Below are 44,119 nucleotides of genomic sequence, written 5' to 3'. Positions count from 1 at the left end.
TGCGCCGTGTGCGCCGTGTGCGCCGTGTGCGCCGTGTGCGCCGTGTGCGCCGTGTGCGCCGTGTGCGCCGTGTGCGCCGTGTGCGCCGTGTGCGCCGTGCGTGCCGCGTGCGCCGCGGCCGCCCGCGAATCGCGCGCCGACGCGCCGCCGATCGGCCCCCGCGCATCCGCCCGTTTTCCCGCGATTTCGTCGCCCGCGAACGCGTATGGAGGGCTGCCCCACCCCGTTCCGGCCGCACCTGCCCGCCGATCCGGTAAAATTACGCGTTTCAGCACAGACCCAAGCCGCGCGCCGCGCGAGCTGCCGGCGCCAGCCCCGCTCGCGCCGTCCGCCCGAAGCGCGGCGCCCAGCGCCACGAAGGCCTCTCATGCTTACGTTTCAGCAAATCATCCTGACGCTCCAGTCCTATTGGGACAGGCAGGGTTGCGCCCTGCTCCAGCCGATCGACATGGAAGTCGGCGCCGGTACGTCGCACGTGCACACGTTCCTGCGCGCGATCGGCCCCGAGCCGTGGCGCGCCGCGTACGTGCAGCCGTCGCGGCGCCCGAAGGACGGCCGCTACGGCGAGAACCCGAACCGCCTGCAGCACTACTACCAGTATCAGGTGGTGCTCAAGCCCGCGCCGGAGAACATCCTCGACCTGTACCTCGGCTCGCTGGAAGCGCTCGGCTTCGATCTGAAGCAGAACGACGTGCGCTTCGTCGAGGACGACTGGGAAAACCCGACGCTCGGCGCGTGGGGCCTCGGCTGGGAAGTCTGGCTGAACGGCATGGAAGTCACGCAGTTCACGTACTTCCAGCAAGTGGGCGGCCTCGACTGCAAGCCGGTGCTCGGCGAGATCACCTACGGCCTCGAGCGCCTCGCGATGTATCTGCAGAAAGTCGAGAACGTCTACGACCTGATCTGGACCGAGTGGGAAGAGCAAGGCCCGAACGGCCCCGAGCTGCGCCGCCTGACCTACGGCGACGTCTATCACCAGAACGAAGTCGAGCAGTCGACCTACAACTTCGAGCAGGCGAACGTCGAGCTGCTCTTCACGTTCTTCAGCAGCTACGAAGCGGAAGCGAAGCGGATGATCGACGCGCAGCTCGCGCTGCCCGCGTACGAGCTCGTGCTGAAGGCGGGCCACACGTTCAACCTGCTCGACGCGCGCGGCGCGATTTCCGTGACCGAGCGCGCCGCGTACATCGGCCGCATCCGCGCGTTGTCGCGGCTCGTCGCGCAGGCGTACTACGATTCGCGCGAAAAGCTCGGCTTCCCGATGATCGGCAACCCGGTGCCGGGCGTGCCGGGCTTGACCACCGACGCGCAAGAGGCCGCGCAGCCCGCGTGGGCGCCGCCGCTGAAGGCCGAACGCAAGATCGATCAGGACTGACGAGATTCTTCACACCATGACGCAAAACCATTCCGCTTCCCTGCTCGTCGAACTGCTGACCGAAGAGCTGCCGCCGAAAGCGCTCGCGCGCCTGGGCGACGCGTTCGCCGAAGGCATCGCGCAACGCCTCGCCGCGCGCGACCTGATCGAAGGCGAGCTCGCGTTCGAGCGCTACGCGACGCCGCGCCGCCTCGCCGTCGTCGTCCGGAACGTGCGCGCCGTCGCGCCCGAAAAGCAGGTCCGCGAAAAAGTGCTGCCGGTGTCGGTCGCGCTCGACGCGCAAGGCTTGCCCACCGCCCCGCTCGCGAAGAAGCTCGCCGCGCTCGGCCGCCCGAACCTGTCGATCGCCGATCTCGAGCGCGCGCACGACGGCAAGGCCGAAGCGTTCTTCGTCAACTACGCGGCGCCCGGCGCGTCGCTCGCCGACGGCCTGCAGGCCGCGCTCGACGAAACCCTCGCGAAGCTGCCGATCCCGAAGGTGATGACCTATCAGCGCCCGGACGGCACCGACGTCCAGTTCGTGCGCCCCGTGCATCGCCTCACCGTGCTGCACGACGATCGCATCGTGCCCGTGTCCGCGTTCGGCATCGACGCGGGCGACACGACGCTCGGCCACCGCTTCCTGTCCGACGGCCTCGTCGCGATCCAGCACGCGAGCGCGTACGCGGACGCGCTGCGCGAGAAAGGCCGCGTGATCGCGCACTTCGCGCACCGCAAGGAAGCGATCCGCACGCAGCTCGCCGCGCACGCCGACGGCGACCAGGTCGTGATGCCGGAAGCGCTGCTCGACGAGGTGACGTCGCTCGTCGAATGGCCCGTCGTCTATCCGTGCCGCTTCGAGGACGAATTCCTGCAAGTCCCGCAGGAGTGCCTGATCCTCACGATGCAGACGAACCAGAAGTACTTCGCGCTCACCGACGCGGCGGGCAAGCTGCGCTCGCGCTTCCTGATCGTGTCGAACATCGAGACGAAGACGCCGGACGAGATCGTCGAGGGCAACGAGCGCGTCGTGCGCCCGCGCCTCGCCGACGCGAAGTTCTTCTTCGAACAGGACAAGAAGAAGCCGCTCGCCGAGCGCGTGCCGCTGCTCGCGAACGTCGTCTATCACAACAAGCTCGGCTCGCAGCTCGCGCGCGTCGAGCGCCTCGAAACGCTCGCGGGCGAGATCGCGCCCGCGATCGGCGCCGACGCGACGATCGCGATCCGCGCGGCGCGCCTCGCGAAGGCCGACCTGCTGACCGACATGGTCGGCGAGTTCCCCGAGCTGCAGGGCACGATGGGCACGTACTACGCGCGCCACGACGGCGAGCCGGAAGACGTCGCTGTCGCGTGCACCGAGCACTACCAGCCGCGCTTCTCCGGCGACGCGCTGCCGACGGCGCCCGTGTCGACCGCGGTCGCGCTCGCCGACAAGCTCGAGACGATCGTCGGCATCTGGGGCATCGGCCTCGCGCCGACGGGCGAGAAGGACCCGTTCGCGCTGCGCCGTCACGCGCTCGGCGTGCTGCGTCTGCTGCTCGAAAAGCAGTTGCCGCTCGATCTCGTCTGGCTGCTGCGCACCGCGTACGAGCGCTTCGCGGCGGTGCCGGGCGTCGCCGAATCGACCGACGCGATCTACGCGTTCTTCATCGATCGCCTGCGCGGCCTGTTGCGCGAGCGCGGCTACACGGCAGGCGAAGTCGACGCGGTGCTGAGCCTGAACCCGACGCGCCTCGACGACATCATCGCGCGCCTCGACGCGGTGCGCGAATTCACGCGCCTCGCGGAAGCCGAAGCGCTCGCGGCCGCGAACAAGCGGATCTCGAACATCCTGAAGAAGTCGGAAAGCGGCGCGAACGGCGCGGTGCAGCCGACGCTGTTCGTCGAAGCCGCCGAGAAGGCGCTCGCCGAGCAGCTCGCCGCGGTCACGCCGCGCGTGCAGTCGCAGCTCGAGGCGCGCGCGTACACGGGCGCCCTCTCCGCGCTCGCGGCGCTGCGCGCGCCCGTCGACGCGTTCTTCGACGACGTGATGGTCAACGCCGAGGACCCCGCGCTGCGCGCGAACCGGCTCGCGCTCCTGTCCGCGCTGCATCAGCAGATGAACTGCGTCGCGGACATCTCGAAGCTCGCCGCCTGAAGCCGGGGGCCACGCAATGCCGACCAGTCCCAGCAAGAAGCTCGTCGTCCTCGACCGCGACGGCGTCATCAACGTCGATTCGGACGCGTTCGTCAAGTCGCCCGACGAATGGATCGCGCTGCCCGGCAGCCTCGAGGCGATCGCGCGGCTCAACCACGCGGGCTATCGCGTCGTCGTCGCGACCAACCAGTCGGGCATCGGCCGGGGCCTGTTCGACATGGCGACGCTGAACGCGATGCATCTGAAAATGCATCGCGCGGCGGCCGCGGTCGGCGCACGGATCGACGCGGTGTTCTTCTGCCCGCACACCGCCGACGACCACTGCGACTGCCGCAAGCCGCAGCCGGGAATGATGAAGCTGATCGCCGAGCGCTTCGAGATCGATCCGCAGAACACGCCCGTCGTCGGCGATTCGCTGCGCGACCTGCAGGCGGGCGCGGCGCTCGGCTTCCAGCCGCACCTCGTGCTGACGGGCAAGGGCAAGAAGACGCTCGCCGCGGGCGGGCTGCCGCAAGGCACGCGCGTGCACGACGACCTGCGCGCGTTCGCGCTCGATTTCCTTTCCGAAGAACACGAGTGATGCCGACCCGCGCGCGTCCTCCCTCACCGTAACGTCACGCCGATGCGCTTCGCCCGCTCCCTGCTGCTATTCGTTTATTTCATCGTCTACACGGCGCTGTACGCGACCGCGTGCTTCATCGCGTTCCCGTTCCTGCGTCCGAACGCGCGCTACTGGATGGCGGCCGGCTGGTGCAAGTCGACGCTCTTCGTCGCGCGCTGGCTGAACGGCATCCGCTATCGCATCGAAGGCTACGAGAACCTGCCCGACGGCCCGGCCGTGCTGCTGCCGAAGCATCAGTCCGCGTGGGAGACGATCGCGCTGCCCGCGCTGATGCCGAAGCCGCTCTGCTACGTGTTCAAGCGCGAGTTGCTGTACGTGCCGTTCTTCGGCTGGGCGCTCGGGATGCTGCACATGGTCCACATCAACCGCAAGGACGGCAAGAACGCGTTCGATTCGGTGATTCGCCAGGGCCGCACGCGAATGGCGGACGGCGCGTGGGTCATCATGTTCCCCGAAGGCACGCGCACGCCGGTCGGCAGTCAGGGCAAGTACAAGACGGGCGGCGCGCGCTTCGCGATCGGCGCGGGCGCGCCCGTCGTGCCGATCGCCCACAACGCGGGACGCGTGTGGCCGCGCAACTCGTTTATGAAGTATCCCGGCACCGTCACGGTGTCGATCGGCAAGCCGATCGACACGCAAGGCCTCACCCCCGATCAATTGAACGAACGTGTCGAGAACTGGATCGAAGCGGAAATGCGCCGCATCGATCCGGACGCGTACCGGCACGAGCGCGACGGCGCACGCGGCGCCGCACGCTCGTCCGACGCCGCGCGTACCTGAAGTCAAGCGAGTTTCACCCATTGCGCACTGCCAAACGAAGCGAACTGATGCCGAAGCGTCCCAGGCCACGGCCGGCCGTCGTGGCTCTCGATCACCGCCAGCTCGACCTGCCGCTCTTCGACGGGCCGGCCGCCTCGGCGTCTCCCGCTTCCCCTTCCGCCGTTCCGCCCGCTTCGTCCGTTGCGCCCGCCGCACCCGCTGCGCCGCCCGACGCCGACCGCTCCCGTCGCCGCACGCTCGCGCTCGACGGCGGCGTCCTCGAATACAAGCTCAAGCGCTCGGCGCGCCGCACGATCGGCTTCGCGATCGACGGCAGCGGCCTCACGATCACCGCGCCGCGCTGGGTGACGCTCGCCGACATCGAAGCGGCGATCGCCGAGAAGCGTCGCTGGATCTTCAACAAGCTCGCCGAATGGCAGACGCGCGCCGAGCAGCGCGCGCTGCCGCAGATCGACTGGAAGGAAGGCGCGCAGATTCCGTACCTCGGCAAGCCCGTCACCATCGCGCTCGCGTCGGCGAAGGGCGCGCTCAGCTTCGACGCGGCCGCCGCGACGCTCGAGCTCGGGCTGCCCGCGCACGCGAGCGAGCAGCAGATCAAGGACCGCGTGCAGGGGTGGCTGCAGAGCGAAGCGAAGCGGATCTTCGGCGAGCGGCTGGCGGTGTATGCGCAGAAGCTCGGCGTCACGTATTCGATGTATGCGCTGTCGTCGGCCGCGACGCGCTGGGGCAGTTGCTCGAGCGACGGCAAGATCCGCCTGAACTGGCGGCTCGTCCACTTTCCGATGTCGATCGTCGATTACGTCGTCGCGCACGAGCTGTCGCATCTGCGCGAGATGAACCATAGCCCGGCGTTCTGGCAGACGGTCGAATCGATCTTTCCGGAATTCCGCGAAGCGCGGCATACGCTCAAGCATCATCCGCCGGAGCTGCTGCCCGCGCTCTGAGCGCGCGGCGCTCGCAAAAGCGCGCCGCCCGTCGCCCGATCGAAAGGGCGGCGGCCGAACGCGGCGAGCGGTAGCCCGGGGGACGCGGCCGCGCGCAACCGCAATCGGACATCGATTTTCGCGGCGCGCTTTCGATGCGGCAGGCGCCGCACCGATTCGATTCGGCGCTTCCGCGCCCGCCCCTCCTCTCGCCGCCGTCGTCCCGCGCCGCACGACCGATGCATGCGCCGACTCGCCCGCCTACGCCCGCGCGCGGCGCGGCGCACGACGCGGCGCATCGCCCGAACCGCGCCGCCGCCCGCGAAAGCGCGCGCAAGCGCGAACGCGAACGCGAACGCGCCGCCGAGCTTCGCAGCCCGAGCAAAACGGGTTCATGAAAAGGAATCGTGGGAGAGGAAAAACGACTCGGCGCGCAGGCACGAACGCATCGCGCGCCGGATGCGAGCCGGCGCGGAGCGCCGCAGCGCCCCGTGCGGCCGGACAGCGCTCAGTGGGACTTGCGCTGGATGAACTCGATCTTGTAGCCGTCCGGATCTTCGACGAACGCGATCACCGTCGTGCCGTGCTTCATCGGGCCGGCTTCGCGCGTGACCTTGCCGCCTTGCGCCTTGATCCGCTCGCACGCCTCGTACGCGTCGTCGACTTCGAGCGCGAGGTGGCCGAAGCCCGTGCCGAGGTCGTACGACTTCGTGTCCCAGTTGTGGGTGAGCTCGATGACCGTGTGGTCCCGCTCGTCGCCGTAGCCGACGAATGCGAGCGTGAATTTCCCGTCCGGATAGTCGTCGCGGCGCAGCAATTTCATGCCGAGCAGCTCGGTGTAGAACTTGATCGAGCGGTCGAGATCGCCGACTCGCAGCATCGTGTGAAGCAAACGCATGATGTACTCCGTGGGGACTTGCTTGAACGTGCGAATGTACCAGACCCGCGCGATTCTCGCCGGCCGCCGCACCGCCCATCCGGGCAGCGGAAGCCATGCACGACGGCAGGCGGCGCGCGGCGCGATCGGTTAAGATCGTCGCGGCAGGCAGCGGTGCGGCATGCGCGCCGCATCGCCGCCCGCCGCACCCCGCGACGAGGCCGCCCGCGCCGCGTCCCGCGACGAATCGAACCACCTTTCCGACAGCCGCTCCCCCGGCCCGCAAACCGTGCAAACCTTCTTCCTCGAACCGAGCTTGTCCGCCGAGCGCCCGGCCGCCGGCATATCCACGGCGCGCGCCACCGCGTTCGGGGGCGTCCGATGAGCGCCGTCGCCTACGCGCCGGCACGCCCGGCGCTCGATCTGCGCGCGATCGGCGTGATGATCCTGCTATGCGCGATCTGGGGCTTCCAGCAAGTCGCGATCAAGAGCGCGACGCACGCAATCCCGCCGATGCTCCAAGCCGGGCTGCGCTCGGCGATCGCGGCCGTCGGCGTGTGGGCGTGGGCGAGCGCGCGCGGCACGTCGCTTTTTCGCGCGGACGGCACGTTCGGCGCCGGCGTCGCCGCGGGCACGCTGTTCGCGGGCGAATTCGTCTGCCTCTTTTTCGGCCTCACGCTGACGAGCGCCGCGCGCATGGCGATCTTCCTCTACACCGCGCCGTGCTTCACCGCGCTCGGCCTGCACCTGTTCGCGCCGGGCGAGAAGATGCGCCGCATGCAATGGATGGGCGTCGCGATCGCGTTCTCGGGCATCGCGGTCGCATTCGCCGACGGCTTCGCGCGGCCGGCCGCGGGCGGCGCATCGACGCTCGCCGGGCTCGCGGGCGACGCGCTCGGCGTGCTCGGCGGCGTGATGTGGGCGGCGACGACGGTCGTCGTGCGCTCGACGTCGCTCGCGCGCGCGAGCGCGAGCAAGACGCTGTTCTACCAGCTGACGGTGTCGGCGGCGGCGCTGCTCGGGCTGGCCGTCGTCACCGGACAGACGACGCTCGCGAACGTGACGCCGCTCGCCGTCGCGAGCCTCGCGTATCAAGGCGTGATTGTCGCGTTCGCGAGCTATCTCGCATGGTATTGGCTGCTGACGCGCTATAGCGCGGCACGGCTTTCCGTGTTTACGTTTCTCGCGCCGCTCTTCGGCGTGAGCTTCGGCGTGCTGCTGCTCGGCGATTCGGTCGACGCACGCTTCGGCGCGGCGGCCGCGCTCGTGCTGGCGGGCATCGGGCTCGTCAACGCGCCGCCGAAAGGGGATCGCGGCAAGTAGGCGGGAAACGGAGGATTATCCGGCCGGCGGCCGTGGCGGGGCACGTTGCAGATTTGCCGTTTAGCCGTTTAGTCGTTTTGCCGATCCGGCGGCTTCGTGGACGCGCCGACATGCCGACACCGGCCGCGCGATCCCGCGACGCGCCGCCCTTTGCGCCGCCCGTCGCCGGCCGCCCGCCCCTCAGTCGCCCCTCAGTCGCCTCTCAAGTCGCCTCTCAACCGCCCGTCCGCCGCACGGCGCCGGCCGCCTGCGCGACGCGCACGTACTCGTCGACGCCGACGTCTTCCGCGCGGCGCGCGAGATCGAAGCCGAGCGCGTCGAAATCCACCAGGTCGCGATAGCCCCCAAGCGTGTTGCGCAGCATCTTGCGGCGCTGCGAGAACGCGGCCGTCACCACTTCGCCGAGCACCGCGACGTCGACGTGAGGCAACTCGTGCGGCGCGTGCGGAATCATCCGCACGATCGCCGAATCGACCTTCGGCGGCGGCTGGAACGATTCGGGCGGCACATCGATCAGCTTGTCCATCGTGTAGCGGTACTGGAGCATCACCGACAGCCGGCTGAACGCCTTCGTGCCCGGCTCGGCGACCATCCGCTCGACGACTTCGTTCTGCAGCATGAAGTGCTGGTCGATCACGACGGGCGCGAACGACATCAAATGGAACAGCAGCGGGCTCGAGATGTTGTACGGCAGATTGCCGATGATCCGCAGCGACGGCGCGCCGCCCGGCCGCGCGAGCGAGCCGAAGTCGAACGCGAGCGCGTCGCCCGCGTGCAGCTCGAGCAGATCGCCGAAGCGCTCCTCGAGGCGTCCGATCAGGTCGCGATCGAGCTCGACCGCGTGCAGCGGCGAATCGGGCGTCGCGAGCCGCGCGATCACGGGCCCGGTGAGCGCGCCGAGGCCCGGACCGATCTCGACCATCCGCTCGCCGCGCTTCGGATCGATCGCCGCGACGATCGCGTCGATCACGCCGTGATCGACGAGAAAGTTTTGCCCGAAGCGCTTGCGCGCGAAATGCCCTTGGTGCTGTCTGCTGTTCGACATCGAGAGATAGAAAAACGAATGACGCGAAAACTCAGCCCGCGCGCCGATGGCGCGCCATCGTCACGGCGGTGTCGATCGCGGCGACGAGGCTGCCCGGATCGGCGCGGCCCGTGCCGGCGAGATCGAGCGCGGTGCCGTGATCGACCGACGTGCGGATGATCGGCAGGCCGAGCGTGACGTTGATGCCTTCGCCGAACGTCGCGTACTTGAGGACCGGCAGTCCCTGGTCGTGAAACATCGCGAGCACGCAATCCGCATGCTCGAGGTAGCGAGGCTGGAACAGCGTGTCGGCCGGGTACGGGCCGCGCGCGTCGATGCCCGCCGCCCGCGCGCGTTCGAGCGCCGGCTCGATCACGTCGATTTCCTCGCGGCCGAGATAACCGTTCTCGCCCGCGTGCGGATTCAGGCCCGTCACGAGGATGCGCGGCGCGGCAAGACCGAAGCTGCCGCGCAGGTCGCGATCGACGATCGCGAGCGTATCGGCAAGACCGTCGATCGTCAGCGCGGCCGACACGTCCTTGAGCGGCAGGTGCGTCGTCGCGAGCGCGACGCGCAGCGGGCGCTCGCCCGTGCCCGCGAGCATCATCACGACGCGCGGCGTGTGCGTGCGCTCGGCGAGATATTCGGTGTGACCGGTGAACGGCACGCCCGCATCGTTGATCGTGCTCTTTTGCAGCGGCGCGGTGACGATCGCGTCGTATTCGCCGGCGAGCGCGCCGTCGATCGCCGCATCGAGCAGATCGAGCACGTAGCGCCCGTTCGCCGGATTCAGCTTGCCGGCTTCGGCCGGCGCGGCAAGCGCGCGATGCACGACGGCGACATGCGCGTCGGCGACATGCGCGTCGGCGACATGCGCATTCCCGACGTGCGCGCCTGCGACATCCGCATTCGCGCCGCCCGCCGTCACGCGCACCCAGTCGACGCCGACCGCGGCCGCGCGCTGCGCGATCAGATTCGCGTCGCCGAGCACCGTGAAACGCGCGTCCGGCCAGCGCGTCGCCGCGTCGGCGAGCGCGCGGGCCGTCAGCTCGGGGCCGACGCCGGCCGGCTCGCCGGTCGTGATCGCGATGCGCAGCGGCTGCGGGCTGGCGGACATGATGCGCCTATGCGCTTACTGGGCGACGGGCAGCTTGATCTGCACGTACGACGAATCGCGCAGCTCGCGCAGCCAGTCCGCGTACGCCTGCTCGGCCTTGCGCTGACCGATCGCCTGGCGAGCGATGTCCATCTGCTGCTGCACCGAGCCTTCCGCGTCGCGTCGGCCGAGCACCTGGATCAGGTGGTAGCCGTACTCGGTGCGCACCGGGTTGCTGACCTGGCCGTCCTGCAGCGCGTTCATCGCCCGCTCGAATTCGGGCACCGTCTCGCCCGGGCTGATCCAGCCGAGATCGCCGCCCTGCGAAGCCGAGCCGTCCTGCGAATAGGTACGCGCGAATTTCTCGAAATCGCTGCCCGCCTCGATCTGCCGGCGGATGTCGATCAGCTGCTGGCGCGCCTGCGATTCGGACTTGCCTTCGCCGACGCGCAGCAGGATGTGGCGCACGTGCGTCTGCACGATCTTCGGCGACGCGGCCGGGTTCTGGCTCGCGCGGCGCTCGACGAGGCGCACGATCTCGAAGCCGTCCGGCACGCGGATGAGCGTCGGGTTGACCTCGCCGGGGCGCAGCTTCGACACGGCGTCGACGACGTCCGACGGCAGCGACGACGGCGACTTGAAGCCGAGATCGCCGCCCTTCTTCGCGTCGTCGGCCTCCGAATTGTTCTTCGCGAGCCGCTCGAAATTGGCGCCCGACGCGAGCGCCTGCTGCAGCAGGCCTTCCGCCTTCTTCTGTGCGACGTCGATGTCCGCTTGCGGCGCGCTCGTCGGGGCCTTCACGAAGACGTGCTCGAGCCGCAGATCCTGCTGCGAGCCGGCGTTCGGGCCGCGCTGGCTCGCGATGTAGCTCGCCACCTCGGCGTCCGACACGGTGATCTTGCTGTCGACTTCCTTCTCGCGCAGCTTCGAGAGCATCAGCTCGGTGCGGGCATCGCCCACGAACACGTCCCACGGCACGCCTTGCGCCACGATGCGCGCCTTGTACTGCTCGAGCGGCATCCCGTTCGCCTGCGCGAGGCGGCCGAGCGTCGCCTGCACGGTGGCGTTGTCGACGACGATGCCGTCGTCCTTCGCCCGTTGCACCTGGATGCGCTCGAGCACTATCTGGTTGAGCACCTGTGCGCGCAACTGGTCCATCGGCGGCACGGGCGCGTTCTGCTGCTGCAGGCGGCGCGCGATCAGGCCGGCGCGCTGATCGAGCTCGCGCCCGGTGATCACGTCGTTGTTGACGACGGCGACCACCTCGTCGGCGAGCGACGCGCCCTGCGCGCGCAGCGCCTGCGCGGACGCGGCCGGCGCGACCGTGATGAGCGACGCGAGCAGACCGGATGCGATAGCCGCGAAGCGAAGGGTTTTCTTCATTGCCACAGGTACTCCATTGAAAGCGGGCTGCGCGAACGCCGCTCGCCGCGAACGCCTCCTCGGCGGTTAATCGTAATTGCTGAAGCGCGACAGCGGCGCCGGCGCGGGCGGCAGCGGCGTGTAGCCCTGCACGCCTGCCCTGAACGCGGTCACGAGGCCGTTGTCGATGCTCGTCAAGCCTTTGAGCACGAGCTGCGCGAGCACGCGGGTCGACGAATTCTGCTGCCCCGACGTGTTCAGGCCGTTCGCGTAGCGCTGGACGCCGACGCCGAACGCCCAGCAGTCGGCATCGTACTGGAAGCCGACGAGACCGTCGACAACCCGGCTGCTCGCGAGGTCGTAGTTGAGGCGGCCGATCGCGTAAAGCCGCCGCGTGAGCGGCCATTGCGCGGACATGAGGATCTGGTTGATCGGCTCGTTGCTGAGCGTCGGGTTCTGCCGCGTGTAGCGATAGCCGACGTTGATCACGCGCCGCTCGCCCGGGCTGTAGCCGAAGCCGACGCTCGACTTCACGAGCTGGTTGTTGTCGACGTTGTACTGGAACGCGGTTTCCGACGCGAAGCCCGCGCCGAGCTTGACCGACGCGCCGAGGATCAGGTCCGAGTGCCGCGCCGTCGCGAGCGCCTCGCTCGGCTGCAGCGTCACGCGCTGGTCGGTGAAGTAGTACTGCTGCGCGATCACGAAGCGCGCGCGCTCGTCGCCCGTCTCCGGATTGATGAAGCGGGTCGTGAGCGCGGCCGTCAGGCGGTTCGCGTCGGCGATCCGGTCGTTGCCGACGAACGTGTTCGGCGTGAAGATCTCCGCGAGCCCGAAGTCCGACACGGCCGTGTCGAAGAGCGGCGCGTCCGACTGGTTCCGGTACGGCGTGTACACGTAGTACAGGCGCGGCTCCAGCGTCTGGATGAAGTCCTGGCCGAACAGGCGCACCGAGCGGTCGAAGATGAGCCCGGTATCGAAGCTGAGCGTCGGGATCGAATACGTGAAACGCTTCGGCTGGCCGGGCACGCCGCCCGTCGTCGTCGTCAGGTCGTACGACGCGATGTGCAACTGCGCCTTCGGGACGACGAAGTAGCCGGGACCGTACAGCCCGTACGACACGTACGGGTTGAACATCACGCGGTCGCCTTCCGGCTGGTCGGCGGTCGTGATCCGGAAGCGCGAATAGTCGGCTTCCGCGCCGAAGTCGAAGCCGCCGACGTTGTACTTCGTGTACTTCACGTTCAACTGCGGCTCGCGGCTGTACGGCTCGCGGCTGTACGGCGCGACCGAAGGCGGCAGCGTCTGCCAGTGCTGGTAGCGCCCGAGCACGGACCACGGCCCGTTGTTGTACGTGAGGCCGGCTTCCTGCTGGTAGACCGTCTGTATCCCGTTCACGAACTGGTTCGTGGAGCCGAGATCCTCCGGATACAGGTTGTCCGATACCTTGTTGTAGTAAACGTAGCCGCCGAAGCCGTTGCCGAAGTTCTGCTGGTGCTGCCAGAAGATCGCGTAGCGGTTACGGTGCGCGACGCGGTCGTCCGGCAGGAATTCGCCCGTCAGCGTGCCCGAGTAGTTCGTCGACAGATAGCGGAACGTCGCCTGCGTGAAGACGCCGCGCTTCGAGATGATGTGCGGCGTGATCGTCAGGTCGCGATTCGGCGCGATGTTGAAGTAATACGGCAGCGAAAACTCGAAGCCGTTCGTCGAGCTGAACGGCGAGAACGTCGGCGGCAGGAAGCCGCTGCGCCGCTCGCCCGACAGCGGAAACGTGAGCCACGGGCTGCCGAAGAGCGGCACGCCCTGGAAGAACAGCACGCCGTTGCGCGCGACGCCTTCGTCCGCGCCGGTATCGAAATCGAACTCGCTGCCCTTGATGTACCACGCCGGGTTCGACGAGCACTGGCAGCCGGTGTACGTGCCGTTCGTGAACACCGAGCGCTCGCTGTCGAGCAGTTGCACCCGCTCGGCGCTGCCCGAGCCGCCCGTCGCCGTGAAATGGTACTTCGGCGTCGTCATGAAGCCCTGGTTCGCCTCGACCTTCAGATGCGCCTCGGGGCCCGAGAACGTCGTGCCGCCGTTCGACACCGTGACCTTGCCGTACGCGTCGGCCATGTCGGTGTCCTGCTCGTAGTGGATCGCCTGCGCCTTGACGACCGCGTTGCCGCGGCGGATCTCGGCCGAGCCCTTCGCGGCGAGATCCTGGTCGGCCGTGCCGCTCGTGTGGTCGCCGAGCACAAACGTCGCCGGCTTGCCGCTCTGTTTTTGCGGATGCTCGTCGAGCTGCGGCGCGAGGCGCAGGTCCCACGGCGAACCAAACGTCTGCGGCTCGGCCGCGACGCCCGTCAGTTGGGCCTGCGACACCGCCGGCACGAGGCCCGGTACGGCCAAAAGCGCGACCGCGAGCCGTTTTTTGCGCGGCGCGGCATCGCAAGCTGGGACGAGCGGGAATAACGTTTTAGGCGGCATCTATCGTTCGGCGAATCGACCCTGTCAAACCCGGCCTTCGCACGCCGCAGCCCGCGCAATCGAACCGTGACTGCGGCTTCGCGCATACCGGGGGAAAACGGGCAAACGGACGGCGTAGCGGGCTGCGGGCCCGCGCCGGCGGGAATTGACACGGGACGCGTCAAAAAAGTCGTGGGGTATTATATGGCAAGACGTTCCCCCTCCCCGACTTTCAATGACGCAGCCTCCAGCCGATCCCCGTCTCACCCGTCTGCGCACCTGGCTCGCCGCTTTCGCCGGCCGCTACGCGCTCGACCCGACGTCGCTCGCCCCGGCGTCCGCCGACGCGAGCTTCCGCCGCTATTTCCGCGTCGCGAGCGCGGCCGCGCCGGGCGGCACGGCGATCGCCGTCGACGCGCCGCCGCCCGAGAAGTGCCGCGAGTTCGTGCAGATCGCGCAATTGCTCGACGCGGCGGGCGTGCACGCGCCGAAAGTGCTAGAGCACGATTTCGACGCGGGCTTCATGCTCGTCACGGATCTCGGCACGCGCTCGTACATCTCGGCACTCGACCCCACCGCGCCCGCCGCCGCGCGGCCGCTGATGCGCGACGCGCTCGACGCGCTGATCCGCTGGCAGCTCGCGTCGCGCGAAGGCGTGCTGCCGCCGTTCGACGAAGCGTTCCTGCGCCGCGAGATGGAGCTGATGCCCGAGTGGTACGTCGGCCGGCATCTCGGCAAGACGCTCCCGGACGACGCGCGCGGCGTGCTCGACCGCACCTTCGCGCTGCTGATCGCGAGCGCGCAGGCGCAGCCGCAGGGCTACATGCTGCGCGACTTCATGCCCCGCAACCTGATGATCGCGCAGCCGAACCCCGGCGTGCTCGACTTTCAGGACGCGGTCTACGGGCCGCTCACGTACGACGTCGTATCGCTCCTGCGCGACGCGTTCATCAACTGGGACGAGGAGTTCGAGCTCGACTGCTTCGCGTACTACTGGGAAAAGGCGAGGAAGGCGGGGCTTCCCGTCGAGCCGGACTTCGGCGAGTTCTACCGGCAGCTCGAATGGATGGGCCTGCAGCGCCACATCAAGGTGCTCGGCCTGTTCGCGCGGATCAACTACCGCGATCACAAGCCGCACTATCTCGCCGACCTGCCGCGCTTTCTCGGCTACGCGCGGCGCGTCGCGCTGCGCTACCGGCCGCTCGCGCCGTTCGCGAAACTCCTCGACGAACTCGAAGGCAAGACGGCCGACATCGGCTACACGTTCTGAACGATGACGCACACACTCGATACGGCGATGATCTTCGCCGCCGGGCGCGGCGAACGAATGCGCCCGCTCACCGACACGACGCCGAAGCCGCTTCTTGCCGCGGGCGGCAAGCCGCTGATCGTCTGGCAGATCGAGCGGCTCGCCGCGGCGGGCATCCGCACGATCGTCGTCAATCACGCGTGGCTCGGCGCGCAGATCGAGGCCGCGCTCGGCGACGGCTCGCGCTGGGGTGTGCGGTTGCGCTACTCGGCCGAGCGCGAGGCGCTCGAGACGGCGGGCGGGATCGCCCAGGCGCTGCCGCTCATCGAGGACGGCGCGGGGCCCAAGGTGTTCGTCGGCGTCGCGGGCGACGTCTACGCGAACTTCGATCACGCGACGCTGCGCACGCGCGCGGCCGCGCTCGCGGCGGCCACCGAGCCCGGCATGCACCTCGTGATGGTGCCGAACCCGCCGTTCCATCAGGCGGGCGATTTCGCGCTCGACGGCGACGGCCTGCTGTCGCTCGACGGCGCGCCGCGCGTCACGTTCGGCAGCATCGCGCTGTACGACACGCGGATGTTCCGCGCTCTGCCCGCCGGCACGCGCCGCGCGCTCACGCCCTATTATCGCGAGACGATCGCCGCGCGCCGCGCGACGGGCGAGCTATACACGGGGCTGTGGGAGAACGTCGGCACGCCCGCGCAGCTCGGCGAACTCGATGCGGCGTTGAGGGCCCCCTCCGGCCGGTCAGTCGGCTGATCGATTGGATGTCCGGTTAGCCGTTCGGCTGATCGGCTGATCGATTGGCTCGGCCGCTCGGCCGGTCGATCGTTTGGCTGCACGCCTGCTCGAGCGCTCGACCGGTCAGCCGCTTGGCTTCCCGTTGCGCTCATGCTCGACTGCGCGGCTTTCGGTGAGTTTCACGGTTTCGCGATTGCTCGGCTTTTCGGCTTTTCGGCTTTTCGGCTTTTCGGCTTTTCGGCTTTTCGGCTTTTCGGCTTTTCGGCTTTTCGGCGCCGCATCGTCGCGGCGGCCGCCGCCGCCGTCAAACCTCTTCCGCCGCCGCGCCGTCGGCCGCCGCGCGCTGCTGCTGCAGCGCCCACATCTGCGCGTAAAGGCCGTCCGCGCGCAGCAGTTGCGCGTGCGTGCCGCGCTCGACGATGCGCCCGTGGTCCATCACGATGATCTGGTCCGCATGCACGACGGTCGATAGCCGGTGCGCGATCACGAGCGTCGTCCGGTGCCGCGCGATCTGCTCGAGCTCGTGCTGGATCGCGCGCTCGGAGCGCGAATCGAGCGCGGACGTCGCCTCGTCGAACAACAGAATCGGCGGGTTCTTCAGGATCGTCCGCGCGATCGCGACGCGCTGCTTCTCACCGCCCGACAGCTTGAGCCCGCGCTCGCCGACCGGCGTGTCATAACCCTTCGGCAAGCTCTCGATGAACGCGTGGATGTGCGCGGCGCGCGCGGCCGCGATCACCTCGTCGCGCGTCGCCGAAGGCCGGCCGTACGCGATGTTGTAGTAGATCGTGTCGTTGAAGAGCACCGTGTCCTGCGGCACGATGCCGATCGACGCGCGCAGCGTTTCCTGCTTCACGTCGCGGATGTCCTGGCCGTCGATCGTGATCGCGCCGCCCGCCGTGCGATCGAGGTCGTAGAAACGGAACAGCAGCCGCGACAGCGTCGACTTGCCCGAACCGCTGTGGCCGACCACCGCCGTCGTCGTGCCGGCGTCGATCGTGAAATCAACGCCGTGCAGGATCTGCCGCGACGGCTCGTAGCTGAAATTGACCCGCTCGAAGCGCACCTGCGCGCCGCTCACCTTCAGCGCGCTCGCGCCGGACGCGTCGTCCACTTCGCGCGCCGCCGACAGCAGCCCGAACATCCGGTCCATGTCGGTCAGGCTCTGCTTGAGCTCTCGGTAGACAACGCCGAGGAAGTTGAGCGGAATGTACAACTGCAGCATGAACGTGTTGATGAGCACGAGATCGCCGAGCGTGAGCTTGCCCGCGAGCACGCCCTGCGTCGCGCGCCACAGGATGAACACGAGCCCCGTGCCGATGATCACCTGCTGGCCGAAATTCAGGAACGACAGCGAATTCTGCGAGCGGATCGCAGCCTTCCGATAGCGCTTCAGATTTTCGTCGTAACGCTGCGCCTCCCATTCCTCGTTGCCGAAGTACTTGACCGTCTCGTAGTTGATCAGCGAATCGATCGCGCGCGAGTTCGCCCGCGAATCGAGCTCGTTCATCGTGCGGCGGAAATGCGTGCGCCACTCGGTCACCTTCACGGTGAACCCGATGTACGCGACGAGCGCGGCGAAGGTCACGTACGCGTAGTACGCCTCGTACTTGACGACGAAGAAGCCGAGCACGAGCCCCACTTCGACGAGCGTCGGCAGGATGCTGTAGAGCGAATAAGAGATCAGCTGCTGGATGCCGCGCGTGCCTCGCTCGATGTCGCGCGACATGCCGCCCGTCTGCCGCTCGAGATGAAAGCGCAGCGACAGGCCGTGCAGATGCCGGAACACCTGCAGCGCGAGCCGCCGCACCGCGCTCTCCGTCACCTTCGAGAACAGGATTTCGCGCAGCTCGGTGAAAAGCGACGTCGACAGCCGCACGAGCGCATAGGCGACCACGAGGAGCGCGACCCCGCCCGCGAGCACGATGCTCGCCGACTGCTCGGCGCGGCCGAGCGCGGTCAGTTGCTGGACGGCGGCGAGGCCGTCGACGATCCGCTTCATCACGACGGGCACGCCGAGGTTCGCGACCTTCGCGCCGATCAGGCACGCGAGCGCGAACGCGACGCGCCACTTGTAGGCAGTCAGATACGGCAGCAGCGAGCGGATCGTCTGCCAGTCGTTGCGCGGCCCGGTCACGACGGGCGCGGGCTCGGAGGAAGCGGGATAGCGGCGCATGGGGAGTTCGTGGTTCGCTTCGTCGGTGAAAGTGCGCGTGCTTGGGGCCGTAGCCGTCGCGCGGTGCGGCGTACGCGGCGGGGCTCCGGCGGCCGAATCGCGCAGATCGTCGCGCATGGTCGAATGGCGTGGCGCGAAGGCTCAACCCGCATGCGACCAGCGCGGCCCGGCGTGCGCCGCTCGACCTACGCAGCCTGACCTACGCGACGCGGCGTGTGCGGCGCGGCCCAAGTTCACACTTTCTCGTACAATTTCATAACTTTGCATTGTCGCAGAAGCCGGTTCGCGCCGCTGCCCGCCGCCTCGCAGGCGCCCGTCCGCGAAAACGCGCGAGCCGGCCGTTTTTCTTACAGGATGGAAGCTTCAACCATGACCGATTCGTCCCTGCAACTCCCGCAAAAACCGCCCGCGCTGCGCGTCGTGCCGCAACCGTCCGACGCGAACGTCCACGGCGACGTGTTCGGCGGCTGGATCATGGCGCAGGTCGACATCGCGGGCTCGATCCCGGCGAGCCGCCGCGCGAACGGCCGGGTCGCGACGGTCGCGGTCAATTCGTTCCTGTTCAAGCAGCCGGTGTTCGTCGGCGATCTGCTGAGCTTCTACGCGAGCATCGTGAAGACGGGCAACACGTCGGTGACGGTCGACGTCGAGGTCTACGCGCAGCGGATGAGCCTGATGAGCGAGATCGTCAAGGTGACGGAAGCAACGCTCACCTACGTCGCAACCGACGCCGATCGCCGCCCGCGCGCGCTGCCGCCGCTCGAATAAGCGCCGCCGCGTTTTGCGCGCGTTTCGCCCGCGTGTTGCACCGGCGCGTGGCCCGCGCGGGCCGCGCACGGGGCGCCGCGGCGATGCGCGCCGCGATTTGCTTTGCCTCGCCCGCTCAGTGCGCGGCGAGGCCGAACTCGCGCATCGCCGGAATGAAGTCGTGATTGAGCTTCGGCTTGCGCGACAGCTTCGCGAGCACGTAGCGCTGAAACGGCGTGAGCGTCGCCCACTGCACGGCGGACGGCGCCGGCAGCCCGGCCAGCCCGCTCTGCGCGACGAGCGCATCCGGCACCATCTCGACGCCGCGCCAGGCCGGATGCTCATCCGGCTGGAACCACGTCGGCTCGACGTTCGCGTGCGTGCGCAGCATCTCGAAGAGCGCATGATCGAAATTCGGCTCGATCACGACGTCTTCGTCGGCCGGAAAGCGCGCGAGCAGCTTGCGATCCTCGATCGGCAGCATCTGCCATTGCTCGAGCGAGATCCTGAGCCCGAAGCGGTCGAGGTTGAAACGGACGATCATCGGAATGTAAGTCAGATCCTCCGACGATTCGATTTCGAAATTGAACAGCAACGGCGCGTCGCTCAGTCCCATGTTTGCACCCACTATGACGTTTGCCGGCACGTTTGGCCCGTCTGGAGTATTTTAGAACCTTCGCGACGAGCGGGGCGTGCCGCCTGACGTCGCGCCCCGCTCGCCCATCCCGCCCAATCGAAGGAGCCCCCCGTGAGCCTGTCCGAAACCGTCGAACCCCGCGGCATCGTCGAGCTCGCGGTGCGCAGGCGGCGCGGCGACGCGTTCGAGGCGGCCGTCGACAGCGTCGGCCAGGAATGGCCTGTCGCGCTCGTGTTCAACGGCATCTCGCATGCGGTGATGATGTGCACGCCGCGCGATCTGGAGGCGTTCGCGGTCGGCTTCGCGGTGTCGGAGGGCATCGTCGGGCGCGGCAGCGACGTGAAGGACATCGAGGTCGTGCTGCACGGCGACGGGCCGCTGCCGCACGCCGAAGTGCAATTGACGGTCGTCCAGCAGGCGTTCGCCGCGTTGAAGGAAAAGCGCCGCGCGCTCGCGGGGCGCACCGGCTGCGGCGTATGCGGAATCGAAAGCATCGATCTGCTCGATCTCGTGCCGGAACGCGTGCCCGATACCGGCTTTCTCGCGCGCCTCGCGCCGGATGCGATCGCACGCGCGGCGCGCGATCTTCCCGCGCATCAGGCGCTCACGCGGCAAACGGGCGGCCTGCACGCGGCCGCGTGGTGCGACGCGGCAGGCGCGATCGTCCATGCGTTCGAGGACGTCGGCCGCCACAACGCGCTCGACAAGCTGATCGGCACGCTCACGCTTGCGCGCGCCGACATGACGAACGGCTTCGTGTTCCTGTCGAGCCGCGCGAGCTACGAGCTCGTGCGCAAATCCGCGCGCGTCGGCATTCCGATGGTCGCGACGATCTCCGCGCCGTCGTCGCTCGCGATCGAGATCGCGCGGCAGGCCGGACTGCGGCTCGTGAGCTTCTGCCGCGAGGCGGGCTACGTCGACTACGGCACCGCGTAGCGCGCCGCCGCATCGCCATTCGCACGCGCCGGCGAGCGACGAGCCGCCGCGCCGGAATTCGCACGCGGACGGGGCGGCCGGCAAGCCGCCGCCTCGCGCAGCCGCCGCAGCAGCAGCGGCCGCAGCCACGCTCAGTCGAATTGACGGAAGTCCGGCTTGCGCTTCTCGAAGAACGCGGTGATCGCCTCGCGCACTTCGGGCGAGCGCAGCATCTTGCCGAACTGCTCGCCTTCCTCCGACATCCGCGCGGCGACTTCCGCGCCGGCCCCCTTCTTCAGGAACGCCTTCGTCGCCCGCAGCGACGACGCCGGCAGCGCGACGAGCTTCGCCGCCTGCTCGGCCGCGAACGCGTCGAGGTCCGCGGCGGGCAGCACGCGGTTCACGAGGCCGATCCGGTGCGCTTCGAGCGCGTCGAACAGCTCGCCGAGCAGGAGCTTCTCGGCGGCGACCTGATGGCCGGCGAGGCGCGGCAGCAGCAGGCTCGACGCCGCCTCCGGGCACAGGCCGAGCTGCGCGAACGGCAGCGACAGTTGCGCGGTGTCGGCCGCATAGACGAGATCGCAGTGCAGCAGCAACGTCACGCCGATGCCGACCGCGACGCCCGCGACCGCCGCGACGATCGGCTTTTGCGCGCTCGCGATCTGGCGCAGGAACTGGAACACGGGCGCATTCTCGTCCTTCGGCGGCGCCTTCATGAAATCGTCGAGATCGTTGCCCGCGCTGAAGTTGCCGTCGCTGCCGCGAATCAGGATCGCGCGCACCGATTTGTCGTCCTGCGCCGCGGCGAGCGCATCGGCCATCGTCTGGTACATCGCCGCGGTGATCGCGTTCTTCTTCGACGGGCGCGCGAGCGTGATCGTCAGCACGCCGCCCGCGTTTTCGACCTGGATATCCATCTGAGCCGTCTCCATGGCTGTTTCCTGCGATAAACAAAAGAAAACGGTGCGCGAGCTGGCCGCCCGCGCACCGTCGTCATCATGCGTCGCGCGCTCCGCTCAGAGGCGCTCGATGATGCCCGCCGCGCCCATGCCGGTGCCGACGCACATCGTCACCATCCCGTACTTCAGGTTGCGACGGCGCAACCCGTGCACGACGGTTGCCGCGCGAATCGCGCCCGTCGCGCCGAGCGGGTGGCCGAGCGCGATCGCGCCGCCGACCGGGTTGACCTTCGACGGATCGAGGCCGAGATCGCGGATCACGGCGAGCGACTGCGCGGCGAACGCCTCGTTCAGCTCGATCCAGTCGATGTCGTCCTGCTTCAGGCCCGCCGCCTTCAGCGCGGCCGGAATCGCTTCCTTCGGGCCGATGCCCATGATCTCCGGCGGCACGCCGCGCACGGCGAAGCTGACGAAGCGCGCGAGCGGCGTCAGGTTGAACTGCTTGAGCACCTTCTCAGACACGACGAGGAGCGCGCCCGAGCCGTCCGACGTCTGCGAGCTGTTGCCCGCCGTCACCGAGCCCTTGTTCGCGAACACCGTCTTCAGCTTCGCGAGGCCTTCGAGCGACGTGTCCGCACGCGGACCTTCGTCGAGCGCGATCACGCGCGTGTTCGTGTCGATCGCGCCCGTCGCGAGATTCGGGAAGCGCTCGATGATCGTGTACGGCGCGATCTCGTCCTTGAACTCGCCCGCCTGCTGCGCGGCGAGCGCCTTCCGGTGCGATTCGACCGAGAACGCGTCCTGGTCCTCGCGGCTCACCTTCCACTGCTCGGCGACGCGCTCGGCCGTGAGGCCCATCCCGTAAGCGATGCCGACGTCTTCGTTGCGATCGAAGATGTGCGGCGACATCGACGGCTTGTTGCCCATCATCGGCACCATGCTCATCGATTCGACGCCGGCCGCGAGGATCGCGTCCGATTCGCCGACGCGAATGCGGTCCGCCGCCATCGCGAGCGCGGTGACGCCCGACGCGCAGAAGCGGTTCACCGTCACGCCGCCGACCGTGTTCGGCAGGCCCGCGAGCAGCGCGCCCATCCGCGCGACGTTCAGGCCCTGCTCGGCCTCGGGAATCGCGCAGCCGACGATCGCGTCTTCGATCAGCTTCGTGTCGAACTCCGGCACCTGCGCGATCGCCGACTTGATCGCGTGGACGAGCAGCTCGTCCGGGCGCGTGTTCTTGAATGCACCGCGGGGCGCCTTGCCGATCGGCGTGCGGCTTGCGGCGACGATGTATGCGTCTTGCAACTGTTTGCTCATTTCTCGCTCCTGTCGACCGGAGCCGGCGCCTCAGCGCCGACTCCGGTCCCATGCAAAGTTGTCCGCTCGACCCGATCAGTTGCGAACCGGCTTGCCGGTCTGCAACATGCCCATGATCCGCTCCTGCGTCTTCTGCGTACCGAGCAGCTCGACGAACGCACGGCGCTCCAGCGCGAGCAGCCATTCCTCGTCGACCGTGCTGCCGGCCTCGACGTCGCCGCCGCACACCGCCTCGGCGATGCGGCTCGCGATCAGGAAGTCGTGATCGCTGATGAAGCGGCCGTCGCGCATGTTGACGAGCTGGGCCTTGATGGTGGCGATCGCCGAGCGGCCGGCCACCGGGATTTCCTTCGCCTTCAGCGGCGCGCGGTAGCCCGCCGCCGCGAGGCCGCGCGCTTCCTTCTTCGCGACGTCGAGCAGTTCGAACACGTTGAACACGATCGTGTCGGACGGCTTCACGTAGCCCATCGCGCGCGCTTCGTGCGCGGACATCGACACCTTCGCCATCGCCGCGTTCTCGAACGACTTCGTCAGGAACTTGAGCAGCTCGCTCGTCATGCCCGCGGCCGTCGCCGCTTCCGCGCCGCGCAGCGCCGCTTCCTTCAGGCCGCCGCCCGCCGGCACGAGGCCGACGCCCACTTCGACGAGCCCGATGTAGCTCTCGACGTGCACGACGCGCTTCGCGCTATGCAGCATCAGCTCGCAGCCGCCGCCGAGCGCCAGGCCCGACACCGCCGCGACCACCGGCACGTGCGCGTACTTCACGCGCAGCATGCCTTCCTGGAACTTCTTCACGAACGGCTCGATGCCCGCAGCGCCGCCCATCATGAACGCGGGCATCGCCTCTTCGAGGTTCGCGCCGGCGGAGAACGGGCCGCCCGGATTGCCGAGCTTGAGCGACGTCGGCTGCCAGATCACGACCGCCTTGTAATCCTTCTCGGCGAGATCGATCGCCTGCGCGAGGCCGTCGATCACGCCCGGGCCGATCGTGTTCATCTTCGACTTGAACGACACGATCACGACGTCGTCCTCGCCCGCGCGGTCGTCCACCCACGCACGCACCGAGTCGGTTTCGAACAGCGTCTTGCCGAACGTCTTCGGATCGCGGCCCGCTTCGCCGAGCAGCGGCGCGCGGAACACCTGATTGTCGTAGACAGCGAGATTCGAGCGCGGCGCGAAGCGCTTCGTCGCGGGCGACCACGAGCCTTCGGCCGTGTGCACGCCGCCCTGGTCGGCGACGACGCCTTCGAGCACCCACGCGGGCAGCGGCACGCCGGCGAGCGCCTTGCCGGCCGCGATGTCTTCCTGCACCCACTCGGCAACCTGCTTCCAGCCCGCGGCCTGCCAGCCTTCGAACGGGCCTTCGTTCCAGCCGAAGCCCCAGCGGATCGCGAGGTCGACGTCGCGCGCGTTGTCGGCGATCGACTCGAGGTGGAACGCGATGTAGTGGAACACGTCACGGAAAATGGACCACAGGAACTGCGCGTGCGGATGCTGCGTCTCGCGCAGGAGCTTCAGGCGCTCCGCGGGCGGGCGCTTCAGGATGCGGCCGACGGTCTCGTCCGCCTTCGCGCCGGAATCGACGTACGAAAGCGTCTTCGCGTCGAGCACCTTGATCGCCTTGCCTTCCTTCTTGTAGAAGCCGCCGCCCGTCTTCTGGCCGAGCGCGCCCTGCTCGACGAGCTTCGCGAGCACGGCGGGCGTCTTGTAGACCGGGAAGAACGGATCGTCGGCGAGGTTGTCCTGCATCGTCTTGATCACGTGCACCATCGTGTCGAGGCCGACCACGTCCGCCGTGCGGAACGTCGCCGACTTCGCGCGGCCGAGACGGCTGCCGGTCAGATCGTCGACTTCGTCGAAACGCAGGCCGAACTTCTCGGCTTCGGTGATCACGGCGAGGATCGAGAAGATGCCGACGCGGTTCGCGATGAAGTTCGGCGTGTCCTTCGCGCGCACGACGCCCTTGCCGACGACGCTCGTCAGGAACGTTTCGAGCTGGTCGAGGATTTCGCCGCGCGTGTGCGTGGTCGGGATCAGCTCGACGAGGTGCATGTAGCGCGGCGGGTTGAAGAAATGCACGCCGCAGAAGCGCGCCTTCAGCTCGTCGGCGAAGCCGTCGGACAGCGTCGTGATGGACAGGCCCGACGTGTTGGTCGCGAAGATCGCGTGCGAAGCGATGTGCGGCGCGACCTTCTTGTACAGGTCGTGCTTCCAGTCCATCCGCTCGGCGATCGCCTCGATCACGAGGTCGCAGTCGGCGAGCTTCGCGATGTCGTCTTCGTAGTTCGCGGGTTCGAGATATTTCGCGTCGTCCTTCACGCCGAACGGCGCGGGCGACAGCTTCTTCAGGTTCTCGATCGCCTTCAGCGCGATGCCGTTCTTCGGGCCTTCCTTGGCGGGCAGATCGAACAGCAGCACCGGCACGCGCGCGTTGACGAGATGCGCGGCGATCTGCGCGCCCATCACGCCGGCGCCCAGCACGGCGACCTTGCGAATGTTGAAATTGCTCACGGGACTCCTCCGGATTGAGCCGCGCGTCGCCGGTCGTGAGGACGCGCGCGCGGCGTGTGAGTGCTAAGAATCGGTCGTTCGGGCGGTGCGCGTCGCGCGCCGCCCGGCGGTCGCGTTAGAACAGCGCTTCGTCGACTTCCATCATCGTCTTCGCGCCGGCGCGCGCGAGACGGATCGACGCCGCCGTTTCCGGCAGCAGGCGCGCGAAGTAGAAGCGCGCGGTCGCGAGCTTCGACTTGTAGAACGGATCGCCCGACGCTTCCTTGTCGAGCGCGATGCGCGCCATCCGCGCCCAGAAGTACGAGAACACCAGATGACCGACGGTGCGCAGGTACGGCACGGCAGCCGCGCCCACTTCGTCCGGGTTCTGCATCGCCTTCATGCCGACTTCCATTGTCAGCTTCTGCACCTTCTCGCCGATGTCGGCGAGCGGCGTGACGAATTCGGACATTTCGGGCTTCACGCCTTCCGCCTCGACGAACTCGGCGACGATCTTGCCGAACTTCTTCAGCTTCGCACCCATGTCGCCCAGCACCTTGCGGCCGAGCAGGTCGAGCGCCTGAACCGAGTTGGTGCCTTCGTAGATCATGTTGATCCGCGCGTCGCGCACGTACTGCTCCATGCCCCATTCGGAGATGAAGCCGTGGCCGCCGTAGATCTGCATCGCGTGGTTCGTGCACTCGAACGCGTTGTCGGTCAGGAACGCCTTGATGATCGGCGTGAGCAGCGCGACGAGATCCTCCGCCTCCTTGCGCACCGCCTCATCCCCGTGCGACAGCACCTTGTCGATCTGCAGCGCCGACCAGTACGTGAATGCGCGCGCGCCTTCCGCGTACGCCTTCTGCGTGAGCAGCATGCGGCGCACGTCCGGGTGAACGATGATCGGATCGGCCGGCTTGTCCGGCGCCTTCGGGCCCGTCAGCGAGCGCATCTGCAGGCGCTCCTTCGCGTACGTGAGCGAGTTCTGGTACGCGACTTCCGTGAGGCCGAGGCCCTGCATGCCGACGCCGAGACGCGCGGCGTTCATCATCACGAACATCGCGTTCAAGCCCTTGTTCGGCTCGCCGATCATCCAGCCCTTCGCGTTGTCGAGGTTCATCACGCACGTCGAGTTGCCGTGGATGCCCATCTTGTGCTCGATCGAGCCGCACTTGACGCCGTTGCGCTCGCCCGGCTCGCCCGACGCCTCGGGGACGAACTTCGGCACGATGAACAGGGAGATGCCCTTCGTGCCATTCGGCGCGTCCGGCAGGCGCGCGAGCACGAGGTGAACGATGTTCTTCGAGAGGTCGTGTTCGCCGCTCGAGATGAAGATCTTGGTGCCGGTGATCGAATACGTGCCGTCGCCGTTCGGCTCGGCCTTCGTGCGCAGGATGCCGAGGTCGGTGCCGCAGTGCGGCTCGGTCAGGCACATCGTGCCCGTCCATTCGCCCGACACGAGCTTCGGCAGATAGAGTTTTTGCAGCTCCGGCGCGCCGTGCGCGTGCAGACATTCGTACGCGCCGTGCGACAGGCCCGGATACATCGTCCATGCCTGGTTCGACGAATTCAGCATTTCATACAGCGCGTTGTTGACGAACGCGGGCAGGCCCTGGCCGCCGTAATCGGGATCGCAGCCGAGCGCGGGCCAACCGGCCTCGACGTACTGCTGATACGCTTCCTTGAAGCCCGTCGGCGTTTTCACGACGCCGTCGCCGACATACGTGCAGCCCTCGCGGTCGCCGACCTGGTTGAGCGGGAAGAGCACCTCCGAGCAGAACTTGCCCGCCTCCTCGAGCACCTGGTTGATCGTATCGGCGTCGAGATCAGCATGCTTGGGCATCTGCTTGACCTCGGCTTCGACGTTCAGAAGCTCGTGCAACACGAATTGCATGTCGCGCAACGGCGCGGCGTACTGTCCCATGACTCTCTCCAAGATAAGGCAATCGGCTCGAGCTCCCCGGCGGCGGTCGTGCCGCCGCTAACGGCTCTCGCTCTGGTACGAAACAATCGTCTTTTCAAGCGCGGCCCACGTGAGGCGCACGGCGTCCGGCTGATGCAGGAAGCGTGCGTCGTGATGCAGACCGAGCGTGAAGCTGTACAACTCGAAGAGCATCAGGTTCGGATCTGTGTCCGCACGCAGATGCCCTTCTTCCTTCGCCTGCGAAATCGCGCGCAGCAGCGCGGCGCGCCACGCTTTCACGCTCGCGATCAACTGCTCGCGCACCGCGCTGTCCGGGCGATCGTCGTATTCGACGGCGCCGCTGATGTAGATGCACCCCGTCGTCACTTCCTGGATGCGCTTCTCGATCCAGCGCGCGAGCATCGCCCGCAAGCGCGGCAAACCGCGCGGCTCGCGCAGGCTCGGAAAGAACACCTCGTTCTCGAAACGATGGTGGTACTCGCGCACGACCTCGACCTGCAAGTCGTCGCGCGATCCGAAGTGCGCGAACACGCCGCTCTTGCTCATCTGCATGCGCTCGGCCAGCAGGCCGATCGTCAGGCCCTCGAGCCCGTCACGGCTGGCAAGGTCCAATGCTGCTTCGAGTATCGCGGCACGCGTCTGTTCGCCTTTTCGCATAGCTTTTAATAACCGTTCAAGGTGACCGAATAAAATCGAACGGCCGTACTATTATTGAGTGCGGCCGTCGGCGAAACAAGGAAATTATTAGAAATCGGTTTCTAACCGTCCCCGCTATTTTGCAGGGTCGCGCGCCCTTGGGAGGAGGCCCTGTGCAGGCCGCGGCGCGCCGCTTGCGCAAGCGAATGAAGCGAATGCTTAGTCGTATCCGCCGACCGTCAGAAGCTTCATCGCGCCCCGGTACGCGGTGTACGCGAACCAGTTGAGGAACCGCTCGACGGCGGGCCGCGCCGCGTAGAGCGCGGGGTCGATCTCGCGGCCGTCGGCGAACGCGGCGGCGATCGCGTCGCGCAGCGCGGCCGTCTCTTCGCGGTGCCGCACGAGCACGACGTTCGCCTCATTGTTCAGCATCAGGCTGAGCGCGTCCAGATTCGACGAGCCGACGGTCGCCCAATGATCGTCGATCACCGCGACCTTGCCGTGCAGCATCGTCCGGTCGTATTCGGCAACCCGCACGCCCGAGCGCAGCAACGCATGATATAGGAACGGCACCGCCATATCGAGCGACGCGAATTCGTTGCGCCCGATCAGTATCCGCACGTCGACGCCGCGGCGCGCCGCGCCGGCAAGCGCGCGGCGCAGCTTGCGCCCCGGCATGAAGTACGGATTCGCGAGCAGGATCGACTGGCGCGCGCGGCCGATCGCGGCGAGATACGCCTTCTCGATCGCGCGCCGGTTCACGACGTTGTCGCGCGCGACGAACGCGGCGCTAGGCTCGGTCACGTTGCGCAGCGCGCCCGCCTTCACCCAGCGGTGGCTGCGCATCCAGCGGCGAAAGCGCGCGGCGAACGCCGGGCTGTCGACGCCGTGCGGCATGAACTCCGCAAAGCGCTTGTGGCCGGCCGCGATCCGGTGCCACTGCACCTCGAACGCCGCGCGTATGTCGGCGACGACAGGCCCTTGCAGCTCGAGCGCGAAATCCCAGCGCGGATACGGCAGGCGCTCGCCGTTCTGCTCGAAGTCGTCGACGATGTTGATGCCGCCGCAGAACGCGTGCGCGTCGTCGACGACCGCGAGCTTGCGGTGCGTGCGCGAGAAGCCGAAGCGGCCGAACAGATAGGGGTTGTAGATCTGGTGCTCGACCCCCGCGTCGGGCCACGTGCCGAACAGCGGCAGGCGCTCGGTGCCGATTCCGTCGGTGATGACCCGCACGTGGACGCCGCGCGCGGCCGCGCGGATCAGCGCGTCGGAGACCGCGCGGCCCACCGCGTCGTCGCGAAAGATGTAGGTTTCGAGCGCGATGCGCTCGCGCGCGGCGTCGATCCGCTCGATCAGCGCGGGGAAGAACGCCGCGCCGCCGTCGCAAAGCCGCACCACATTGCCGGACGTGAACGCGAGCCGCGACGCGGAGCCGCGCTCGTGCAGGAACATCTGCCGCAACTGCGCGAGACGGTGGCGAGTCTTGCCGCTCATGCGGCGCGCGACGCGAGGCGCTCGGGCAACTGCAGGATCGCCTGGGCGTTCGACGGCGAATAGCAGCGCGCGGCCGCGTCGCGATAGGGCAGCCACAGATAGTCGGTGTGCTCGCGCGGCGACAGCGTCACGTCGACGCGCCCCGGCACCTCGAGGCTGAACCAGTGCTCGATGTTGCGCGTGACGCCGGGCGCGTAGCGGTGCAGATATTGCGGGTAGATCGTGTATTCGATCGCGTGATGCCAGTCGACGAGCGCGGCGGGCGGAACGCCTGGGCTGCCGACGACGATGCCCGTCTCCTCGGCGACTTCGCGCGCGGCGGCCTGGGCGATCGGCTCGTCGAGCGCATCCTTCGACCCCGTGACGGACTGCCAGAAGTCGGGCTGATCGGCGCGCTTGATGACGAGCACGTCGAGCGCGGGCGTATGGATCACGACAAGGACGGATTCGGGGATTTTCGGCGGTTTCGTCATCGGGAAGTCATCGGCGCCAGCCCGCGCGAAACGGCGGGCAGCGCGGCACCGTCAAAAAACCATGGGTCCGACTGTACCGCAAAAAACGAAAAAGGCGCATTGCGCGCCCATTTCTGCGGTTTCCTTCGGCTACCGCCGATGCCAGCCAAACGCCATCGAATGCGGTGGCCGGAGACAGTGGCCGAATGCGGTCGGTTGCCGCCGGCCGCGCCGAGCGCGGGCCGATCCGGAAACCGGATTCGGCCGCGGCCGGCGCGCGGCGCGCCTTACGCCTTCGGCTGCTCCGGCTGGCGCAGGCGGATGTGCAGCTCGCGCAGCTGGCGCTCGTCGACGGGGCTCGGCGCCTGCGTGAGCAGACACTGCGCGCGCTGCGTCTTCGGGAACGCGATCACGTCGCGGATCGAATCGGCGCCCGCCATCATCGTGACGATGCGGTCGAGGCCGAACGCGATCCCGCCGTGCGGCGGCGCGCCGTACTGCAGCGCGTCGAGCAGGAAGCCGAACTTCGCCTGCGCCTCTTCCGGCCCGATCTTCAGCGCGCGGAACACCTTGCTCTGCACGTCCTCGCGGTGGATACGCACCGAGCCGCCGCCGATTTCCCAGCCGTTCAGCACCATGTCGTACGCCTTCGCGAGGCAGCGGCCCGGGTCGGTCTCGAGGTATTCGAGATGCTCGTCCTTCGGGCTCGTGAACGGATGGTGCGCGGCGACATAGCGCGCGTCCTCGTCGTCGTATTCGAACATCGGGAAATCGACGACCCACAGCGGCTTCCAGCCCGACTCGACGAGGCCGCTCGCCTTGCCGAACTCCGAGTGGCCGATCTTCAGGCGCAGCGCGCCGAGGCTGTCGTTGACGACCTTCGCGCGGTCCGCCGCGAAGAAGATGATGTCGCCGTCTTGCGCGCCCGTGCGCTCGAGGATCGCCGCGATCGACGCGTCGTGCAGGTTCTTGACGATCGGGCTTTGCAGGCCGTCGCGGCCCTTCGCGCGCTCGTTGACCTTGATCCACGCGAGACCCTTCGCGCCGTAGATGCGCACGAATTCCGTGTAGCCGTCGATGTCGCCGCGCGTGAGCTCGCCGCCCTTCGGCACGCGCAGCGCCGCGACGCGGCCGTCCTTCGTGTTCGCGGGCGTGCTGAACACCTTGAAGTCGACGTCCTTCATCGCGTCGGTGAGCTCGGTGAATTCGAGCTTCACGCGCAGGTCCGGCTTGTCCGAGCCGAAGCGCGCCATCGCCTCGGAATACGGCATCACCGGGAATTTCGCGTCGAGCTCGACGTCGATCGTCGTCTTGAAGATGTGACGGATCATGTCCTCGAACAGGTCGCGGATTTCCTGCTCGCCGAGGAACGACGTCTCGCAGTCGATCTGCGTGAATTCCGGCTGGCGGTCGGCGCGCAGATCCTCGTCGCGGAAACACTTCGTGATCTGGTAGTAGCGATCGAAGTTCGCGACCATCAAGAGCTGCTTGAAGAGCTGCGGCGACTGCGGCAGCGCGAAGAACTGGCCCGCGTTCACGCGCGACGGCACGAGGTAGTCGCGCGCGCCTTCCGGCGTGCTCTTCGTCAGCATCGGCGTTTCGATGTCGATGAAACCCTGTTCGTCGAGGTACTTGCGCGCCTCGATCGCGACGCGGTAGCGCAGGCGCAGGTTGTGCTGCATTTGCGGACGGCGCAGATCGAGCACGCGGTGCGTGAGGCGCGTCGTCTCCGACAGGTTGTCGTCGTCGAGCTGGAACGGCGGCGTGACCGACGCGTTCAGCACGTTCAGCTCGTGGCACAGCACTTCGATCTTGCCGCTCTTCAGGCCGGCGTTGACCGTGCCTTCCGGACGGCTGCGCACGAGGCCCTTCACCTGGATGCAGAACTCGTTGCGCACGCCTTCGGCGGCCGTGAACATTTCGGCGCGATCCGGATCGCACACCACCTGCACGAGCCCTTCGCGATCGCGCAGGTCGATGAAGATCACGCCGCCGTGATCGCGGCGACGTTGGACCCAGCCGCACAGCGACACCGTCTGGCCCAGCAGGTGTTCGGTCACGAGACCGCAGTATTCAGTTCGCATCGACATGATGTTTGCTTTCTTTCGTAGTGGTCAACGGGGAGAGCCGCTCTCTCCCGGGCATTACATAGGCGGCTCGACGGGGCGGCGCGCGGGCGCGGCCGCGGGCGCCGGGGGCGCGACGACGCCCATCGAGACGATGTACTTGAGCGCGGCGTCGACCGACATGTCGAGCTCGACGACCTCGCTTTTCGGCACCATCAGGAAGAAGCCGGACGTCGGATTCGGCGTCGTCGGCACGTAGACGCTCACGTACTCTTCCTTCAGGTGATTGACCACGTCGCCGCCCGGCGTGCCGGTGAGGAACGCGATCGTATAGGCGCCGCGGCGCGGATACTCGATGAGGAGCGCCTTGCGGAATGCGTTGCCGCTGCTCGACAGCAGCGTGTCGGACACCTGCTTCACGCTCGTGTAGATCGGCCCGACGACGGGAATGTGCCGCACGACCGCATTCCACCAGGTGACGAGCTTCTGGCCGATGAAATTCTGCGTCGCGAGCCCGACGACGAAGATGAACGCGAGCGTCAGCACCGCGCCGATCCCCGGCAGCCGGAAGCCGAGCAGCCGCTCCGGCTGCCACGATTCGGGCAGCAGGAGCAGCGTCTGATCCATCGTGCCGATGATGAGCCCGAGCACCCACAGCGTGATCGCGAGCGGGACGAGAACCAGGAGTCCGGTCAAAAACACCGATTTGAGGGTCGTCTTTTTCATCATCTGCCGTCGAAAAATCGCGCCGGTTCGCCAGGCGCGGAGCGCGCCGCCGACACGGGCGGCGCAGCCGTCAAGTGCTGCTCGCGGGCGCGGCGGCGGGCGCGGGCGCGGCCGGCGCGCTCGCCGCCGCGCCGTCCGATGCGGCGGCGGGCGCTGCCGCCTTGTCGCCGCCCGCCTTGTCGCCGTCCGCGGCCGACGCGCCTGCCGACGCGCTCTTGCCGCCCGAACCGCCGCGGAAGTCCGTCACGTACCAGCCCGAACCTTTCAATTGAAACCCAGCCGCCGTGACCTGCTTGCGAAACGCGTCCTTCCCGCATTCCGGGCACTGCGACAGCGGCGCGTCGCTCATCTTCTGAAGCACATCCTTCGCGTAACCGCACGCTTCGCAACGATAGGCGTAGATCGGCATGGTATTTTCCCGCAGAAACAATAACCGGTATAAAAGGCTTGCAAAGCCTTGAATTATAGCCGAAAGGCGGACGCCACCCCGGGTCCGCGCCAGCGGGCCCGCTACAAGCGGCGCCACGCGAGCCAGCGCTCGCGTCCGGCGAACACGGGCAGCGAATCGGCGACGGGCTCGTCCTCGACGAGCGCGAAGTATGGGCAAAGCAGGGCGTCGAGCTCCGCGCGCTCGATTCCGAACGGCGGCCCCTTGCGCGTCGCGCCGATGAAAAAGAAGCCGGCGAGGAAGCCGCCCGCCGGCAGCAGTTCGGCCATTCGCCGCGCGTAGTCGGCGCGGCGGCTTGTCGGGATCGCGCACAGGAACGCGCGCTCGTAGATCCATTGCGGGACGAACGGCGGCGCGTACGTGAAGAAGTCGGCCTGCTCGACGAGCTCCGCGTCGTCGCCCAGCTCGCGGCGCGCGGCCGCGACCGCCTGCGCGGAGAAGTCGATCGCCCGCACGGGCCAGCCGGCGCGCGCGAGCCAGCGCGCCTCATATGCGCTTCCGCAGCCCGGGATCAGCACGGGGCGCGCCGGATGCCGCGCGGCGAACGCGGCGAACGCATCCGGCACGCGCGAGGCGTCCCACGGGATGAAGCCCTGCTCGAAGCGCTCGTCCCAGAACGATGCGTCGCCCGGGTCACGCGTCGCAAATTTCGCCTCGGACGATTCGGACGATTCGGACGGAGCGGCGGGCGCGGCCGGAGCGGCAGGCGCGGCCGTGGTGCCCGAAGTAGCCAAAGTAGCCGGAGCGGCCGGGATCGCCGAAGCCGCCGCGCTCGCCGGTTTCGCATCGCCCGCCGCATGCGCGGCCACATCGGATTTCTTCGTTTCGCTCGTCATACCCGTTGCTCGCCTTTCCCGCGCCGGCTGTGGGCGGCGCTCGTCTGAATTCTGCGCCCCGCGCTCAGCCGCCGTACGCGATGACGATCAGCACCCGCGCGATCACCGCGCCCGCGCCGACCGCGAGCCCGAACACGAGGAGCGCCTGCAGCAGCCGGTTGGTCCGCTTCTGCTCGACGAGTATCTGCCGGATCAGGTCGTCGCTGATCGCGCGCGGCGCCTCGTGATGCGCGGTGAGCGCCTGATGGACGAGGCGCGGCAGCTGCGGCAGCGTCTTGCTCCACTGCGGCGCCTCGACCTTGAAGCGCTCGTACCAGCCGCGCAGCCCGATCTGCTCGGCCATCCAGCGCTCGAGATACGGCTTCGCGGTCTTCCACAGATCGAGCTCCGGATCGAGCGAACGGCCGAGCCCCTCGACGTTCAGCATCGTCTTCTGCAAGAGCACGAGCTGCGGCTGGATTTCGACGTTGAAGCGGCGCGACGTCGAGAACAGGCGCATCAGCACCTGGCCGAGCGAGATGTCCTTCAGCGCGCGGTCGAAGTACGGCTCGCAGACCGCGCGGATCGCGCTTTCGAGCTCCTCGACGCGCGTATCGGGCGGCACCCAGCCGGATTCGAGATGCAGCGTCGCAACGCGATGATAGTCGCGCTTGAAGAACGCGAGGAAGTTCTGCGCGAGGTAATTCTTGTCGAAATCGGACAGCGCGCCGACGATGCCGAAATCGAGCGCGATATAGCGCCCGAAATGCTTCGGATCGAGGCTCACCTGGATGTTGCCGGGGTGCATGTCCGCATGGAAGAAGCCGTCGCGGAACACCTGCGTGAAGAAGATTTCGACGCCTTCGCGCGCGAGCTTCGGAATGTCGACGCCCGCCGCGCGCAGCGTGTCGACCTGGCTGATCGGCACGCCCGCCATCCGCTCCATCACGAGCACGCTCGGCGTCGAGTAATCCCAGAACATCTCCGGCACGAGCAGCAGGTCGAGCCCCGCGAAGTTGCGGCGCAGCTGGCTGCCGTTCGCCGCCTCGCGCATCAGGTCGAGCTCGTCGTGCAGGTATTTGTCGAATTCGGCGACGACCTCGCGCGGCTTGAGCCGCCTGCCGTCCGCCCACAGGCGCTCGGCCCACGTCGCGATGTCGCGCATCAGCGCGAGATCGGAATCGATGATGGGCAGCATGTTGGGACGCAGCACCTTGACCGCGACCGCCTTGCCCTTGTGCTCGCCCTGCTTGAGCTTCGCGAAGTGCACCTGCGCGATCGACGCGCTCGCGACGGGTTCCCGCTCGAACGCATCGAACAGCTCGTCGATGCGCGCGCCGAGCGCCTTCTCGACGAGACCGATCGCAACCGCCGAATCGAACGGCGGCACCTGGTCCTGAAGCTTCGCGAGCTCGTTCGCGAAATCGACGGGCAGCAGATCGCGCCGCGTCGACAGCACCTGGCCGAACTTCACGAAGATCGGCCCGAGGCTTTCCAGCGCGCGGCGCAGCCGCACCGCGGGCGGATCGGAGAAACGGCGCCCGATCGTCGTGATGCGCAGCATGAGCTTCACGCGACGGTTTTCGATACGCGACAGCATCACCTCGTCGAGGCCGAAGCGGATGACGGTGAAGACGATTTTGACGAAACGGAAAATGCGCATGCCTTGCGGCCCTCACTGCGCGCGTCGCGAGCTGCCGCCCGCGCGCGCGTCGATTTTTTGCTCCAGTCGTTCGATCCGCTTCTCGACGCGCGCGAGCCCGTCCCGCGCCCGCGCGAGCTCCGCGTCGAAATCGGCGAGCACGCTCTTGCGCACGACCTGCGGGTTCTCGTCGAGCCAGTATTCGGCGATCGAATCGAGCACGTTGCGGCCGGAACGGCGCGCGTGCTCGCCCGTCGAACGCACGAACGTCGCGATCCGGTGCGCGGCCGCGTCGCCGACGATCTTCGCGAGATCCTCCTCCGGCTCCCAGCGCAGGTGCTCGGCAAGCTTCGCGATCTGGGTCGCGAACTCCGCGTCGCCGTCGATCTTCACGTGCTTCATCACGGCCGCCTGACCGCCCTGCACGAACGCGGCCGCCGCGTCGAACGGGCCGCCCGTGCCGCCGCTCGACAGCGCGATCGACACGTCGAACTGGCGCGCGTCGTGCGCGTCGACGGCGGCGAGATAGCCGTCCGGCTGCACGAGCAGCACGAGCGTCACGGGCGGGACTTCGAGCCGGGCGGTCTTGCCGGCATAGGGAATCAGGCGGTCGCGCGCCCAGGATTCGCGGGCGAGCAGGTGATTGACGGCGGCGGCAAACGGCTTGGCGGCAAGGGTCATCTGGCTGGCAATGAAAAGCCCGCGCAGGCAGGGCGCCTGCGCGGGCTTCTATTGTAACGTCGGTTCGGCCGCGGCCTCGCGAGGCGCGACGCTCGGCACGACTTCCGTCAGTGCGTGCTCGCCTGCTGGATGCCCGCGAGGAGCCAGCCCTGGCTGCCGGCCTTCGACAGATTCCACACTTCGTCGAACGGCTCGGCCGCCGCGCCCTGCGCCTCTCGGATGAGGCCGTGGAAGCGCACGCTCGCGAAGTGCTCGTTGCCGCGATCCTCGACCGCGAGCAGCTCGGCGTCGAGCTGCACGACGTCCGTCTGGTTCGCGCCCGCGCCACGGCCGTCGAGATCGATCTTCACTTCGGCGAACATCTCGGGCGTCGTGAATTCGCGGATGTCGGCGAGGTTGCCCTCGTCCCACGCGGCCTGCAGGCGCACGAAATAGACCTTCGCGTTACGCAGGAACGCTTCGGTATCGAAGCCCGCCGGCACCGCAGGCGCGGCGGCCGCAGCGGCCGTCGTCGCGGCGGCCGCGCCGCCGAACACGCGCTGCGCTTCGCCCGCGTACGAACTGCCCGAGCCCCCGAACGCGCCGTTCGGCGACGCCTCGCGCCGAGCGCCCGCATCCTGGCCGTAACCGCCTTGGTTCAGCGACGGCTGGCCGCCCGCGTAGGCGGGCCGCTGCGCGCCGCGCCGGTTCATGAACTTGCGGACGAGCCAAATGCCGACCATCGCGAGAAGCGCGATCACGATGACGTTCGCCATCATGCTGGCGAACGCGCCGCCGAGCCCCAGATGCGACAGCAGCGCCGCGATGCCGAGGCCGGCCGCGAGCCCCGCGATCGGGCCGAGCCAGCGCGAGCGATTCGGCTGCGCGGCGGGCGCCGGCTGCTGGCGCGGCGCCTGGGCGGGCGCCGCCTGCTGCATCGGCTGCTGCGCGGGCGGCGTCGCCTGGCGCTGCTGCAGCGTCTGCGACTGGCGGCCGACGCTGCGGCCGCCGCCCATGCGCTTCGCCTCGGCGTCGAGCGACGCGAACGTGCCGGCGGCGAGGAGGCCGACCATCAGGAACGTGCCGATTCGCCGCGCCAACGACTTCGGCTCTCTGCTGCGGTTAAACGACGAACGCGATTCGGACATCCTGGCCTCCAAGCTGAAAGGAAATTGTATGGATGGAACCCCTTAATACTTGGTTCCCACGTGTAAAGCTACCACGCCACCTGACAAATTGTAATATTTGACGGCGTCGAGCCCAGCTTGTTCCATCATCGTCTTCAGCGTGTCCTGATCCGGGTGCATCCGGATAGATTCAGCAAGATACCGATAACTGTCGGCATCTTTCGCGAACTTGTCGCCAAGCCACGGTAATACTTTGAAAGAATAGAGATCGTACGCTTTTTTCAGCGGCTCCCAGACTTTCGAGAATTCGAGCACCATCACGCGGCCGCCCGGCTTCGCGACGCGGCGCATCTCGGCGAGCGCCGCGTCCTTGTGCGTCATGTTGCGCAAGCCGAACGCGACGGTGACGACGTCGAAGTAGTTGTCGGGAAACGGCAGCTTCTCCGCGTCGCAGAGCAGCGACGGCGTGACGACGCCCTTGTCGAGCAGGCGGTCGCGGCCCACGCGCAGCATCGATTCGTTGATGTCCGTGTGCCAGACTTCTCCCGTCGGCCCCGCGGCCTTCGCGAACGCCTTCGTCAGATCGCCCGTGCCGGCCGCGAGGTCGAGCACCTTGAAGCCCGGCCGCACGTTCGCCTGCGCGATCGTGAACGCCTTCCACGCGCGGTGCAGGCCCGCCGACATCAAGTCGTTCATCAGATCGTAGTTGCTCGCGACCGAGTGAAACACCCCCGCGACTTTCTTCGCTTTTTCGTTTTCCTCGACGGTCTCAAAGCCGAAGTGGGTTTTGCTCATCGCGTTGATCCTCTATCAATGGCAAACGGCGCCGCCCGGCGCCGTCGTTCAGTGGTGGTGGCCTCGCGGCAGCGAGTCCGCCGGCATTGGCGCGTCTCGCTCGACGCCCGCCGCCTTCAATTTGTCGAAATATTCGCGCCAGAGCGCGTCCTGCCGGGTCGCGAGCTCGTACAGCAGCTCCCACGAATAGATGCCCGTCGAATGGCCGTCCGAGAACGTCGGCTTGAGCGCATAGTTGCCGACCGGCTCGAGCGCCGTGATCGTCACGTCGCGCTTGCCGGTCTGCAGCGTCTCCTGGCCCGGCCCGTGGCCGCGCACTTCGGCCGACGGCGAATAGACGCGCATCAGCTCGAACGGCACGCGAAAGCTCTCGCCGCTCGGATACTGCAACTCCAGCACGCGCGACACCGCATGGACGACGACGCCGGACGGCACGGGCGCCGTCGAAGCCTGGCCGCTCATGCCCGGCCTCCGCTCACCGCCTGCTCGATCTCCTCGTGCACCGCGTTGTGCAAGAGGGTCGCCTGCGCGGCGCGCAGCCGCAGCAGCGCGTCGGACACCGACCGCTGGCGCGGCGCCCAGATCGGCTGCGGGAAATGCGCGTCGTTCGAGAAGCGCGGAATCACGTGCCAGTGCACGTGCGGCACCTGGTTGCCGAGGCTCGCGAGATTCACCTTCGTCGGCTGCATCACCCGCCGCACCGCCTTCTCTACCGCGTAGACGATCCGCATCAGATGCGCGCGCTCGGCCTCGTCGAGATCGGAAAACTCGGCGACGTGCGCATGCCAGATCACCCGGCAGAAGCCCGGGTAATCGGTTTCGGTCGTCGCGAGGACGACGCGCACCGCGTCGTCCTTCCAGAGCAGCTCGCCGCCATCTTCGCGGCAGAATACGCAATCCATCGTCAATTCCTTCACTGGTGGAACGTTCGTCACCTTACACCAGCACGCGCTCGATCCCGCCGTTGTTCGCGCGCGCGACGTAGTCGGCCATCCAGTTCTCGCCGAGCATGTGGCGCGCGATCTCGACGACGATGTAGTCGGCCTCGATGTTCGCGTCCTCGTTGTAGCGCGACAGGCCCTGCAGGCACGCCGGGCAGCTCGTCAGGATCTTCACGTCCGACACGCCGGCGGCCGAGCCGTTCGCGCCGTTGCCCGACACCACCGGAATGTTACGCAATTTGGCGGCGCCCTTCTTGATCTCTTCCTCTTTTCGGAACCGAACCTGCGTCGACACGTCCGGACGCGCGACGGCGAGCGTGCCCGATTCGCCGCAGCAGCGCTCGTTCTTCTCGATCTTGTAGCCGTCGTGCTGCGCGCCCATCAGATCGTTGACGAGCTTGACCGGGTCCATCGTCTTGATCGGCGTGTGGCACGGATCGTGATACATGTAGCGCGTGCCCGTCACGCCGTCGAGCTTCAGCCCCTTCTCGAGCAGGAACTCGTGGATGTCGATGATCCGGCAGCCGGGGAAGATCTTGTCGAATTCGTAGCCGGCGAGCTGGTCGTAGCAGGTGCCGCACGACACGACCACCGTCTTGATGTCGAGGTAGTTCAGCGTGTTCGCGACCCGGTGGAACAGCACGCGGTTGTCGGTGACGATCTTCTCCGCCTTGTCGTACTGGCCCGAGCCGCGCTGCGGATAGCCGCAGCACAGATACCCGGGCGGCAGCACGGTCTGCACGCCCGCTTCCCACAGCATCGCCTGCGTGGCGAGGCCGACCTGCGAGAACAGGCGCTCGGAGCCGCAGCCGGGGAAGTAGAACACCGCCTCCGAATCGACGGTCGTCGTCTTCGGGTTGCGGATGATCGGCACGATCTTGTTGTCCTCGATGTCGAGCAGCGCGCGCGCCGTCTTCTTCGGCAGGTTGCCCGGCATCTTCTTGTTGACGAAGTGGATCACCTGCTCGACGGCGGGCCGCTTGCCGGTCGTCGACGGCGGGTGCGCCGTCTGCTTCTGCGCGACCTTCTTCAGCACGTCGTTCGCCAGGCGCTGCGCCTTGTAGCCCAAGCCCATCATCACCGCGCGCGTCGCGTTGATCGTCTGCGGATTCGTCGCGTTCAGGAAGAACATGCCCGCCGCGCTGCCCGGGTTGAACTTCTTCTTGCCCATCTTGCGCAGCAGGTTGCGCATGTTCATCGTCACGTCGCCGAAGTCGATCTTGACGGGGCACGGCGTCGCGCACTTGTGGCAGACGGTGCAATGGTCGGCCACGTCGTTGAACTCGTCCCAGTGCTTGATCGACACGCCGCGGCGCGTCTGCTCCTCGTACAGGAACGCCTCGACGAGCAGCGACGTCGCGAGGATCTTGTTGCGCGGGCTGTACAGCAGATTCGCGCGCGGCACGTGCGTCGCGCACACCGGCTTGCACTTGCCGCAGCGCAGGCAGTCCTTCACCGATTCGGCGATCGCGCCGATGTCGGACTGCTGCATGATCAGCGACTCGTAGCCCATCAGGCCGAAGCTCGGCGTGTACGCGTTGCGCAGATCCGCGCCTTCGAGCAGCTTGCCCTTGTTGAAGCGGCCCTGCGGATCGACGCGCTGCTTGTACGCGCGGAATTCGGCGATCTCGTCGTCGGTCAGGAACTCGAGCTTCGTGATGCCGATGCCGTGCTCGCCGGAGATCACGCCGTCGAGCGAGCGCGCGAGCGTCATGATGCGCGCAACCGCCGCGTGCGCGTCCTGCAGCATCTCGTAGTTGTCGGAGTTCACCGGAATGTTCGTGTGAACGTTGCCGTCGCCCGCGTGCATGTGCAGCGCGACGAACACGCGGCCGCGCAGCACCTGCTTGTGGATCGCCTGCGCGTCGTCGAGGATCGGCTTGAACGCGCCGCCGTTGAAGATCTGCCGCAGCTCGGCGCGAATTTCCTGCTTCCACGACACGCGCACCGTGCGGTCCTGCGCCACGTGGAAGACGGTGGCGTCCGGCTGCGCGTCGACGCGGTCCGCGAACTTCTCCGCGAGCGCCTCGCAGCCGAGCGCGACGAGATAGTGCTGCGCCTCGCGCAGCGGCATGTCGAGCTTGTCGCGCAGGAATTCCCAGCGCGCGCGCACGCGCTTCATCAGATCGAGCGCCTGCTGCACGCGGTCCTCGAGCAGCTCGGCGCTCGGGATCTCGCTCGCGTCGTCGCTCTTGCCGAGCGGCAGGCTGCCTGCCGTGAAGAACGCTTCGATAGCGTCGACGAGCTGCAGCTTGTTCTTGATCGACAGCTCGATGTTGATCCGCTCGATGCCGTCGGTGTACTCGCCCATCCGGTTGAGCGGAATCACGACGTCCTCGTTGATCTTGAACGCGTTCGTGTGCTTCGCGATCGCGGCGGTGCGGCTGCGGTCGAGCCAGAAGCGCTTGCGCGCCTCGGCGCTCACCGCGACGAAGCCCTCGCCGCTCTTGCCGTTCGCCATCCGCACGACTTCGGACGTCGCGTGCGCGACCGCGTCCGCGTTGTCGCCGACGATGTCGCCGATCAGCACCATTTTCGGAAACGCCTGGCGCTTGCTCTTCGTCGCGTAGCCGACCGCGCGCAGGTAGCGCTCGTCGAGATGCTCGAGGCCCGCGAGGATCGCGCCGCCCTGCTTCGACGTCTCGAACAGGTAATCCTTGATCTCGACGATGCTCGGGATCGCCTCGCGCGCCTGGCCGAAAAATTCGAGGCAGACGGTGCGCGTGTGCGCGGGCATCTTGTGCAGCACCCAGCGCGCGGACGTGATGAGGCCGTCGCAGCCTTCCTTCTGCACGCCCGGCAGGCCCGCGAGGAATTTGTCCGTCACGTCCTTGCCGAGGCCCTCCTTGCGAAAGCGCCGGCCTTCGATGTCGAGCGTCTCGGCGCGCAACAGCTTCTCGCCCGGCGCGCGCGCGCCGTCGAACCACTTGAGCTCGAAGCGCGCGACCGGAATGTCGTGGATCTTGCCGAGGTTGTGCTCGACGCGCGTGACTTCGAGCCAGTTCCCTTCGGGATCGACCATCCGCCACCACGCGAGGTTGTCGAGCGCGGTGCCCCAGAGCACGGCCTTCTTGCCGCCCGCGTTCATCGCGACGTTGCCGCCGATGCACGATGCGTCGAGCGAGGTCGGATCGACCGCGAACACGTAGCCGGCCGCCTCCGCCGCCTCGGTCACGCGGCGCGTGACGACGCCCGCGCCGGAGAAGATCGTCGGCACCTTGTGCGCGACGCCCGGCAGCTCGGTCAGCTCGACGGCGCCCAGCTGCTCGAGCTTCTCGGTGTTGATCACGGCCGAGAACGGCGTGAGCGGCACCGCGCCGCCCGTGTAGCCCGTGCCGCCGCCGCGCGGGATCACGGTCAGGCCGAGCTCGAAGCACGCCTTCACAAGGCTCGCGATTTCCGCTTCGGTATCGGGCGTCAGCACGACGAACGGATACTCGACGCGCCAATCGGTCGCGTCCGTCACGTGCGACACGCGCGCGAGACCGTCGAAGCGGATGTTGTCCTTCTGCGTGCAGCGGCCGAGCACCTTCGTCGCGCGGCGGCGCAGCTCCGCCATCTTCTCGAACTCGTGCGCGAATTCGTCGACCGCGCGCTGCGCGGCCGCGGCGAGCATCTCGACGCGCGCGGCGCGCTCGCGGCCCGCCACGTCGCCGTGCTCGGACAGATCCGCGCGGCGGCGCTTCTCGATCTCGGACAGGCGGTGGTTCAGCGCCTCGACGAGGAGCGCGCGGCGCTTCGGATTGTCGAGCAGATCGTCCTGCAGATACGGATTGCGGCGCACCACCCAGATGTCGCCCAGCACTTCGTACAGCATCCGCGCCGAGCGGCCCGTGCGGCGTTCGGCGCGCAGCTCGTCGAGCGCGGCCCAGGCTTCGTCGCCGAGCAGGCGGATCACGATCTCGCGATCGGAGAACGACGTGTAGTTGTAGGGGATTTCGCGCAGGCGCGGAGCGGGGTCGGCGGCGACGGCGGCTGCCGCGCCGTGCGGATCGAAAACTTGCGGTGCGTTCATGTTCGGACGATTCGGAGGCCGGCGCGCGACGAAGGAGCGCGAATCCGGCAAGCGCGTGGTGCGCGATTTTGGGGAAATCTTCTGTTACCCGGCGCGTGACTGCTTTGCGTGGGCCCGGAGCGCGCGTTCGAGCGCGATTCCGGAACGACCGCTTCGCAAGGAGCCGGAGCAGGCGCTCACGCGCGACTCCGGTCGACACGGCCCGGCGGCGCTCGGTACCGTCAACACGATCGCGCGCGGCGCGCGTGCCGTTGCGCCGCAGGACCCGCGGCGCGCGGCGACGGCTTCAACAGGACGATCCGAGACTGCCTTTGCATCTTCCGATCCTTGATTCAAAACGAAATTCTAACCCAGGTTGGACGAACGCGTTAATCGTCGGCGCGGCGGCCGAATGACCCGTCGAATCCGCCGCGCCGCCCGGGCGACGAGGGTTTGCGGCCGGCGACGCGGCGCGGCGCGCGCCCCTTTCAGTCGCCCGACGGCGCCCGGCAAGCGCCCGATTCGCCGTCCGGACGGTCGGTAACCATTCAGTTAAGGCCGAAACGGCGAGGGTTGGCGCTATCATTGCCTTTTTCCGCCGCATCCACGCTTTTCACGCCCTCTCATGGCCTCCCACGATTATCTGAAGAAAATCCTGACCGCCCGGGTGTACGACGTCGCGCTCGAAACCGAGCTCGAACGCGCGCGCAATCTGTCCGCGCGACTGAACAACCCCGTCTATCTGAAGCGCGAGGACAACCAGCCGGTGTTCTCGTTCAAGCTGCGCGGCGCGTACAACAAGATGGCGCACATTCCAGCCGACGCGCTCGCGCGCGGCGTGATCACCGCGTCGGCGGGCAATCATGCGCAGGGCGTCGCGTTCTCGGCCGCGCGGATGAACGTGAAGGCCGTGATCGTCGTGCCGGTGACGACGCCGCAGGTGAAGGTCGACGCGGTGCGCGCGCACGGCGGCCCGACCGTCGAGGTGATCCAGGCGGGCGAATCGTACAGCGACGCCTACGCGCACGCGGTGAAGGTGCAGGCCGAGCGCGGCCTCACGTTCGTCCATCCGTTCGACGATCCTTACGTGATCGCGGGCCAGGGCACGGTCGCGATGGAAATCCTGCGCCAGCATCAGGGGCCAATCCACGCGATCTTCGTGCCGATCGGCGGCGGCGGGCTCGCGGCGGGCGTGGCCGCGTACGTGAAGGCGGTGCGGCCCGAGATCAAGGTGATCGGCGTGCAGACCGACGATTCGTGCGCGATGAAGCGCTCGCTCGACGCG

The 44,119-nt window shown here is 67.9% G+C and carries 36 protein-coding genes and 2 pseudogenes; 12 read left to right on the top strand and 26 right to left on the bottom strand.

From position 1 onward, the window contains the following. Positions 1 to 367: 367 nt before the first annotated feature. Genes glyQ through X946_RS20240 form a run of 5 tightly spaced genes read left to right on the top strand, consistent with a single transcriptional unit; the run spans position 368 to position 5,837 of the window. On the top strand, positions 368 to 1,375 hold the full coding sequence (glyQ, locus tag X946_RS20260; protein WP_081989874.1) for a glycine--tRNA ligase subunit alpha: 1,008 nt from the start codon (positions 368 to 370) through the stop codon (positions 1,373 to 1,375). A gap of 16 nt (positions 1,376 to 1,391) precedes the next feature. Then, positions 1,392 to 3,491, top strand: a complete 2,100-nt coding sequence (gene glyS / locus X946_RS20255) for a glycine--tRNA ligase subunit beta (protein WP_038751214.1) — start codon at positions 1,392 to 1,394, stop codon at positions 3,489 to 3,491. Between the two features lie 16 nt (positions 3,492 to 3,507). Next, positions 3,508 to 4,071: a D-glycero-beta-D-manno-heptose 1,7-bisphosphate 7-phosphatase gene (gene gmhB, locus X946_RS20250; RefSeq protein ID WP_038751212.1), complete on the top strand. Its 564-nt coding sequence runs from the start codon at positions 3,508 to 3,510 to the stop codon at positions 4,069 to 4,071. A gap of 42 nt (positions 4,072 to 4,113) precedes the next feature. Next, a complete protein-coding gene (locus X946_RS20245; protein WP_038751210.1) occupies positions 4,114 to 4,893 on the top strand; it encodes a lysophospholipid acyltransferase family protein in 780 nt (259 codons plus the stop codon). Between the two features lie 47 nt (positions 4,894 to 4,940). Beyond that, on the top strand, positions 4,941 to 5,837 hold the full coding sequence (locus X946_RS20240) for a M48 family metallopeptidase (RefSeq protein ID WP_038751208.1): 897 nt from the start codon (positions 4,941 to 4,943) through the stop codon (positions 5,835 to 5,837). 487 nt (positions 5,838 to 6,324) lie between these two features. Here X946_RS20240 and gloA read toward each other — a convergent pair whose 3' ends face one another. Further along, a complete protein-coding gene (gloA, locus tag X946_RS20230) occupies positions 6,325 to 6,714 on the bottom strand; it encodes a lactoylglutathione lyase (RefSeq protein ID WP_038751204.1) in 390 nt (129 codons plus the stop codon). Positions 6,715 to 7,074: 360 nt separating this feature from the next. On the opposite strand from gloA, the gene X946_RS20220 reads away from it, so the two are divergent. Continuing rightward, the gene (locus X946_RS20220; protein ID WP_038751200.1) at positions 7,075 to 8,016 is read left to right on the top strand and encodes a DMT family transporter; all 942 of its coding nucleotides are present in this window, start codon (positions 7,075 to 7,077) and stop codon (positions 8,014 to 8,016) included. A 214-nt stretch (positions 8,017 to 8,230) separates the two neighbouring features. On the opposite strand, the gene rsmA is transcribed toward X946_RS20220, so the two are convergent. The 4 genes from rsmA to X946_RS20200 form a co-directional block, all read right to left on the bottom strand. After that, the gene (gene rsmA / locus X946_RS20215) at positions 8,231 to 9,061 is read right to left on the bottom strand and encodes a 16S rRNA (adenine(1518)-N(6)/adenine(1519)-N(6))-dimethyltransferase RsmA (protein WP_038751198.1); all 831 of its coding nucleotides are present in this window, start codon (positions 9,059 to 9,061) and stop codon (positions 8,231 to 8,233) included. Between the two features lie 31 nt (positions 9,062 to 9,092). Continuing rightward, a complete protein-coding gene (pdxA, locus tag X946_RS20210; RefSeq protein ID WP_038751196.1) occupies positions 9,093 to 10,157 on the bottom strand; it encodes a 4-hydroxythreonine-4-phosphate dehydrogenase PdxA in 1,065 nt (354 codons plus the stop codon). 15 nt (positions 10,158 to 10,172) lie between these two features. Then, on the bottom strand, positions 10,173 to 11,519 hold the full coding sequence (locus X946_RS20205) for a peptidylprolyl isomerase (protein WP_038751194.1): 1,347 nt from the start codon (positions 11,517 to 11,519) through the stop codon (positions 10,173 to 10,175). A gap of 66 nt (positions 11,520 to 11,585) precedes the next feature. Continuing rightward, on the bottom strand, positions 11,586 to 13,964 hold the full coding sequence (locus X946_RS20200) for an LPS-assembly protein LptD (protein ID WP_038751192.1): 2,379 nt from the start codon (positions 13,962 to 13,964) through the stop codon (positions 11,586 to 11,588). 214 nt (positions 13,965 to 14,178) lie between these two features. Here X946_RS20200 and X946_RS20195 point away from each other — a divergent pair, with 214 nt between their 5' ends. Together X946_RS20195 and murU are read left to right on the top strand one after the other, a co-directional pair. Then, positions 14,179 to 15,213, top strand: a complete 1,035-nt coding sequence (locus X946_RS20195; RefSeq protein WP_038751190.1) for an aminoglycoside phosphotransferase family protein — start codon at positions 14,179 to 14,181, stop codon at positions 15,211 to 15,213. 3 nt (positions 15,214 to 15,216) lie between these two features. Then, a complete protein-coding gene (murU, locus tag X946_RS20190) occupies positions 15,217 to 15,951 on the top strand; it encodes an N-acetylmuramate alpha-1-phosphate uridylyltransferase MurU (RefSeq protein WP_038751188.1) in 735 nt (244 codons plus the stop codon). A gap of 286 nt (positions 15,952 to 16,237) precedes the next feature. Here murU and X946_RS20185 read toward each other — a convergent pair whose 3' ends face one another. Continuing rightward, positions 16,238 to 18,109, bottom strand: a complete 1,872-nt coding sequence (locus tag X946_RS20185; protein WP_038751220.1) for an ABCB family ABC transporter ATP-binding protein/permease — start codon at positions 18,107 to 18,109, stop codon at positions 16,238 to 16,240. 354 nt (positions 18,110 to 18,463) lie between these two features. Here X946_RS20185 and X946_RS20180 point away from each other — a divergent pair, with 354 nt between their 5' ends. Next, positions 18,464 to 18,877: an acyl-CoA thioesterase gene (locus tag X946_RS20180; protein ID WP_152611757.1), complete on the top strand. Its 414-nt coding sequence runs from the start codon at positions 18,464 to 18,466 to the stop codon at positions 18,875 to 18,877. Between the two features lie 115 nt (positions 18,878 to 18,992). Here the strand turns inward: X946_RS20180 and X946_RS20175 are convergent, their stop codons facing one another. Beyond that, complete coding sequence (locus X946_RS20175) at positions 18,993 to 19,472, bottom strand: nitrate reductase associated protein (RefSeq protein ID WP_038751184.1); 480 nt, start codon at positions 19,470 to 19,472, stop codon at positions 18,993 to 18,995. A gap of 132 nt (positions 19,473 to 19,604) precedes the next feature. On the opposite strand from X946_RS20175, the gene fdhD reads away from it, so the two are divergent. Beyond that, positions 19,605 to 20,429: a formate dehydrogenase accessory sulfurtransferase FdhD gene (gene fdhD / locus X946_RS20170; RefSeq protein ID WP_038751182.1), complete on the top strand. Its 825-nt coding sequence runs from the start codon at positions 19,605 to 19,607 to the stop codon at positions 20,427 to 20,429. A 131-nt stretch (positions 20,430 to 20,560) separates the two neighbouring features. Here the strand turns inward: fdhD and X946_RS20165 are convergent, their stop codons facing one another. The 18 genes from X946_RS20165 to X946_RS20080 form a co-directional block, all read right to left on the bottom strand. Beyond that, positions 20,561 to 21,325: an enoyl-CoA hydratase gene (locus X946_RS20165; protein ID WP_038751180.1), complete on the bottom strand. Its 765-nt coding sequence runs from the start codon at positions 21,323 to 21,325 to the stop codon at positions 20,561 to 20,563. 99 nt (positions 21,326 to 21,424) lie between these two features. Next, positions 21,425 to 22,624, bottom strand: coding sequence for an acetyl-CoA C-acyltransferase (locus X946_RS20160; RefSeq protein ID WP_038751178.1), 1,200 nt, complete (start codon positions 22,622 to 22,624; stop codon positions 21,425 to 21,427). Positions 22,625 to 22,699: 75 nt separating this feature from the next. Continuing rightward, on the bottom strand, positions 22,700 to 25,135 hold the full coding sequence (locus tag X946_RS20155; protein WP_038751176.1) for a 3-hydroxyacyl-CoA dehydrogenase/enoyl-CoA hydratase family protein: 2,436 nt from the start codon (positions 25,133 to 25,135) through the stop codon (positions 22,700 to 22,702). A gap of 115 nt (positions 25,136 to 25,250) precedes the next feature. Continuing rightward, positions 25,251 to 27,038 carry an acyl-CoA dehydrogenase C-terminal domain-containing protein gene (locus X946_RS20150; RefSeq protein WP_038751175.1) on the bottom strand — a complete coding sequence of 596 codons (1,788 nt, stop codon included), beginning with the start codon at positions 27,036 to 27,038 and terminating at the stop codon, positions 25,251 to 25,253. Positions 27,039 to 27,095: 57 nt separating this feature from the next. After that, positions 27,096 to 27,695, bottom strand: a complete 600-nt coding sequence (locus tag X946_RS20145) for a TetR/AcrR family transcriptional regulator (protein WP_004522799.1) — start codon at positions 27,693 to 27,695, stop codon at positions 27,096 to 27,098. A 198-nt stretch (positions 27,696 to 27,893) separates the two neighbouring features. Continuing rightward, positions 27,894 to 29,168, bottom strand: a complete 1,275-nt coding sequence (gene clsB / locus X946_RS20140; protein WP_038751174.1) for a cardiolipin synthase ClsB — start codon at positions 29,166 to 29,168, stop codon at positions 27,894 to 27,896. Then, positions 29,165 to 29,641 carry a dihydroneopterin triphosphate diphosphatase gene (gene nudB, locus X946_RS20135; RefSeq protein ID WP_038751172.1) on the bottom strand — a complete coding sequence of 159 codons (477 nt, stop codon included), beginning with the start codon at positions 29,639 to 29,641 and terminating at the stop codon, positions 29,165 to 29,167. The genes clsB and nudB overlap by 4 nt, the downstream gene beginning before the upstream one ends. 266 nt (positions 29,642 to 29,907) lie before the next feature. Then, on the bottom strand, positions 29,908 to 31,710 hold the full coding sequence (gene aspS, locus X946_RS20130; protein WP_038751170.1) for an aspartate--tRNA ligase: 1,803 nt from the start codon (positions 31,708 to 31,710) through the stop codon (positions 29,908 to 29,910). Positions 31,711 to 31,764: 54 nt separating this feature from the next. Beyond that, positions 31,765 to 32,415 carry a DUF502 domain-containing protein gene (locus X946_RS20125; RefSeq protein WP_038751168.1) on the bottom strand — a complete coding sequence of 217 codons (651 nt, stop codon included), beginning with the start codon at positions 32,413 to 32,415 and terminating at the stop codon, positions 31,765 to 31,767. A 67-nt stretch (positions 32,416 to 32,482) separates the two neighbouring features. Continuing rightward, positions 32,483 to 32,821 (bottom strand): FmdB family zinc ribbon protein, encoded by a 339-nt coding sequence (locus tag X946_RS20120; RefSeq protein ID WP_038751166.1) that lies wholly within the window; start codon positions 32,819 to 32,821, stop codon positions 32,483 to 32,485. 101 nt (positions 32,822 to 32,922) lie between these two features. Beyond that, on the bottom strand, positions 32,923 to 33,696 hold the full coding sequence (locus X946_RS20115) for a methyltransferase domain-containing protein (RefSeq protein WP_038751164.1): 774 nt from the start codon (positions 33,694 to 33,696) through the stop codon (positions 32,923 to 32,925). A 64-nt stretch (positions 33,697 to 33,760) separates the two neighbouring features. Then, positions 33,761 to 35,338: a ubiquinone biosynthesis regulatory protein kinase UbiB gene (gene ubiB / locus X946_RS20110; protein WP_038751162.1), complete on the bottom strand. Its 1,578-nt coding sequence runs from the start codon at positions 35,336 to 35,338 to the stop codon at positions 33,761 to 33,763. 12 nt (positions 35,339 to 35,350) lie between these two features. Further along, the gene (locus X946_RS20105; protein ID WP_038751161.1) at positions 35,351 to 35,998 is read right to left on the bottom strand and encodes a ubiquinone biosynthesis accessory factor UbiJ; all 648 of its coding nucleotides are present in this window, start codon (positions 35,996 to 35,998) and stop codon (positions 35,351 to 35,353) included. Between the two features lie 107 nt (positions 35,999 to 36,105). After that, positions 36,106 to 37,125 carry a Tim44 domain-containing protein gene (locus X946_RS20100; protein ID WP_052145131.1) on the bottom strand — a complete coding sequence of 340 codons (1,020 nt, stop codon included), beginning with the start codon at positions 37,123 to 37,125 and terminating at the stop codon, positions 36,106 to 36,108. 42 nt (positions 37,126 to 37,167) lie between these two features. Then, entirely contained in the window at positions 37,168 to 37,899 is a 732-nt protein-coding gene (gene ubiE, locus X946_RS20095) for a bifunctional demethylmenaquinone methyltransferase/2-methoxy-6-polyprenyl-1,4-benzoquinol methylase UbiE (RefSeq protein ID WP_038751157.1), read from the bottom strand. A 48-nt stretch (positions 37,900 to 37,947) separates the two neighbouring features. Next, positions 37,948 to 38,361 carry a gamma-butyrobetaine hydroxylase-like domain-containing protein gene (locus X946_RS20090; protein WP_038751156.1) on the bottom strand — a complete coding sequence of 138 codons (414 nt, stop codon included), beginning with the start codon at positions 38,359 to 38,361 and terminating at the stop codon, positions 37,948 to 37,950. Then, positions 38,358 to 38,801 (bottom strand): HIT family protein, encoded by a 444-nt coding sequence (locus tag X946_RS20085; protein WP_038751154.1) that lies wholly within the window; start codon positions 38,799 to 38,801, stop codon positions 38,358 to 38,360. Before X946_RS20085 ends, X946_RS20090 begins: the two co-directional genes overlap by 4 nt. A 34-nt stretch (positions 38,802 to 38,835) precedes the next feature. Next, on the bottom strand, positions 38,836 to 42,855 hold the full coding sequence (locus X946_RS20080; protein WP_038751218.1) for a DUF3683 domain-containing protein: 4,020 nt from the start codon (positions 42,853 to 42,855) through the stop codon (positions 38,836 to 38,838). Here X946_RS20080 and X946_RS36900 point away from each other — a divergent pair. Then, positions 42,826 to 43,227, top strand: a pseudogene (locus X946_RS36900) (hypothetical protein). The gene X946_RS20080 and the pseudogene X946_RS36900 sit on opposite strands and share 30 nt — an antisense overlap. 158 nt (positions 43,228 to 43,385) lie before the next feature. Here the strand turns inward: X946_RS36900 and X946_RS36725 are convergent. Next, positions 43,386 to 43,471, bottom strand: a pseudogene (locus X946_RS36725) (DNA methyltransferase); the annotation flags it as partial. Here X946_RS36725 and X946_RS20075 point away from each other — a divergent pair. Beyond that, positions 43,460 to 44,119, top strand: a 660-nt coding sequence (locus X946_RS20075; protein ID WP_038751152.1) for a pyridoxal-phosphate dependent enzyme, incomplete at its 3' end; no start/stop codon positions are given. The pseudogene X946_RS36725 and the gene X946_RS20075 overlap by 12 nt on opposite strands.

The sequence above is a fragment of the Burkholderia sp. ABCPW 111 genome (assembly GCF_000773065.1).
In the GTDB taxonomy this organism is placed as follows: domain Bacteria; phylum Pseudomonadota; class Gammaproteobacteria; order Burkholderiales; family Burkholderiaceae; genus Burkholderia; species Burkholderia savannae.
The sequence above is the reverse complement of the archived record's forward strand: the minus strand, read 5'-3'. Positions and strand labels throughout refer to the sequence as shown.

Excerpts from the sequence above, each read along its gene's own strand:
- glyQ (WP_081989874.1), top strand. The coding sequence starts at position 368 with ATGCTTACGTTTCAGCAAATCATCCTGACGCTCCAGTCCTATTGGGAC.
- glyS (WP_038751214.1), top strand. The coding sequence starts at position 1,392 with ATGACGCAAAACCATTCCGCTTCCCTGCTCGTCGAACTGCTGACCGAA.
- gmhB (WP_038751212.1), top strand. The coding sequence starts at position 3,508 with ATGCCGACCAGTCCCAGCAAGAAGCTCGTCGTCCTCGACCGCGACGGC.
- X946_RS20245 (WP_038751210.1), top strand. The coding sequence starts at position 4,114 with ATGCGCTTCGCCCGCTCCCTGCTGCTATTCGTTTATTTCATCGTCTAC.
- X946_RS20240 (WP_038751208.1), top strand. The coding sequence starts at position 4,941 with ATGCCGAAGCGTCCCAGGCCACGGCCGGCCGTCGTGGCTCTCGATCAC.
- gloA (WP_038751204.1), bottom strand. The coding sequence starts at position 6,714 with ATGCGTTTGCTTCACACGATGCTGCGAGTCGGCGATCTCGACCGCTCG.
- X946_RS20220 (WP_038751200.1), top strand. The coding sequence starts at position 7,075 with ATGAGCGCCGTCGCCTACGCGCCGGCACGCCCGGCGCTCGATCTGCGC.
- rsmA (WP_038751198.1), bottom strand. The coding sequence starts at position 9,061 with ATGTCGAACAGCAGACAGCACCAAGGGCATTTCGCGCGCAAGCGCTTC.
- pdxA (WP_038751196.1), bottom strand. The coding sequence starts at position 10,157 with ATGTCCGCCAGCCCGCAGCCGCTGCGCATCGCGATCACGACCGGCGAG.
- X946_RS20205 (WP_038751194.1), bottom strand. The coding sequence starts at position 11,519 with ATGAAGAAAACCCTTCGCTTCGCGGCTATCGCATCCGGTCTGCTCGCG.
- X946_RS20200 (WP_038751192.1), bottom strand. The coding sequence starts at position 13,964 with ATGCCGCCTAAAACGTTATTCCCGCTCGTCCCAGCTTGCGATGCCGCG.
- X946_RS20195 (WP_038751190.1), top strand. The coding sequence starts at position 14,179 with ATGACGCAGCCTCCAGCCGATCCCCGTCTCACCCGTCTGCGCACCTGG.
- murU (WP_038751188.1), top strand. The coding sequence starts at position 15,217 with ATGACGCACACACTCGATACGGCGATGATCTTCGCCGCCGGGCGCGGC.
- X946_RS20185 (WP_038751220.1), bottom strand. The coding sequence starts at position 18,109 with ATGCGCCGCTATCCCGCTTCCTCCGAGCCCGCGCCCGTCGTGACCGGG.
- X946_RS20180 (WP_152611757.1), top strand. The coding sequence starts at position 18,464 with ATGGAAGCTTCAACCATGACCGATTCGTCCCTGCAACTCCCGCAAAAA.
- X946_RS20175 (WP_038751184.1), bottom strand. The coding sequence starts at position 19,472 with ATGGGACTGAGCGACGCGCCGTTGCTGTTCAATTTCGAAATCGAATCG.
- X946_RS20165 (WP_038751180.1), bottom strand. The coding sequence starts at position 21,325 with ATGGATATCCAGGTCGAAAACGCGGGCGGCGTGCTGACGATCACGCTC.
- X946_RS20160 (WP_038751178.1), bottom strand. The coding sequence starts at position 22,624 with ATGAGCAAACAGTTGCAAGACGCATACATCGTCGCCGCAAGCCGCACG.
- X946_RS20150 (WP_038751175.1), bottom strand. The coding sequence starts at position 27,038 with ATGGGACAGTACGCCGCGCCGTTGCGCGACATGCAATTCGTGTTGCAC.
- X946_RS20145 (WP_004522799.1), bottom strand. The coding sequence starts at position 27,695 with ATGCGAAAAGGCGAACAGACGCGTGCCGCGATACTCGAAGCAGCATTG.
- clsB (WP_038751174.1), bottom strand. The coding sequence starts at position 29,168 with ATGAGCGGCAAGACTCGCCACCGTCTCGCGCAGTTGCGGCAGATGTTC.
- nudB (WP_038751172.1), bottom strand. The coding sequence starts at position 29,641 with ATGACGAAACCGCCGAAAATCCCCGAATCCGTCCTTGTCGTGATCCAT.
- aspS (WP_038751170.1), bottom strand. The coding sequence starts at position 31,710 with ATGTCGATGCGAACTGAATACTGCGGTCTCGTGACCGAACACCTGCTG.
- X946_RS20125 (WP_038751168.1), bottom strand. The coding sequence starts at position 32,415 with ATGATGAAAAAGACGACCCTCAAATCGGTGTTTTTGACCGGACTCCTG.
- X946_RS20120 (WP_038751166.1), bottom strand. The coding sequence starts at position 32,821 with ATGCCGATCTACGCCTATCGTTGCGAAGCGTGCGGTTACGCGAAGGAT.
- X946_RS20115 (WP_038751164.1), bottom strand. The coding sequence starts at position 33,696 with ATGACGAGCGAAACGAAGAAATCCGATGTGGCCGCGCATGCGGCGGGC.
- ubiB (WP_038751162.1), bottom strand. The coding sequence starts at position 35,338 with ATGCGCATTTTCCGTTTCGTCAAAATCGTCTTCACCGTCATCCGCTTC.
- X946_RS20105 (WP_038751161.1), bottom strand. The coding sequence starts at position 35,998 with ATGACCCTTGCCGCCAAGCCGTTTGCCGCCGCCGTCAATCACCTGCTC.
- X946_RS20100 (WP_052145131.1), bottom strand. The coding sequence starts at position 37,125 with ATGTCCGAATCGCGTTCGTCGTTTAACCGCAGCAGAGAGCCGAAGTCG.
- ubiE (WP_038751157.1), bottom strand. The coding sequence starts at position 37,899 with ATGAGCAAAACCCACTTCGGCTTTGAGACCGTCGAGGAAAACGAAAAA.
- X946_RS20090 (WP_038751156.1), bottom strand. The coding sequence starts at position 38,361 with ATGAGCGGCCAGGCTTCGACGGCGCCCGTGCCGTCCGGCGTCGTCGTC.
- X946_RS20085 (WP_038751154.1), bottom strand. The coding sequence starts at position 38,801 with ATGGATTGCGTATTCTGCCGCGAAGATGGCGGCGAGCTGCTCTGGAAG.
- X946_RS20080 (WP_038751218.1), bottom strand. The coding sequence starts at position 42,855 with ATGAACGCACCGCAAGTTTTCGATCCGCACGGCGCGGCAGCCGCCGTC.